We start from the raw sequence: 57,671 nt of genomic DNA, 5'->3' as shown, positions 1-57,671 counted from the left end.
GGATGAGCGGCAAGAAGCGCCTCTACTTCGGCCAGCGGCAGGCCGATGCCGGTCGGCGCATTCGGATTGGGAATGATGATCGCGCCGCACGACCTGTCATAATCCGAGAGCTTGATCCGGAACTGCTCATCGACCGGTATCTCGATCGCCTCAATGCCATATAGCAGGCAATAGGTCGGATAGAAGCTGTAGGTCACATCGGGATAGAGAAGCGGCAGGTCGTGTTTCAATAGCGCCTGGAACGTATGGGCGAGAACCTCGTCAGAGCCGTTGCCGATGAACACTTCTTCCGCCGTCAGGCCGAAACGGGCGGCAATTGCCTCGCGCAACTCGGTTGCGGCGGGATCGGGATAGAGCCGCAAACGCTCATCCGCCGCTTGCCCGATCGCCTCCAGCGCCTTTGGAGACGGTCCATATGGATTCTCATTGGTATTGAGCTTGACCAGCCCGGGGATGCGCGGCTGCTCGCCTGCGACATAAGGCCGAAGCTTGCTGACGATATCGGACCAGTACCGGCTCATCGAAACTCGCGGGCGTTCATTCTGCGGCCGTGCGGCGGCCGAAACGCTTTTCGATATAGTCGACGACAAGCGCTTCGAAATCGGAGGCGATGTTGGGACCGCGCAGCGTCAGCGCCTTCTTGCCGTCGATGAAAACCGGCGCGGCCGGTGTCTCGCCGGTGCCGGGAAGCGAAATGCCGATATCTGCATGTTTGCTTTCGCCCGGTCCGTTGACGATGCAACCCATGACGGCGACGTTCAGAGCCTCGACGCCGGGATACTTCTCGCGCCAGACCGGCATGTTCTTGCGAATATCGGCCTGGATGTTCTGGGCAAGCTCCTGGAACACCGTCGAGGTCGTGCGCCCGCAGCCGGGACAGGCGGCAACGACAGGAACGAACTGGCGGAAGCCCATGACCTGCAGGATTTCCTGCGCCACCTGGACTTCGCGTGTGCGGTCGCCGTTCGGCTCCGGCGTCAGCGAGACGCGGATCGTATCGCCGATGCCGTGCTGCAGCACGAAGCCCATCGCGGCCGACGAGGCGACGACACCCTTGGTTCCCATGCCGGCTTCCGTCAGGCCGAGATGCAGCGCATGATTGGAGCGCTCGGCGAGCATGGAATTGACAGCGATCAGGTCCTGCACCTGGCTGACTTTCGCCGACAGGATGATGCGGTTGCGCGGCAGCCCGATTTCCTCGGCGAGGGCGGCCGAAAGCAGCGCTGACTGCACGATCGCCTCGCGAGTCACCTGGCGAGCCGAAAGCGGCGAGCCGGCTTCAGCATTCTGGTCCATCAGCGCCGTCAAGAGATCCTGATCGAGCGAGCCCCAGTTGACGCCGATGCGCACCGGTTTGTCGTAGCGGATCGCCATCTCGATGATCTCGGCGAACTGCTTGTCCTTCTTGTCCTTGAAGCCGACATTGCCGGGATTGATGCGGTATTTCGCCAGCGCCTCGGCGCAGGCGGGATGATCGGCCAGCAGCTTGTGACCGATATAGTGGAAGTCGCCGATCAGCGGCACGTCCATGCCAAGCCGCAGCAGCCGCTCACGGATCTTCGGCACGGCCGCCGCGCTCTCGTCGCGGTCGACGGTGATGCGCACCAGCTCTGAACCCGCCCTGTGGAGGGCCGCAACCTGCGCGACGGTCGAATCGATATCGGCCGTATCCGTATTCGTCATGGATTGCACGACGATCGGCGCGCCGCCGCCGACGATGACGCCGCCGACATCGACGGCGACAGAAGCGCGGCGCGGTTTCGGATCAAAATCGGCGGCTGACAACATGAAGAGTTCTTGCACCCCTAAAGCATGTCGCGCAAAAAATGCGAAGCGGTTTGCGATAACGACATGCGCAAAAATAAAGGATCGAAAGCGCGGGGAGCAAATCTGAAAAATTGCCTCGCGCTTTAGAAACAGAGCCTTTCAGGTGGATCATGACCGCTTTCTTGTCAACCGCCCCCTGTATCACTTTTGTTTGGAGGTGGCTCAGTGGCCGCCTCCGGAGACCCCGTCGGCATAATGGGCCAGCTTGGAAAACATCAGAACGAACAGCAGCAGCACCGGCAGGGCCATGAAGACGACGGCAAAGCCGCTATGCTCGGCGACGAAGCCGATCACGGACGGTGCGACCAGCATGCCGGAATAACCCATGGTCGTGACGACCGAAATGCCGATGCCGGGCTTGAGGCCGGGAATATTGCCCGCTGCCGAGAAGGCGATCGGCACCATGTTGGAAATGCCGATGCCGCAAAGGGCAAAGCCGAGGATGGCAATTTCGGCATCCGGCGCAAGGCTCGCCAGCAGCATGCCGGCGATGGCAAACAGCGTGCAGATGCGCAGCGTCTTGACGCCGCCGAGGCGGTCGCGCACCAGATCGCCGGCGAAGCGCATGATTGCCATGGTCGCCGAAAAGGCTGCGAAACCGAGACCGGAAAGCGCGATCGACGCATCCATTTCCTGCCGGAGATAGAGCGCGCCCCAATCCAGAACCGCGCCTTCCGGCACCATCGAGAACAGCGCCATCAGTCCGAGCAGCCACGGCAGCGGCACCATTGGCAGCTTCGTTTTTTCCTTCTTGGCGTCGGGATGCGGCGGATCGGCAAGCATCATCGGCCAGGCGATGGCGAGAAAGATTGCCGCGAGCACCGTCGCCAGCTGTGCATGGCCGAGAATGCCAAGCTTGGCGATCACGACGCCGCCGAGACCCGAGCCGATCAGACCGCCAAGGCTCCAGAAAGCATGGCAGGACGACATGATGGCGCGGCGCATCGATTTTTCGACAGACACCGCATTGGCGTTCATCGCCACATCCATCGCACCAATAAAACCGCCGAACAGGAAAAGCGCGATTGCTCCGGTGATCACATTCGGCGCGAGCGTCAATGCCAGAAGCAGCGGCAGCACGCAGACCGCCGTTGCCCGCACGACGACACGCGAGCCATGTCTGGCGATCTGTGCGCCGGCGATCGGCATCATGACCAGGGAGCCGACGCCGAAAACGAGGATCATCAGCCCAAGCTGGAATTTGGTCAGCCCGAGACGCTCGGCGAAATCCGGAATCTTGGGCGCCCAGCAGCCGACGACAAAGCCGTTCATGAGAAAGAGCAGGGAAACCGCCGTCCTGGTTCTGGTGATGAAACCGCTGCGCACCCCTGGAGGCGCATTCACATGACTGTCCATTTTCAGTCTTTCCTCGTTGTCGGGCTTGGGAGCGCCCGTTTTCTAAACTCTGTAACGGCGGCTCAGTTCGTTTTTTCGGCGATGACAGTTCGGCACCCACGCTCGCGGTAAGCCGCGAGCAGAGCCGGATCGGCATCGTGCTCGACAACAAGGCACTCGCAATGCGCAACCGGCAGAATGCTGTGGGGCGCGGCGGTGCTGAATTTCTCCGAGGTTACCGCCGCCAGTACCTTCTTGCTTCTCGATGCCGCAAACCGCTTGAACTCCGCATCCTCGAAGCCGAACACGGTAATGCCGGCCTCCAGATCGATGCCGCAGGCGCCGAGAATGCAGAGATCGGGCGAAATCTGCTCCATATCCCGCAAGGCTTTGGCGCCGAGCGCGCCGCCCGTCTGTCGGTCGACCATGCCGCCGATCAGGATGACGTTGACGGCAGGCTTGTCGATGAGCGCTGCGGCAATCACCGGCGCGTTCGTCGCGGCCGTCAGCTCGAGTTCGGCGGGCAAGGCATTGGCGATCGCCAGATTGGTGCTGCCGGCATCGAAAAACACGCACGAACCGGCAGTGATCTGCTTTGCCGCGGCCCGTGCTAAGGCCTGCTTGCGATCAGCGGCCAATCCCATGCGCTGCGTCAGGCTTCCATGCGCCGGCGAAACCGGCAACGCGCCACCATAGACCCGCTCGCAGAGCCCTGCCGCCGCCATTTCGCGTAGGTCGCGCCGCACCGTGTCCTCGGAGACGCCGAATTCCGTCGCAAGTTCCGACGCCAGGACGCGGCCATTCAGCCGCAGCCGCTCGGAAATGACGCTTTGACGCTCTCGCAATAGAAAATCCTGCATGTTCCTACCGGATCGGTGGCTGTAGTGGCACAAACGTGCATAAACACTTATGATCAGGCATGCAACATGCATCTCTACACGTTTCCTGACGTGATGATACAAAGTAGCAACGGAGAGAACTCCCAGCCCATAGGTCTGGAGATGGAGCAAGCGGCCGCGCACTGCCCACGCCATCCGCCATTCCATGGAATTCATGCCTAAGGACGACCGCCGGAGAAAAATATTTGCAGTTGCTGCTTTTATTCGCAGTTTTCTACGCTTCCGGCGCCCTAGTTTTCTGCAAAGTATCGCTCACCCGATCACAATCTCCCAAGGATGGATAGAACTATGAACTGGTTGAAAACTGTCGCCACCGCTGCCCTTATTCAGGCTGCAGTCCTTCTGCCCGCCCATGCCGGCGAAAATCTCGCCGCCATCAAGTCGGCCGGCGTCTTCAAGATCGGAACGGAGGGAACCTATGCGCCCTTCACCTATCACGACGAAAGCGGCAAGCTCGTCGGCTTCGACGTCGAGATCGGCGAGGCGATCGCTGCCAAGCTCGGCGTCAAGGCCGAATTCGTCGAAGGCAAATGGGATGGCCTGATCGCCGGCCTTGATGCCAAGCGCTACGACACCGTCATCAACCAGGTCGGCATCACCGAGGCGCGCAAGCAGAAATACGATTTCTCCGAACCCTATATCGCTTCCAAGGCAGTGCTGATCGTCCGCGAGGGCGACGACAGCATCAAGACCTTCGCCGACCTCAAGGGCAAGAAATCCGCCCAGTCACTGACCAGCAACTTCGGCAAGATCGCAACCGAAGCCGGCGCTGAGCTCGTCGGCACCGACGGTTTCGACCAGTCGATTCAGCTGGTGCTCACCAAGCGCGCCGATGCGACGATCAATGACAGCCTCTCCTTCCTCGATTTCAAGAAGCATAAGCCGGACGCGCCGGTGAAGATCGCCGCCGAGCAGGAGAATGCCGATTATTCCGGCATCATCATCCGCAAGAACGAGCCTGAGCTACTCGCCGAAATCAACAAGGCGCTTGCCGACATCAAGGCCGACGGCACTTACAAGAAGATCGCCGACAAATATTTCGGCCAGGACGTTTCCAAGTAAACATCGTTCAGGAAAAAGTCCCTTCCCCAACCCATCCCCACAAGGGCCCACAGGGGAGAGGGGCTTCGATGCCGCACTGTCTCATCTCAAAACAGCCTCTCAGCCGACAGTACGGTCGCTATTGGGTGCGCCGGGACCTCCGCTAGGCCCCTCCCCTTGTGGGGAGGGGTTGGGGAGGGGTATGCCACTTCAACGTACCAACCGACGAGAGGGAATATCGCTTGCAGCACTGGCTCCAACTGATGGCGGAATCGCTGCCTTCGCTCCTGTGGGCAGGGCTGATCTTCACCATTCCACTGACCCTTCTGTCCTTCATCTTCGGCCTGATCCTTGGGCTGATCACCGCGATCGCCCGCCTTTTTGGCCCGTCGCCGGTCGCGATGATCGCCCGATTCTATGTCTGGGTCATTCGCGGCACGCCGCTGCTCGTCCAGCTCTTCGTGATCTTTTACGGCCTGCCGAGCGTCGGCATTCTGCTCGATGCCTTTCCGGCCGCGCTGATCGGCTTTACCTTGAATATCGGCGCCTACAGCTCCGAAATCATCCGCGCCGTCATTTCCTCCGTGCCGAAGGGCCAATGGGAAGCGGCCTATTCGATCGGCATGAGCTGGCGTCAGGCGATGAGCCGCACCATCCTGCCGCAGGCCGCCCGCGTCGCCGTGCCGCCGCTGTCGAATACCTTCATCTCGCTGGTCAAGGATACCTCGCTCGCGGCCGCCATCACCGTGCCGGAGCTCTTCCAGGTAGCCCAGCGTATCGTCGCCACCACGTATGAACCGTTGATCCTCTATATCGAGGCGGCGCTGATCTATCTCGTGCTGAGTTCCGTCCTCTCGCAACTTCAAGTGCGGTTGGAGCGCCGCTTCGCGCGTTACGGCGGCATGCTGGAGGCAAATGCATGATCGAGCTTTCCAACATCGAAAAGCGTTTCGGCGACGCCGTCGTTCTGAAGGATATCAGCGTCCGCATCCCCGAAGGCAGCGTCACTGCGCTGGTCGGGCCGTCGGGCGGCGGCAAAAGCACGCTGCTGCGCTGCATCAACCTGCTCGAAATCCCGACATCGGGCGCGATCCGCCTGGGAGAGGAGACGCTCTCTTTCGTGCCGGGCAAAAGAACGAGCTGGCAAGCGATTCAGAAGATCCGGCGCCAGACCGGCATGGTCTTCCAAAATTTCCAGCTTTTCCCGCATCAGACCGCGATCGAAAATGTGATGGAAGGTCTGGTAACGGTCTTGAAGTGGCCGAGGGAAAGGGCGCGCGAGCGCGCCACGGAACTTTTGACCAAGGTCGGCATGGCGCACAAGACCGATGCCTGGCCCGCGACGCTCTCGGGAGGCCAGCAGCAACGTGTGGCGATCGCCCGTGCGCTGGCGCCTTCACCACGCGTGCTTCTCTGCGACGAGCCCACGTCTGCGCTCGATCCGGAACTCTCGGCAGAAGTGGTCGATGTGCTCGGCCAGCTAGCCCGCGAAGGCACGACGATGGTCATGGCGACCCATGACCTGCGTCTCGCCTCGAAGATCGCCAATGACGTCGTCTTCCTGGAAGCCGGCAGTGTGGTGGAAACAGGCAGTGCCAGAACAATCTTTACCGCGCCCGAGCGCGAACGCACCAAGCGTTTCATCTCGACGATCAATGCCGCCCATACTTACGATATCTGACCTGTCTCACGTGAATCGTGATTCACGTGAGACGCTTTGCTAAGGCATGTCGCCCAATGCATAAAAACAAGAAGTTGAAGCGCGATAAGCGAATCTGAAAGATCGCGACGCGCGACCTGTCCTCAGGCCGAGGTGACGACCGAGCGCGCTGCCTTCAACGCATCGCCCCACCAGGTGAGCTGATCGAGCTGGTTCTTCGCCGCCTCGTTGAGGTGCGGGTAATCGCCAAGGCTCTTGCCTTCTTTGAGCACGCTCAGATATTCGCTGAAAGCGATGTGCACGCCCGTTTTCACCGAGGCAGCGCCCATTTCCACGAAGATCAGCCTCAGATGCTCGACGGCGCGCGCGCCTCCGACGCCGCCGTAGCCGACGAAGGCGACCGGCTTGTGGATGAACTCGCCGAGATCGATCGCGTTCTTCAGAACCGCCGTCGGCGCATGATTGTACTCGGCGACGGTGAAGATGTAGCCGTCAAATTCGCGCAGCTTCTTCTTCCAGCGCTCGGCAGTGTCGCTTTCCGCCGCGGTGGCGCGCTCTTCGCCAAAGAAATGCATGGGATAGTCGAGAAGATCGAGAACCTCGACTTCGAGATCGGAGCGTTGGCCGGCGAGCGCGGCAATCCATTTTGCCGGATGTTCCGCGAAACGGCCAATACGAGTGCTGCCGACAATGACGGCGATCTTCAATTTGCTCATGAAATCGTTTCCTGATTGATCTTGGGAGGGGCAGGCACGCAAGTCTACGAAAAAGCCTCCCCGCCGGGCAAGGCGAGGAGGCCGCTAGCTTTTCGAAAAACGCGGCCTTTTCACAGCCTAGCTCTACACAATCAGGTGATTAGCCCGACCGAGTAAGGGCGGGCGGACGAAACCTTTCGTGCGGTCGCTCATCCGCCGTAAACCACCAGCAGGTCCTTCGCATCGATCTGGTCGCCGGCTTTGACCAGCACTTCGGCAATGGTGCCGTCTTTTTCCGCATGGATCGCGGTTTCCATCTTCATCGCCTCGATCGAGACGAGCACATCACCGGCACTGACGGTCTGGCCGGACGAGGCGAACACACGGCTGATGACGCCGGGCATCGGTGCACCGACATGGGCGGCATTGCCCGGCTCGGCCTTGCGGCGCACGGCGGCCCCGGTCGCTCCATGGGCGCGGTCCGGCACCTTGATGCGGCGGGGCTGGCCGTTGAGCTCGAAGAAGACGGTGACCATGCCCTGGCTGTCGGTGGCGCTCATCGCCTGGTTGACGATGACGAGCGTCTTGCCCTTCTCGATATCGGCGAACAGTTCCTCGCCGTCCGCCAGCCCGTAGAAATAGGCCGGCGTCGGCAGCACCGAGACGGGGCCGTAGGTATCGGAGGCGAGCGCAAAGTCGGTGAAGACTTTCGGGTACATCAGATAGGAGGCAAATTCGAAGTCGCTGACCTCGCGCTCCAGCTTCGTCTCGATGACTTTGCGCTCGGCATCGAGGTCGGCCTCCTTCAGCAGCGAGCCGGGACGCACCGTATAGGCCTTGTCGCCCTTCAGCGCCTTCTTCTGCAGGGCTTCCGGCCAACCGGCCAGCGGCTGGCCGAGATCGCCCTTCAGCATCGAGACCACCGATTCCGGGAAGGAGACTTCGCGGTCCGGACTGACGACGTCGGCGACCGTGAGATCCTGGCTCACCATCATCAGCGCCATGTCGCCGACGACCTTGGAGGACGGCGTCACCTTGACGATATCGCCGAACATCTGGTTGGCGTCGGCATAGGCCTGCGCCACCTGGTGCCAGCGGGTCTCCAGCCCAAGCGAACGGGCCTGCTCCTTGAGATTGGTGAACTGGCCGCCCGGCATTTCATGAAGATAGACCTCCGATGCCGGTCCCTTCAGATCGCTTTCGAAGGCGGCATACTGATTGCGCACCGCTTCCCAATAGAAGGAGATGCGGCGGATCCATTCCGGATCGAGGCCCGGATCGCGCTCGGAACCGGAGAGCGCCTCGACGATCGAGCCGAGACACGGCTGCGAGGTATTGCCAGACAAAGCATCCATCGCCGCATCGACGGCATCGACGCCGGCCTCGACCGCGGCAAGAACGGTGGCAGCCGAAATGCCCGACGTGTCATGCGTGTGGAAGTGAATCGGCAGGCCGGTCGCCTCGCGCAGCGCCTTGAACAGAACCTTTGCCGCCGCAGGCTTCAAGAGGCCCGCCATGTCCTTGACCGCGATGATATGGGCGCCCGCCTTTTCGAGCTCGACTGCAAGGTCGGTATAATATTTCAGGTCGTACTTGGGGCGGGCCGAGTTCAGGATATCGCCGGTATAGCAGATCGCCGCCTCACAAAGCTTGTTTTCCTCGGCGATCGCATCCATCGAGACGCGCATGTTCTCGACCCAGTTCAGGCAGTCGAAAACGCGGAAGAGATCGATGCCACCCTTGGCCGCCTGGCGGACGAAGTATTTCACCACATTGTCGGGATAATTGGTGTAGCCCACACCATTGGCGCCGCGCAGCAGCATCTGCAGGAGAAGGTTCGGCGCGCCCTCGCGGACCAGCGCCAGCCGCTCCCACGGATCTTCGGTGAGGAAGCGCATGGAGACGTCGAAGGTGGCGCCGCCCCAGCATTCGAGCGAAAGCAGGTTCGGCAGCGCATGCGCGTAGGTGCCGGCGATGCGGGCGATGTCATAGGTGCGCATGCGGGTGGCAAGCAGCGACTGGTGGCCGTCGCGCATCGTCGTATCGGTCAGAAGCACGCGCTTCTCATTGCGCATCCATTCACCGAACTTCTTCGGGCCGAGCGTGTCGAGCAGCTGTTTCGTGCCGTCCTTCACCCCGTTGCCATTGGCATAGGGCACCACCGGTTTGGCGGCGTTTTCCAAGGGCTTGGGCCGGTCCTTGGCTTCGGGATGGCCGTTGACCGTGACATCGGCGAGGTAGGTCAAGAGCTTCGTCGCGCGGTCCTGACGCTTGACCTGCTGGAAGAGCTCCGGCGTCGTGTCGATGAAGCGGGTCGTGTAGCTGTTGTCCCGGAATTTGGGATGACCGATGATCGCCTCGAGGAAGGTCAGGTTGGTAGCCACACCACGAATACGGAACTCACGCAGCGCCCGGTCCATGCGGGAAATCGCTTCCGACGGGTTCGGCGCCCAGGCCGTCACCTTGACGAGCAGCGGATCGTAATAGCGGGTGATGATGGCGCCGGAATAGGAGGTGCCGCCGTCAAGCCGGATGCCGAAGCCGGACGCGGAGCGATAGGCGGTGATGCGACCGTAATCCGGAATGAAGTTGTGTTCAGGATCTTCCGTGGTGATGCGGCACTGCAGCGCATGGCCGTTGAGGCGGATATCCTTCTGCACGGGCACGCCCGATTCTGGGCTGCCGATCGCGAAACCGTCGAGGATATGGATCTGCGCCTTGACGATATCGATGCCGGTGACAACTTCGGTCACCGTATGCTCGACCTGAATGCGCGGATTGACCTCGATGAAGTAGAATTTGCCGGTGTCGGCATCCATCAGATATTCGACAGTGCCGGCACCGATATAATTGGTCGCCGCCGCGATCTTCAGCGAATAGGCGGCAAGCTCCTGGCGCTGCGCTTCCGAAAGATAGGGTGCGGGCGCGCGCTCGACGACCTTCTGGTTGCGGCGCTGGATCGAGCAGTCGCGCTCGAAGAGATGTACGACATTGCCGTGGGTATCGCCGAGGATCTGGCTTTCGACATGGCGGGCGCGCTCGACGAGCTTTTCCAGATAGACTTCGTCCTTGCCGAAGGCGGCCATCGCCTCGCGCTTGGCCTCGGTCACCTCGCGGGCAAGGTCTGCCTCGGCGCGGATGACGCGCATGCCGCGTCCGCCGCCGCCCCAGGAGGCTTTCAGCATGACGGGATAGCCGATCTCGGCCGCCATCCTGGCGACTTCCGTCATGTCATCAGGCAGCGGCTCCGTGGCCGGCACGACCGGCACGCCGACCGAAATCGCCAAATTGCGCGCCGCCACCTTGTTGCCGAGCTGGCGCATCGTATCGGCCTTCGGGCCGATGAAGATGATGCCGGCCTTGTTGCAGGCATCGACGAATTCAGGGCTTTCCGACAGCAGGCCGTAACCCGGATGGATGGCATCGGCGCCGGAGAGCTTGGCGACGCGGATCACCTCATCGATCGACAGATAGCTTTCGATCGGCCCGAGATCGCGCGCAAGATGCGGGCCCCGTCCGACCTGATAGCTCTCGTCCGCCTTGAAGCGGTGCAGCGCCAGCTTGTCCTCCTCAGCCCAGATCGCCACCGTTTTTATTCCAAGCTCGTTGGCAGCGCGGAACACGCGAATGGCGATTTCGGAGCGATTGGCAACGAGTATCTTGGAAATGGGCAAAACGGTCTCCTCCGACGTTCAGGCGCGGGCATGCTGCACCCGCGAAGAAAATTCTTAACTTCTTGTCAGATGAAGTTCAATTTCTCTTGCGACTGCGAAACGCAATTTCTCGCCATTCCAAGGAACGCCGCATCGGAGCACGTTTTCCGGTGACGTTTCTCAGCTTATCAGGCCGTGACGGAAGGCAAGCGCCACCGCCTGCTGCCTGTTCTTCGCCTTCAGCTTGGCCTGCAGACTATTCATGTACCAGTCGACGGTGTGGTTTGAGATCTTCAGCATCCTGCTGATCTCCATCGACGTCATGCCTTCGGCGAGATAATGCAGGATTTCCATCTCGCGCCGCGTCAGCGGCGTCTCGGTCGGCAGCATCGTTTCCAGCGTCTCGGCCTTGCCCGTCAAGTCGAGCAATCGCCAGAAGGCCTTGCGTGCCACGGCCTCGAACAGCGCAATTTCCACCGGCGACAATTCGATCGGCTTGCCGCCGAGGCTGAGGCTACCCAGAATGCCGTTGCGCCCATGGATCGGAAAGAGATAGCCGTCCTCCAATCCATGGCCGAAGGCATCGACCATCATCTGTTCCATGCGACGCCGATGCGCGTCGCCGTGGAACGCCGCCATGCTCTCCCGCCAACGGAAAGGCCGTTGCGCATGGGCGAGATAACGCACCCTCGGATCGATCCGGACATATTTCTTGGCGGCATATATCTGAAGCCATTGTTCCGGCCAGCGGCCGGCAAGCGGCGCAGCACGCAGTTCCATGGTCTGCTGAGCCGGGCTTTGCTGCAAATGACGCAGCAAACCGTAATATTCGAAACCGGAACTGTGGAGGCCCCGTTCGAGCTCAGTGACGACGGCATCCGGATTTGAGCATTCTTCCAAAATTACAAGCAATTGAATTAACGAACTAATATTCACAAAAACGCCCCTTGTCCGGACCTGGTGCCCGCGTCGAGGCCGTTGGCGGCTTTTCAGATTGGTCGCGAAACGGTCTTCTTCAATAAATGCAGTCTCTAATGTAATGCTGCGCTAAACATTTATTAAAATGCAAGCGGAAATTGTCGTGAGATATAATCGGACAGCCATTTCGGCACCAGACCCAGATGCCAAAAAAATCTGACTGGCCCGCGAATGATCCCCCTGTCCTATCCTATTGATGCGGTTTCGAATTCGTTGCATTTCTGCGATGGTGAAATCAGGTTATTTGTCCCTCGGCCGAAGCCCGGATTCTTCGTTAATCGCCGGTTCAGGTAGTCTTTTGTAGCATCGCGCCTCATCCCGTTTTCGCAGATGCACAAGAGGTTAGACGTGTCGCTATTCAAGGTCTATGCAAGAGCTCTGCGCTATCTTGGCGCTTACAAGCTCCGCGTATCCCTGGTCGTTATCGCCAACATTGTTCTGGCGACCATCACCATTGCGGAACCGATCCTGTTCGGTCGCATTATCGATGCGATCTCGGGCAAGGGTGAAGTCAAGCCCATTCTTTTCATGTGGGCGGCCTTCGCAGTGTTCAACACCATCGCCTTCGTTCTGGTCTCCAGGGAGGCCGACCGGCTTGCCCATGGCCGGCGGGCAACGCTGCTGACGGAAGCCTTCGGCCGCATCATTTCCATGCCGCTTGCCTGGCATCATCAGCGCGGCACCTCCAACGCGCTGCATACGCTGCTGCGCGCCTGCGAGACGCTGTTCGGCCTCTGGCTGGAATTCATGCGCAACCATCTGTCAACGGTCATCGCGCTTGCCCTGCTGGTGCCGACCGCAATATCGATGGACTTGCGTCTTTCCGCCGTGCTCATCGTGCTGGGCATTGCCTATTGGCTGATTGGCCGCGTGGTCATGAGCCGCACCAAGGATGGCCAGGCCTCGGTCGAAAATCATTACCATACCGTCTTCTCACATGTCAGCGACTCGATCAGCAACGTTTTCGTTCTGCATAGCTACAACCGCATCGAAGCTGAAACCAAGGCGTTGAAATCCTTCGCCGACCGGCTGCTCGAAGCGCAGTATCCGGTGCTCGACTGGTGGGCGATCGCCAGCGCGCTGAACCGTATGGCCTCGACCATCGCGATGATGGTGGTCCTGATTATCGGTACGATGCTCGTTCAGTCCGGCCAGCTGCGCGTCGGTGACGTCATCGCCTTCATCGGCTTTGCAAACCTGCTGATTGCCCGTCTCGACCTGATGCGTCAATTCGCCACGCAAATCTTCGAAGCCCGTTCCAAGCTCCAGGACTTCTATACGCTTGAAGATTCCGTGCGTGAACGTGAAGAGCCGGCCGGCAACGGCGAGATCAAGAACGTCAAGGGTGCGGTCGAATTCCGCGATGTCTCCTTCGGCTTCGGCAACAGCTCGCAGGGCCTGCACAATGTCTCCTTCTCGGTGAAGGCAGGCCAGACGGTCGCCATCGTCGGCCCGACCGGGGCCGGTAAGACGACGCTGGTCAACCTGCTGCAGCGGGTCTACGATCCGCAGGGCGGCCAGATCCTCGTCGACGGCACCGATATCACCAAGGTGACCCGGAAGTCGCTGCGTCGCCATATCGCTACCGTCTTCCAGGATGCTGGCCTGCTGAACCGTTCGATCAGCGACAACATCCGCCTCGGCCGCGAAGGCGCGAGCGAGGAGGACATGCGCCGTGCGGCCGAAGCCGCCGCCGCCGCCGACTTCATCGAGACGCGTGAGGATCGTTACGATACCCATGTCGGCGAGCGCGGCAACAAGCTCTCCGGTGGTGAACGTCAGCGCATCGCGATTGCCCGCGCCATCCTAAAGGATGCGCCGATCCTGGTGCTCGATGAGGCAACTTCGGCACTTGACGTCGAGACCGAAGCCCGCGTCAAGGCCGCGATCGACAATCTGCGTCAGAACCGCACCACCTTCATCATCGCCCACCGCCTCTCGACGGTTCGCGAGGCCGATATGGTGCTCTTCCTGGATGACGGTCGCGTCGTGGAACAGGGCGGCTTCGACGAACTCAGCCATAGCAATGGCCGCTTTGCCGCTCTGCTGCGCGCCAGCGGCATCCTGACTGACGAAGAAGTCCGCAAGGCCCACACCACCGAAGCCGCCTGATCGGTTCGGAATTCAAGATAAAGGCCGGAAGCGTGGACGCGCTTCCGGCCTTTTGTTTTGTCTGGGCTAGAGCCTTTCCTGGTCAGATTGAAGCATTCTGCCGGAGCAGGTTTCCGTCAGGGCAAAGGCGATTGGCGACGGGCATACCCCTCGGTACGTCCGTGCCGATCGCCTTTGATCCTAGCTAGAGATGCCCGGCCCACCGGCCGCACCGCTTCGCCACGGCGAAGCGATAAGTGCGTCCGGCGATTCTAAAGTCTTGCAGATTTGCAAGGCAAATCTGCGGGAGGGTTGGCTGAAACGGGCCGTCTGATCGACCGGCGGGCTTGGCCGTAGAGCTGGGCTACGACTCGCGCCGGCCGGTCGACCATCTGACTCCGTTTGAGCCAACAGAATGATTCAATCTGATCAGGAAAGGCTCTAACGGACGAATGAGTTGCGGTAAAGCTTCCGCGGCGCCCGCCTTGACCCAGGCAGTCTCCTGCACGTCCTATGCTTCTCGTGGTCGGCAGCGCGCAGGCAGGGTCTTCAGATGGCGCGACATTCCGGCGGGGCCGGTCGATTGATCGACCCGCCGATCTCCGTTACCCTCTCGTTGCTATCCGATACCCAGGAGAGCGAAATGAAAGTCCTGCGCATCGTCGCCAATATCCAGGCGACCGACATCATGGCCGCCAAACGCTTTTATCAGGATATTCTCGGGCTCGATCTGATGATGGATCTCGGCTGGATTACTACGTTTGGCGCGAATACGTCTATGAAGGTTCAGCTCAGCGTCGCCAGCCAAGGCGGCTCGGGGACTCCGGTGCCCGATCTCTCCATCGAGGTGGACGATCTCGACGGCGCGCTCGAGGCGATGTCGGCTGCCGGCATTCCGATCGAATATGGACCAGCCGATGAGCCTTGGGGCGTCAGGCGCTTCTACGTGCGCGATCCTTTCAACCGGCTGGTAAACATTCTCGTTCACAAGAATTGAGTGGGCGGCGTTCCAGCGCACGTGTCTTCAGACGCGCGAGGGACGCCGCAGCATGTTTAGTCCAACCGATACCGATTTCGGGACGGTCCGCTCAACCAGCTCTTCAACCAGGCAAGTCGAACCCTATTTCCGATTGGTCCGGCGATAGGTATTTGCCGCGCCGTCAACCCGTACGGGCACCGGGACGGCGGCAATCTTCGTGACGAGCTTGTTCTTGATCTTGCCTTGCTGGCGCTTGTGCTCAAGGTAATAGGCATAGGCGAATTGCGAGGCAAGGCCGGCGATAACGAAGAGCGGGCCAACCAGCGGATCCTTGTTGGTGATGTAGAGCACGACCTGGCCGATCATGGCGAGGATCGTGCCGGCGACGAAAATGTTCAGCGAGTGGCGGCCGAGGATCGTCAGCGGGTGGTCCGCGGGACGCCGCAGGATGCGCGATAGGGCCGGGATGCTGATGACGAGATAGGTCAGCGCCAGCACATGCAGCAGGCGCGGCAGCGACAGGAAGGTCTTGTCGAAACCGGTGATCACGGTCGGCAGGCCCAACGCTGCCAGCGAATTGCCGAAAATCCAGAGATGCCCGGTCACCCAGATGAAGGACAGCACGACATAACCGCCCGCGACCGCCAGAAGCAGCGGATGGCGCGGGATCGTGCCGCCGCGCTTGATATGCAGGATCGAGACGACGCCGATCGAAAACAGGAACTGCCAGGAGAGCGGATTGAGGAACCAGTAGCCTTCGATCAGCATGTTGTGCGGCGCCACCTGATAGATGCCGGCAAGCAGCCAGACCGTTGCGGAAACGCCGAGCGCCAGCAGCGGGCTTCGCTCGTTCAGGAGAAGCAGGATAGGCACCATGAGCAGCAAGGCGCCGTACATCGGCAGGATGTTGTTGTAGCCGATCTGGTGACCGAGCAGCAGCAGCGCCGGGATGCCCTCCTTCAGGTTCATCAAAACCGCCAGGATATTGATCTCGACCAGCAGTCCCGGCCGGTGGAACAGCCAGGCACCACAGATGAAGAGCGCCAGCGTCATGAATGTCGTGATCATATGGGCGAGGTAGAGCGTGAATGCCCGCTTCGCCGCCTTGATCGCCATTCGGAGCCGGTTGCCGGGCTCGAAGCGGGTCCCGTAAGCAAGGCCGACGGCAATGCCCGATATCAGCACGAAGGCCTCCGCGGCATCGGAGAAGCCGAAATTCTTCGTCGTCGCATATTCGAAGATCTGCCCGGGAACATGATTGATGAAGATCATGATCAGGGCCAGGCCACGCAGCACATCAAGCCGTGTATCGCGCCCCGGCGCAGCTGCGGATAGGGAACTGCGCTCGGCGCCGATGGCTTCGGTCAGCGTGCTTGCCATGAGGTGTCTCCTGTTTGTCCGATTTGCAAACGCGACGACGGCCAAAAGGGTTCCCTTTTGGCCGTTCGCGAATCGCCGTGATGTCAGCGTGGAGAAACGCTTTATCCGAGCGGATATCCCTCGTCGGGATCGGCGACTTCGCTGCCGTTGATCGACAGAGTGTAGCCGCTGGCATTGGACGCTTTTGAGACCGAAATGCGGTATTTGGCGCCGCCCTGTTCCACCTCTGCCGCAAAACCGTCCCATTCCGACGGGAGCGACGGACGCACGCAAAGCCGGCCGTCCTTCAACCGGATACCGAGAATGCCTTCGACGGCAGCCCGGTAGAGCCAGCCAGCCGATCCGGTATACCAGGTCCAGCCGCCGCGCGACGTATAGGGCTCATGCCCATAGACGTCGGCTGCCACGACGTAAGGCTCGACCCGGTACTGTTCGGCCGAGGCCTTATCGCGCGCATGGGTGATCGGATTGAGGATCTGGAAGCAGCGCATCGCGTCGTCGCCCCGCTTCAGTTCCGCCAGCGCCATCACCACCCAGGTCGCGGCATGGGTATATTGCCCGCCGTTTTCGCGCACGCCCGGCGGATAAGCCTTGATATAACCGGGATCCCTGGCGGAATTGACGAAAGGCGGCGTGAAAAGCCGGATAATTCTCGCCTGCTCGTCGACCAGCTGGTCGAGCACGGCATCCATCGCCTTTGCGGCACGGGCTGGGTCGCCCTCGCCGGACAGAACGCTCCAGGATTGTGCGATTGAATCGATCCGGCATTCCGGGCTCTCCTTGGAGCCGAGCAGCGCGCCGTCGTCGAATGTGCCGCGACGATAATAGCCGCCGTCCCAGGCGGCGGTTTCGAGCGCTTTCTTCAGCTCGGCAAGATGCGCCGACCAACGCTTCGCACGAGCCGTGTCGCCGCGCTCTTCGGCATAGGGGATGAAGGAGCGCAATGCACCGGCCAGGAACCAGCCGAGCCAGACGCTTGTGCCGCGTCCGCCGATACCGACGCGGTTCATGCCGTCGTTCCAGTCGCCGCCGAGAAACAGCGGCAGGCCGTTCGCGCCCTTGCGGGCGATGGCCAGATCGAGCGCCAGCGCCGCATGTTCGTAGACGCTGGCTTTGTCCTCCGAAATCTCCGGCTTGTAGAAAGAATCGTGCTGACCTTCGAGAAGAGCGGGGCCTTCCAGGAAGGCAAGCTCCTCGTCGAGCACGCTCTTGTCGCCGGTGACGCTGCAATAGTGATGGATTGCATAACTCAGCCAGACGACGTCGTCCGAGATCATCGTGCGAACACCGGCCCCCGTCCCCGGCAGCCACCAATGTTGGACGTCGCCTTCGCGGAATTGACGCGAGGCGGCGTTCAAGATCTGCCGGCGGGCGATCGAGGGTTCATGCAGCAGGAAGGCCAGGGTGTCCTGCAGCTGGTCGCGGAAGCCGAAGGCACCGCTTGCCTGATAAAATGCAGTGCGGGCCATGATGCGGCAGCCGAGGCTCTGATAGGGCAGCCAGGTGTTGACGAGATTGTTCATCCCGCGATCCGGCGTCGAGATTTGCAGCCGGCCGGTGAAATCGCGCCAGAAGGCGCGGTTCGCCTCGACGGCATCGTCGAACGAAACCCTGCGGATATCGGCGATGACGGCACGCGCTTCTTCCTCCGTTGGCGTATCGCCGAGGTAGAAGGTGAAATCGCGCTCCTCGCCGGCCCCGAGTTCGATATCGATTGCGAGAGCCGCAGCCGGATCACCGTCGAGTTCGGTGGCCCCCGAAAGGGCCGCGGCGGCGGTGACGGCCTGCGGCCTCTGGATCGTCCCTGCCTTGCCGATGAATTCGCGCCGGCTTGCCGAGAAGCTCGAAAGCGTCTCGCTTGCCGCGAAGAAGGCGGTTCGGTTGGAAAAATCGATGCTGTAGGGATTGGTGGCAAACAGCGCTCCCGTCTTTTCGTCATGCCTCGACAGGATGAAGGGGGCCGTTCGTGCGGGATTGCTGCCGAGGACCCATTCGACATAACCATAGAGACGCAGCTTGCGGCCGGTCGAACCGGTGTTGCGCAGACGCAGGCGCTGCAGCTTCACCGGCCTCTCGCGGTCGATGGTCTGCGCCAGCTCGAGCGCGATCTCGTGCTGAACGGTGGAGAAGACGGAGTAGCCGAGGCCGTGGCGGGCTTCGAAACGAATATCAGGCCGGCGCGAAAGCGCCGCGAACGGCGTCATGACGGCACCGCTTTCGAGATCGGCGAGATAGAAAGCCTCCCCGGACCGGTTGACCACCGCATCGTTCGACCAGGAGGTCAGCTGGTAATCGCGCGAATTGACGCTCCAGGTGAAACCTGCGCCTTCGGCCGACACGTGGAAGCCGAACTTGTCATTGGAGATGACGTTGATCCAGGGCTGCGGCGTCGCGTGACCCCCGGGCAGGCGAACGACATATTCGCGGCCGTCGCCGGCAAAGCCGCCAATGCCGTTCCAGAAGTCGAGGTCGCCTTCCTCCTCGATGACAACTGCCGGCACGACAGGCGGCGGCACCGGCGCGATGCGCTTGACCGGCGCCTTGTTGCGCTCGGCGCGCTCCATCTCCTGCAGTTCTTCCTTCGAAGGCGCAAACAGGGCGACGGCGCGGTTGATCTGGTCGACCACCTTTCCGTTCTTTGCATGCAGGGTTACGCGGGAAGCCGCGATCAGCGCGCGATAGGTCTCCTCCTCCATCAGGTCCTTTCGGACCGCGAAGATATGCTGGCGCAACCCGTCGGCCTGGCCGATGCGGCGCACGTTCTCGCACATGGCGTCGAGCGCGTGCTGCATGTCCTGCGCATAGGACGAAGCGCGTTCGTTCATGATGACGAGATCGGCGGTGACGCCACGCGAGCGCAGATATTCCTGCGCCAGCAGCGCCTCGCGGGCGATGTCGAGATCCATATCGTCGGTGACGCGCAGCGTGAAGATCGGGAAGTCGCCGGAGATCGCCAGCGGCCAAAGCGCCGATTGCGACTGCAGGCCGGCCTCGACGGTGGCCTCATCCTTGCGCAACTGCATATCGGGATAGACGAGGTAGCGTCCGAGATGCTGGAAGGCCGCCGCCTGCTGCGAGGTGACGCCGACGTGGCGCATCTGCACCTGCGTGCGTGTCCATGCCAGGACGAGCTCATGGTTGAAGGCGTCGGGATGACGATAGCGATTGACTGCCTTGTCACCTTCGTCGCGGCTTGGCGCGGCGATCGTCCAGAAGAACACGCTGACTTTCTTGCCTGCCGGCACGCGCACGGTGCGCCGCAGCGACATCACCGGATCGAGCATAAAGCCATCGCTGCCGGAAAGTGTCGCGCCCGGATCGAAAGCCGCCGCGTCGGTAAGGGTGCGCCCGCGGCCGATGAACTTGCGTCTGTCGGTTTCGAATTCGGTATGGCGGGTGTCCCCGGCATTGTCGACGATCAGATGTGCGATGCTGATGTTCGGCTCGTTCGGATCGCGCTTGTTGCGTTCGGCGCGGATCACATCACCGCGTTTGCCGATCTCGGTCTTGACGAACATGCGGGCGAAGGCGGGATGTGCAGCATCAGCATCATCGGAGGTGAGGACTGGCTCAAGATAGGAGGTGACCTCGATGAAACGGTCTTCCGTGCCCATGTTGAGGAGGGTCACGCGACGGGCCTCGGCATCATGCTCGGTGGCGATGATGCATTCCACTTCGCTCGTGAGATCACCGACCGTCTTGGTGAACTGCGCCTTCTCGTCGGCGAACTCGACCTTGACCTTCTCGCCCTCGACGCGCTTCGGTTCTGCTGTCGCCGACCACCATTCGTTGGTGGCGGTATCGCGCAGGAAGATGAAAGTGCCCCAGCGGTCTTCGGTCGGATCGGCCTTCCAGCGGGAAACCGAAAGCCCGTTCCAGCGGGAATAGCCGGCGCCTGTCGCCGTCAGCATCAGCGAGTAATGGCCGTTCGACAGGAACACGAGTTCGCGGTCGCGCGACGCCGGATCGCTGATCTTCCGGATTTCCGGCCGCATCAGATCGTCCTGGATGCTGGCCGGCGTATCGGATTCATGTTTGCCGCTCATGACGGGAATGTCGCGCGGCGCCTTTTCCTGCAGCAGAAGTTCCGCCGCCTCGATGACCGGGTCGGAGTGGAAGAGTTCGCGAAGGTGGCCGTTGAAGGCGACGTTGGCGACGGCCGCGATCGACATGCCGTGATGGTGGGCATAATAATTGTAGACCACTGCGCATTTCTTGCCTTCCGGCACGCGCGTCGGCGTGAAATCGACGGCGTCGTGGAAGCCGAACTTGCCGAGCGCGCCGACCTTGCGCAGCCTCTGCAGGTTTTCGAGCGCGCCCGGCGGGTCGTACTGGCTGGCAAGCAGCGAAGCATAGGGCGCGATGACGGCGTTGTGGCCGAGGCCACGCTTGAGACCGAGCGTCGGCACGCCGAAATTCGTGTACTGATAGTTGAGGTTATGATCGCGGGCATTGAACGCCGCTTCCGAAATGCCCCACGGAATACCGAGCTTGCGGGCATAGTTCATCTGTTCGACGACGACCAGATTGTTCGTCTGGTTGAGAATGCCTCCGCCGCGCTCCTGCATGACGAGCGGCGGCATCAGATATTCGAACATTGAGCCAGACCAGGAAACCAGCGCGCCACGTGACCCCACAGGCACGACCTGGCGGCCGAGGCGATACCAGTGCTCAGTCGGCAGATCGCCCTTGGCGATGCCGAAGAGGCTGGTCAGGCGGCATTCGGAGGCCAGGAGATCGTAGCAGGCCTGGTCGAGCTCGCCGCTTTCGACGCGGTAGCCGATCGACAGCAGGCGCCGTTCCGGCCGGAACAGGAAGCCGAAATCCATCGAGAAGGCAAGATCCCGGGCCTTGTCGCGCAACGCCACCAGGCGCGGCCTGAGCGCATCGACCTTGGAAAGATCGAACGTGCTGTCTGATATATGTGCCTCGCAGACCTTCACCAGCGACGCCGCCCACTGGGTGACCTCTTCGCTCTGCTTCGACTTGACCTCATGGTCGAGATTGGCGGCGAGCTTCTCGATGTCGCGCGCGAGGACGGCGAGGTTGATGATGCGGATCGAGGCGAATTCGTGCTCGCGTTTGACCGCGGCAAGCGCATTCTGGAAGCCGACGATGCGTTCTTCCAGGCGCCGGCGCAACGGGCGCACGGTCTTGCGGTCGTCGGGCAGGTCCGCCAGCACTTCGCCGAGAATGCCGGCCGTGTCGCCGACGCCGTCGAGATTGCCCTGCATGTGGGCAGAGGGTGCCTCGGCCCAGTTGCGGCAGGCCGACGAAATGGCGATCAGATGACCGGCGAGATTGCCGCTGTCGACGGACGAGACGTATCGAGGGCCGAGCGTCTGGAGCGTATCGGTGTGATACCAGTTGAACAGATGGCCGCGGAATTTCTCCATCTTGTCGATCGTCGCAATGGTCTGCTCCAGCCGTTCGATCGTTTCCTCGAAGGAGAACCAGCCGAAATGCCGGCCGGAAACGACCGAGAGCAGGTAGACGCCGATATTGGTCGGCGAGGTGCGAGCCGCGACGATGACATGCGGGGTTTCCTGGATATTGTCCGGCGGCAGATAATTCTGCTCGGCCGTTGTGAAGGTCTCGAAATAGCGCCAGGTGCGCCGGGCGATCTTGCGCAGCTCGCTCGACACGGAATCGGCGACCTCAAGCCGGTCCTCGGTCTCGGCCGACTGGCTGACATACCAGGCGACGACAGGCGAGAGGATCCACAGGAGTGCGAAGGGGATGCCGACGAGGAAGGCGCTGTCGCCGGGAAGGGCTGCAAAACCAAGCGCCAGCAGCGCCAGCACCGGCGCATGCCACATCTGCTTGTAATAAGAGGCGAGGGTGCCTTGTCCGCCGGCCTGAACGCTGGCGGCGGTTCGCCACTGCAGCATCAGCTTGCGGCTGACGAACAGGCGGTAAAGCGAACGGCCGATCGCGTCCGCCATCATCGCCGCCGAATCTGCAATGAAGACGATCCGCAACGCGACCTGCGCATTGGCAGCCGTAATATCCGACCAGACCGTATAGAGATGGGCGCGGGCCACGATATCGCTTGTGCGTGGGATGATGCCGTTGATGAGCGACAGGGTCGGTGCCACGAAGAGGCAGAAGATCAGCAGAATCTGCCAGACGAGCGCGCCGAGCGGACCCATGAAATACCAGCCGAGCACTGAGGCGAAGAACCAGGCGATCGGCGTCAGCGAACGGCGCAGATTGTCGAACATCTTCCAGCGGCCGAGTGCCGTGACGCCGTATTTCGGATTGAACATGTAGGGCAGGAGCTGCCAGTCGCCGCGCGCCCAACGATGCTGGCGCGATGTTTCCACCTCATAGCGGATCGGGAAATCCTCGACCAGTTCGAGATCGGTGACGAGCGCGCAGCGCGCCATCGAGCCTTCGAGAAGGTCGTGGCTCAGGACCGAATTTTCCTCGATCCGGCCCTTCAGCGACGCTTCGAAGGCATCGACGTGATACAGACCCTTGCCGGTGAAAGTGCCTTCGCCGGCCAGATCCTGATAGACGTCGGAAACGGTGAAGACATAAGGGTCGAGGCCGCGGTTGATCGAGAACACGCGCTGGAAGACCGAGGCGTCCTTACCCGTCGTCAACGACGGGGTGACGCGCGGCTGCAGCACGCCATAGCCGCTTTCGACACGGCCGGTTTTCGGATTGATGACCGGGCGGTTGATCGGATGATAAAGCTTGCCGACGAGTTTGGTGACGGCGTCGCGCATCAGCCGCGTATCGGCATCGAGCGTCATGACATATTGCACGTTGGCCGGCACTGCATTGGCGCCCGGCAGGTAGGTCGTATCCCGGTCGCCGCGCAGAAGCATGTTCAGCTCGTGCAGCTTGCCGCGCTTGCGCTCCCAGCCCATCCACACGCCTTCCGAGGGATTGTAGAGGCGGCGGCGATGCAGGAGGTAGAAGCGTGTCTTGCCATCATAGGCATAGCGGGCCGAAAGATTGGCGATCTCCCGGCGCGCATAATCGAGAACCTCGAGATCGGCAGGCGTTTCCTCGACGTCGCTGTCCGGCCAGTCGCTGAGCAGGGCAAAATAGATCTCGCCCCGCGGGTTGGCGAGGTAATGGACTTCGAGGTTGCGGACGTGGTCGTCGACGCTGTCGCGGTTCGAAATCAGGCAGGGCACGACGAGCAGCGTGCGTGCGTCCTCCGGAATGCCTTCCTTGAATTCGTAACCGACGAGGCGGGCCGGCGTGACGAAGAAGGAAAGCAAGGTGTTGAAGAGACCGGTCGCGCCTTCCGAGGCCGGCAGCGAGAACATGATCAGCAGGACGGCGATTTCGACCGGACCCATGCCGGCATTCGCCATGAACCTGCCGACGGTGGCCATGGCGATGATCGTCAGCAGCACAACAGGCACGGCGATCGCCAGCCAGTTGAACCGGCGCACGGCGCGCACGAAATTCTGGGTGATCGTCGGGCGGTAATTCGCCCGTGCCTCGAGCTTCGGGCGCTGTGCGCCGGAGAGGAAGCCGCCGACATTCGGCTCATGCGGCTGCGGCTCGTCAGAGGCCTTGGCGGCCTCGGTCATGTCGAGCGCCAGCTGGGCAATCTCCATTTCGGTCAGCGGCGAGCGCTTGGCCAGCTTCTCGATCTGCTTGCGATATTTGTTGCGCGAGCCGGAATCGAGGATGCCGTAATCCGAATGCTCCCAGAGCAGCTTGTCGACATGGCTGACCTGCTCGACCCAGACCGACCATTCGGTGTCGTCGATCTCGCGAAGGCTGCGGATGATGTTGCCCATCGTCACGTTGCCGGAAGAGAGACGGCTGTGTTCGGCCGTCGTCGCCTCTTCGGTGTTGCGACCCAGTTCTTCCAGCCGCTCGTCGAGCCAGGTGATCGCCAGGCTTGACGTCTGCGAGCCGTCACGCAGGCGATAGAGGAACTGCGTCGAGAAGGTGTTGTCTTCGGCAAGCGGTTCCAGCGTCTTCAGATAGGCGGCGGCCTTGGCCGGATCGGTCAGGCGGATCAGTTCGTCGGCCGCTTCGTTGGCGCGGCGGCGCAGGCGGCGACTGGCTTCGACACGGCTGGAAATGCGGCGGAGGTTTTCCACGAGCACGTAGCGCACGAGCGACGGCAAGGCCCAGAGTTCGCCGATCCTCAGCGTCTCGCTGGCCTGGAAGCCGTCGACCAGCGCCGTCAGACTTTCCTGCGAGATCGTGCTGTGCGTATGGGCGACATAGAGCCAGGCAAGCACCAGCGTGCGCGGGATCTTGACGCCATCGACAACCATAGTCGGCAATTCCCGATAGAAGCGCCGAGGGAAGTCGCGCCGCACCTCCTGGATCGCCTCTTCGACGATATAGTGATTGTCCAGCAGCCATTCGGCCGCCGGCGTAATTGTCTCGCCGGCCTCTACGTCGGTCGCCGTCGTCCGGTAGACGCGCAGGATTTCCTTCTCGTTTTCCTTATGGCGCGCGAAGAAGTCGAAGGTGGCGAAAGCCGGCAGCTTGTCGACGCCGTTGCGGGCGACCGCATCGCCCATCGCCTTGATGTCCTCGATGGAAAGGTAGGTCGAGCGGATCGAATCGTTGTGATCGATCTGCTTCATCTCGGGCTCGCGGGAAAGGCTCGGGGAAAGATTGGCAATAGACATGGGTTCGGTTCTGGATCCAAACAAAGTTATGGCTGTTTTGGTCAGCCTTTTGCACTGCTTATCATGACTGCTACATGAACGGAGCCCGATTCTTCGAAGATCGAAGAAGCCGGGATGAACGCAGCCCGGGCGTCGTAACGCAAACGGATTAAGCCCTGGTTCAGGGTGGCTAGGCGGGTGGTGGAGATCATCCGATATCCTCTCCGCGAAAGCCATGTCGAAACTTGGACACTATCGGAATAATTCAAGTCAAGAGGCGGAAACCGCGGTCTCCTCGATCTAGGGCCGGGTTAGCTTTAAGCATTCTGCCGGGGCAGGTTTTCGTCAGGGCAAAGGCGATTGGCGAAGGGCATACCTCTTGGTACGTCCGAGCCGATCGCCTTTGATCCTGGCTAGAGATGCCCAAAAGTCTGGGATCAAACATCTAGCCTCAGCCGCGGAATGGAAATATCGGCATCTGGGCCTGGTCTCCGGCGACAGCTCCGGGAAGCGGCAAAGCCGAAGCACGCCGCATGAACAAACTTCGATGCGGACGCGCTTTGAAGGCGTGAAAAGAAAGAGAAGAATGGTGGCGTGGATCGCCGATCAGTTCCATCACCCATCATCCTCGACAGGATGATGTCAGGAGGGCGCGGAGACAGATGAGGCGTTCCTGCTTTGGGAAGGCGAGCATCTGCCGATCATGATCGCCGAATTAACCGACGACGCCGCAAACCATGGCTACGACAAACAGGAATGCTGCCGTGAAGAGCGCTCCATGGAGCAGCGTTTGAAGTCTGTGGCGCGCGGTGAGCGGCTTCTTGCTTGCTACGGAACCGTAGTGGTTCACGTGAGTATGCGAAATACCCAGATCTGCCATATGTCGCCTCCGTTGTTCTCATGCGGCCGGTTGTGCGGCTCGGGCTTCTTTTCTTATTTTCTCTATCAGTTAGGTAGAGATAAATTTCCGTCCAGAGGGGACGGAAGAGAAAATCCAACCAATCTCTTTTTAGCAGAGCGTGCGCCATGCCCAGATCAACGAGCGCTCAATGGCATTCTCGTTCGATGGCGGGTTGGAGGTCTCGATCAGCCGACGGTCCCTTTCAGCGGGAATGGATACGGACACCTGTTCGCTGCGCTCGGCTTTAACCGGAGGATCGAGGTAACCCATGGTCATCCCGCCGAGAAAGAACATGCCGCATCCTCCATCGATCACGAAAGCTAACAATCGTTAACGGGATCATGACAGAACCGGGGCAACTGTCAATAGTCTAGTCGATTGGTCGTGTTTTAAGGAGACATTATCCTTAACACACCGGCCGGGCCTTTCTTTTCAATGGCTTGAAATGATTGCCTTTCAGGCTTTGACGAAACCCTTGCTCGCGATCATCAAATTTTTCGTGTAGTTCTCCTGGACCGCGCCCTCTGCCAGCTCTTGCGAGCTCAATCGCTCGACGACGGCGCCATTGCGCATCACGGCGAGCTTTTCGCACATGTGGGTGATGACGCCGAGGTCATGGCTCACCATCACGAAGGTCAGTTTGCGGTCGCGTCGGATCTGTTCGAGCAGGTTGAGCACCTCCGCCTGCACGGAGGCGTCGAGCGCCGATGTCGGCTCGTCGAGCAGCAGGATCGCGGGTTCTACGATCAGCGCCCGGGCGATCGCCACACGCTGCCGCTGGCCGCCGGAAAGCTGATGCGGATAGCGGAAACGGAAACCATTGCCGAGGCCGACCTCGTCGAGCGCCCGGGCAATGCGCCTATCGCTGTCAGCAAGGGCGTGGATCGCAAGTGGTTCGAGCAGCAGCCGGTCGATCGTCTGGCGCGGATGCAGCGAGCCATAAGGATCCTGAAAGACCATTTGCACGCGCCGATAGAAGGCCTTGCTGCGCTTCGAACCTTTCAGCTCTTCGCCGTCGATATGGATCGTCCCGCCGCTGATCGGCGCAAGTCCGGCCACGGCGCGCAGCAAGGTCGATTTTCCCGACCCGGATTCGCCGACGAGACCGAAGGATTCGCCGCCTTCGACGCGGATGCCGACATCCTTCAGCGCATGAAAATCGTCATAGACGACACTGAGATTGTCGATGTGAAGGGCTGCGCTCATGCCGCCCACTCCGGCCTGCGGTCCAGCACCGGCAGGGGATGGCGGTTTACACCGATCTCGGGCATGCAGTTCAGCAGTCCCCTGGTATAGGGGTGCTGCGCATGTTTGAGGTCGGCGGCGGCGAGCTCTTCGACGATCTTGCCGGCATACATGACGATCACTCGGTCGCAGAAGGAAGAGACCAGCCTCAGATCATGGGAAACGAAGATCAGCCCCATACCCCGCTCGGAGACCAGCTGGTCCATAATCCTCAGCACGTCGAGCTGGACGGTCACGTCGAGCGCCGAGGTGGGTTCGTCGGCAATCAGCAGTTCAGGTCCGGCAATCAGCATCATGGCAATCATCGCGCGCTGTCCCATGCCGCCCGAGACCTCGTGCGGATGCAGGTCGAAGACCCTTTTCGGGTCGCGGATCTGCACCGCTTCCAGCATGGCGAGCGCCCGTTCGCGCGCCTCCGCCTTGCCGAGCTTCTCATGCGTGCGCAGCGTTTCGCAGATCTGCCGGCCGATCGTCATAACCGGATCGAGTGAATATTTCGGGTCCTGCAGGATCATGGCGATGCGCTTGCCACGCAGCCTGCGCCTTTCACCGGCGGAAGCCCTGATGAGGTCGATGCCATTGAAATCAAGCCTGTCGGCCGTGACGATGCCGTGTTTCGGCGTCAGCCCCATGATCGCCCGGCCGGTCTGCGACTTGCCGGAACCGGATTCGCCGACAATGCCGAGCCTTTCCTTTCCGAGCGTGAAGGAGACGCCGCGCACGGCCTCGATCACCTCGGTGCGCGTGGGGTAGCTGACCTTGAGATTGTCCACCGTCAGAAGTGTCGTCATTGGCCGCTCTCCTTCGGATCGAGCGCGTCACGCAGGCCGTCGCCGAGGAGATTGAAGCCGAGGCTGACGATGAGAATGGCGATGCCAGGCATCGCCGCCACCCACCATTGGTCGAGAATGAAGCGCCGCCCCGAGGCGATCATCGCCCCCCATTCCGGCAGCGGCGGCTGCGCGCCGAGGCCGAGGAAGCCGAGACCGGCCGCCGTCAGGATGATGCCGGCCATATCGAGCGTCACGCGGACGATCAGCGAGGAAATGCAGAGCGGCATGACATGGCGCACGATGATGCGCAAAGGCGATGCGCCCATCAACCGCACGGCCGAGATATAGTCGGAACGCCGGACCGTCAGCGTCTCGGCGCGCGCGATGCGGGCATAGGGCGGCCAAGAGGTGATGGCGATGGCGATGATCGCGTTCTGAATGCCGGGGCCAAGTGCGGCGACGAAGGCAAGTGCCAGCACCAGCTTCGGAAAGGCGAGGAAGATATCGGTGATGCGCATCAGCGTCGCATCCACCCAGCCGCCGGCATAACCGGAGACGGTGCCGACGATCAGGCCGATCGGCGCGGAGATGACGGCGACAAGCACGACGACGAACAGCGTCAATCGGGATCCGTAGATCAATCGCGAGTAAATATCGCGGCCTTGGTCGTCCGTACCGAGAAGATAGCCGGCCGTTCCCGGCGGAAGCAAACGGGCATTGCGGAGATCGCCGACGACCGGGTTGTGCGTGGCGATGAGATCGGCGAAAGCCGCGACCAGGAGCAGCGCGACGATGATCATGAGTCCGACGACGGCGAGCCTGTTTGCCGTGAACTGCCGCCAGGTGACGTAGGCGCGGCCGAGGCGGGCCTGCATGCGCGATTGCGGCCGGTCGGAAAGCAGCCATTCGCGGCGGCTCATCGCAGGAGATGGGCTGGCAGGGGCCGTCATCGATTTCGTGTCCTCGGATCGAGCGTCCGATAGAGAAGATCAGACAGAAGGTTGATGCCGATGAAGATCGTCCCGATGACGATGGTGCCGCCGAGTACAGCGTTCATGTCGGCGTTCTGCAGCGAATTGGTGATGTAGAGCCCGATGCCCGGCCAGGAAAAGACAGTCTCGGTCAGCACCGATCCTTCGAGCAGGCCGGCATAGGAAAGCGCGATGACGGTGACCAGCGGCACGGCGGCATTGCGCAGCGCATGGCCCCAGATCACCCGCGTTTCCGAAAGTCCTTTGGCGCGCGCGGCGACGATATATTCCTGCGAAAGCTCGTTCAGCATGAAGCTTCGGGTCATGCGGCTGATATAGGCGAGTGAGAAATAGCCGAGCAGCGATGCTGGCAGGATGATGTGGCGGAAGACATCAGAGAAGACATCCCATTGCCCCTGCCAGGCGCTGTCGAGGAGATAGAAGCCGGTGATCGGCGTGAACGTGTATTCGAAAACGATGTCGATGCGGCCGGGAAAGGCCACCCAGCGCAGCTGCGCATAGAAGATGACGAGCGCGATCAGCGCCAACCAGAAGATCGGCACCGAATAGCCGATGAGGCCGATGACCCGCACGACCTGGTCGGCGATACTGCCGCGGCGCACGGCGGCGAGGACGCCGAGCGGCACGCCGACACAGGCGCCGATGAGCGTCCCGAGCGTCGCGAGCTCGATCGTCGCCGGCATGACGCGGCGGATATCGACCATGACGGGATTGGTCGTCAGCACCGAATTGCCGAAATCTCCGGCCAGGATGCCTTTGATATAGATGTAGAACTGCTGATAGAGCGGCAGGTTGAAGCCCATTTCCTGTCGTACCCGCTCGACGACATGGGTGGGGGCGCGATCGCCGAGGATGGCGAGCACAGGATCGATCGGCACGACGCGGCCGATGAAGAAGGTGACGGCCAGAAGGCCGAGATAGGTGGTGACGGCGGCGAACAGGAAGCGCCCTGTCGCCTTTGCGAAGGTGGCGGCACGGCCCTTTCGGGGCCGCGCCTCCCGTGTTGTTCCGACGGTGCTCAAGCCACTCAATCCAGCCGGATTATTCCTTGCCGATCGGGCCGACGAAATTGGTGTCGAAACTCGGACCCAGCTTGAAGTCTGTCAGATTCTTGCGATAGCCGGCCACCTCGGTCTGCTGGAAGATGATGATGAAGGGGCTGTTGGCCAGGAATTTTTTCTGGACCTCCTCGTACATGGCGGCACGCTTCTCACCGTCGCGCTCGAGCAGGGCGGCCTTGACGACCTTGTCGAGCTCCGGCGCCTCCCAGGTGTTGCGCCATGCAAGCGTCTTCACCGTGCCCGCGTCCGAATTGTCGGGATTGCTTGTGAAGGTGTCGGCATTGGAATTCGGATCGAAATAGTCCGAGCCCCACTGGCCGATATACATGTCGTGGGTGCGGGCGCGATATTTGGTCAACGTCTGTTTGCCGTCGCCGGGGATGATCTCCAGCTTCACGCCGGCCTGCGCCAGCGTCTGCTGCATGGATTCAGCGATACCGGTCACCGGTTGTGTGTTGCGCACGTCCATTGTCACCGAGAAGCCATCCGGGACGCCGGCCTTGGCAAGCAATTCCTTGGCCTTGGCAACGTCGAGCTTGTAGGGATTTTCGTCGAGCGCACCGAGCTGACCCTTCGGCAGGAAGGTCTGGTGGATTTCGCCGATGCCCTTGATCAGGGTCGCGCCAATCGCATCGTAGTCGACCAGATACTTGAAGGCCTCCTGGACCTCGGGCTTCTTCAGGTTCTCATTCTTGTTGTTGAGGCTGACGTAATAGATCGTGCCCTTCGGCGCGCTCGTCGTCGCCAGATCGGCATCTTTGGAAACCGCGTCGATATCGCCCGGCTCCAGATTGCGGGCGATGTCGATATCGCCGGCTTCAAGCGCCAGGCGCTGGGCCGAACTTTCCTTCATGTAGCGGTAGATCACGCGATTGAGCTTGGCCTTGTCGCCGTAATAATTGTCGTTGCGCTCGAGCACGACGACTTCGTTGGCCCGCCATTCGCGCAGCTTGAAGGCGCCGGAACCGGCATAGCCGGTCTTCAGCCATTCGTTGCCGAAATCATTGTCGTATTTGTGCTCGGCATCCGGCGTTACCGCCTTCACATGTTCCAGGACGAGCTTCTTATCGACCACCGAAGCGACGGTTGCCGTCAGGCAGTTGAGCACGAAGCTCGGCGCATAGGCCTTGTCGACGGTGAAGACAAAGGTGTTGGCGTCGGTCGCCTTGGCCTTTTCGGCGACATTATCGCCGGTCAGGCCGAACTGGGTGAGGATGAAGGCCGGGCTCTTGTCGAGCTTGACGGCGCGCTCGAACGACCAGGCGACATCTTCGGCGGTAATCGGATTGCCGGAGGCGAATTTCAGGCCCGGTTTCAGCTTGAACGTATAGGTGAGGCCGTCATCCGAGACGGTCCAGCTCTCGGCAAGATCTCCCTTGACCTTGGACGTATCGGCGAGATCGAGGCGGACAAGCAAGCTGTAGCTGTTGCTGGTAATCTCCGCCGTCGAAAGCTCGAAAGCCTCGCCGGGGTCCATCGTGATAATATCGTCGATGGCAAATCCTTCGACCAGCGTGTCCTTCGGCGTCTCGGCAAAGGCAGATGGTGCGGCCATCATCAGGAGCGAAAGAGCGGCTCCTGCGGAAAGCATTCGAACATTGCGGCTGAGCTTGGTCATCATCATGGTCTGTTCCCCTGTTCTTGATTGATTACGAAGCGTTTTATTGGTCATGCCCCAGTAAACTATTGTTCGTTTTTAACGCGTCCAGAGGCGCGCAACGCTTTAGGCGCGGTCCTCCCGCCAAGCCTGTGCCAGTATGCGAAGCCAATTTTCACGAGCAAGTTTCGTCAGGTCGGCTTCACCATATCCAACCTCCCGGAGAGCGGCAATCAGCTTCTGATTGCCCGCCGCATCGCCGATTTCCTCGGGAATGGTGGCGCCGTCGAAGTCCGATCCGAGCGCCACACAGTCGATCCCGATACGGTCGACGAGATAATCGATGTGACGGATGACATCGGAAAGCGGCGTATCGCTGTCCGAGCGGCCGTCGGCGCGCAGCATGGCGGTTGCATAATTGATGCCGACGAGCCCCCGGCTTTCGCGGATGGCGTCGAGCTGCCTGTCGGTCAGGTTGCGTGCGACCGGCGTCAGCGCATGCGCATTGGAATGGCTGGCGACCAAAGGCTGGTCCGTCGTCTTCGCCACATCCCAGAATCCTTTTTCGGTTATATGGGCCAGGTCGATCAGAATGCCGAGGCGGTTGCATTGCCTCACCAGCTCGAAACCGGCCTCGGTAAGGCCGGGTGCTGTATCAGGCTTCATCGGAAAGGCGAAGGGCACGCCGTAGCCGAAGACGTTGTGCCGGCTCCAGACCGGACCGAGCGATCGCAGCCCCGCTGCATAGAACACCTCGAGCGCCGAGAGGTCGGCACCGATCGCCTCGCAGCCTTCCATATGCAGGACGGCGGCAAAGATATTGTCCGCCATGGCGCCGCGGATGTCCCTTACCGTCCGACAGAGCCGCCAGGCGCCGGCCTGGTCGAGCCGCAGCGCGATCGCCGCCATTTCAGTCGCGATGGCAAGAGACGGCAGCGGATCAAGCGGGGCCGCCATCGGGGTGATATAGCGGCCGTCGGCATCCGGATCGGCGAAGACGAGATCACCCGAGGGAATGTAGATGGCGCAGAGGCCGCCCGAAAGACCGCCCTCTTTTGCCCGGCGCGCATCGATGTGGCCGACCGTCGTGCCGTCGGCGAATTCCGCGATCGGATCGTTGCCGTCTTTTGCATGTGTCCAAAGTCGAAGGAGAACGTCGTTATGACCATCAAATACGAATTGCATCTGTCTTCCTGCGCTGCCCTACTGGATAAGTCCTTAAATCGGAATCGATCTAAGGATAAATTATCCAGCATGCGAAGTGCTATGGCTCCTTGCGCATCTTATCAGATGTGCGGCGCCGTAGAGGGCGAATGAAGCGGCAGAATAGAAAAGCTGACGGAATTCGCCACCTCTTTTTTCAGAAATTCGTCATCGGCACCAGGAGCGTCGCTGGAATCGAAACGGGGGCCGAAGCCCCCGCCAAGATTTCGCATCGTGCGCCGGAACTCAGTGTTTTCGGCGCTTCTTCTGTCTGTAGACGTCGATGACGACAGCCGCGACGATGATGAAGCCTTTGACGATCTCCTGGTAATAGGCGTCGATCCTGAGGAAGGTGAAGCCGGAGGTCATGACGCCGAGGATGATGGTGCCGATGACGGTGCCGGTGATGCGGCCGACGCCGCCGGTGAGGGAGGTGCCGCCGATGACGGTCGCGGCGATCGCGTCCAGCTCATATCCGACGCCCATGCTTGCCTGTGCGGTTTCGGCGCGTGCCGCCGTGACGATGCCGGCGAGGCCCGCAAGCAATCCGGCGATGACATAGACCTTGACGAGATGCGCCTCGATATTGATGCCGGAAACACGCGCCGCCTGCGGGTTGGCGCCGATGGCGTAGGTGAACTTTCCATAGCGGGTGTAGCGCAACGCGATATGGAAGATCAGCGCGACGACGAGGAAGACGACAACCGGCCAAGCCTTCGTTCCAATGAAATGAAACTGTTCGGTGATCCCGGAAACCGGCTGGCCTTTCGTATACCACTTGGCAACACCTCTGGCGGAGACGAACATGCCGAGTGTTGCAATAAACGGCGGGATTTTCGTGTAGGCGATGAGCGCGCCGTTTGCCAGGCCGGCGGCCGCCCCGATCAACAGGCCGATCATGATGGGCACGACAGCCGGCAGGTCGGTCAGCGACGGAAAGACGGCCCGCCCCCAGGTGGAGGACTGGGCGAAACTTGTGGCGATCATCGCCGTCATGCCGACGACCGAGCCCGACGAAAGATCGATGCCGCCGGTTATAATGACCTGCGTGACGCCGACCGCAATAATGCCGATGACGGAGACCTGCAGGATCATGATTGTCAGGCGCTGCGAATTCAGAAGAAAGCTCTGACCGATGAGAAGCCAGCCAAGCACTTCGTAGATCAGCGCAATGCCGACGAGCACGAGGAAAATGCTGAGCTCAGTCGGTAAGCGCCGCCGCTTTTGCCGAGTTGCGAGCGGAGCCGCGCCCTCTGCTGCCTTGGTACTCATATCAAACCTCCCTTCGGCGATCGCAAGCTGCGCCTCACTGCGCAGCCAACTCCATCACCTTGATCTGCGTTGCTTCATCGCGATTGAGGAAACCGGTCACCAGGCCCTCATGCATGACCATGATGCGGTCGCTCATGCCGAGAACCTCGGGCATTTCGGATGAGATCATGATAACTGCCACGCCGTTTCGCGCCATTTCCGTGACCAGCCGATGAATTTCCGCCTTGGCGCCGACATCGATGCCGCGCGTAGGTTCGTCGAGGATCAGGATCTTCGGATGGGTGAGCAGCCAGCGTCCGATCAGCACCTTTTGCTGATTGCCACCCGAAAGGTTTTCCACCCGCTCGTAAAGATTGGGGGTTTTTACGCGCAGCCTTTTTGCCATGTCTTCGCAAGTCGCCTCGAGCGCTCCCTGCTGCACGAAACCGCCCTTGACATATTTGTCCTGCAGGACGGCGATCTGCATGTTCTCGAGAATATCCAGAATCAACAGGCAGCCGGTGTCTTTGCGGTCCTCGGTGAGGAATGCCATCTGGTGACGGATGGCCTCGGTCGGCGAGGAAATCGTCACCGGCTTGCCGAACAGTTCGATCGTGCCGGAGCTGGCCGGCGTCACGCCGAACAGCGTTTCGGCGACATTCGACCGTCCGGAGCCGACGAGGCCGGCCACACCCAGGATCTCGCCGGCCCTGACCTCGAAGGAAACGTTGCGGAAGACACCATTGAGGCAGAGATCCTTGACGGAGAGCACGACGTCGCCGATCGGCACATCTTCTTTCGGAAACATCTGGGTGATCTCGCGCCCAACCATCATGCGAATGATGTCGTCGCGGGTGACCTCGGTTGAGGCGTGCGTGCCAATATATCGGCCATCACGAAAGACCGAGAACTCATCGGCGATCTCGAACAGCTCGTTCATCTTATGGGTGATGTAGACGATGCCGATGCCCTGAGCCCGGAGGTCGCGGATGATTAGGAAAAGATGCTCGACCTCGCGCTCTGTCAGCGCCGAAGTCGGCTCGTCCATGATGAGAACATCGGAATTATAGGAAACCGCCTTGGCGATCTCGACCATCTGCCGGTTGGCGACCGACAAGTGCCGCACCTCGACATCGGGATCGATGTCAATATTAAGCCGGGCAAACAGCTCCTCGGTCATGCGACGCATTACGCCGTGATCAATGAAACCGAAACGGTTTTTCGGTTCGCGGCGGATCCAGATATTTTCAGCAACGGTCATGAACGGCATCAGGTTGAGTTCCTGATGGATCATGGCGATGCCGTTCTCCAGTGCGTCGAGCGGCGATTTCAACCGGATCTCGACCCCCTTCAGGCGAATATCGCCTTTATCGGGCGTGTAGATGCCGGCGAGGATCTTCATCAGTGTCGATTTGCCGGCGCCGTTTTCGCCCATCAGCGCATGCACGGAGGCGCGCTTCAGCCGGAACTGCACGTCGTCGAGTGCGACGACACCGGGAAATTCCTTGCGCACGCCCTCGGCGCTCAACAGAAACTCCGCATTCGGAACTGCGCCGCTTGCACGCACGGCGGCCATGGTTGTCGGGCTGACGGCCATATCATCTCCTCCGGATACGGACAGGCTGAAAGGATGCGGGCAAAGCCCGCATCTGCTTGGCACTCGCCTCAGTTCTTGGCGACGAAGTCCTTGACGTTTTCCGGCGTGACGAGCTGGAAGGGGATATAGACCTTCTTTTCGACCTTTTCGCCCTTGGCAAGCTTGAGCGCCGTATCAAGAGCGCCCTTGCCCTGGCCGGCGGCGTCCTGGAACACGGTGACGTCGAGGTCACCCGCCTGCATGGCGGCTAGCGCGTCCTGAGTGGCGTCGACACCGCCGATGACGATCTTGCTCAGATCCTTGCCGGCGGCCTTCAGCGCCTGGATGGCGCCGATTGCCATTTCGTCGTTGTTGGAGATCACCGCATCGAACTCGATGCCGCTGGAGAGCCAGTTGGTCATAAGGTCGGCGCCCTGGGTACGATCCCAGTTGGCCGTCTGCTCTTCGACGATCTCGATGCCCTTGCACTCGTCGGTCTTGACGACGTCATGGATGTCCTGGGTGCGCATGCGCGCAGCCTGGTTGGAAAGCTCGCCCATGATGACGACGGCTTTGCCCTTGCCACCGAGAATGCGGCAGATTTCCTTGGTTTCCAACGTGCCCGATTCCTGCTCATTGGAAGCGACGAAGGCCTGCTTGTCCGGAAGCGTGTCGACATTGACCGGCTCGCGGTTGACGTAAACCAGGGGAATGCCGGCATCGGCCGCAAGCTTCGACATCGCCGTCGTAGCGTCGGTATCGACAGGGTTGACGATGATTGCATCGACCTTGGAGGCGATGAAATTCTGAATCTGGCTCTGCTGCTTGGAGACGTCGTTCTGCGCGTCTTCGACCTGCAGGGTGACGCCATCCAGCGTCTTGGCATAATCGGTCATGCCGTTGCGAAGTACGGTCAGGAAGTTGTCGTCGAACTTGGCCATCGACACGCCGACCGTCTCCGCGTGAGCGGCCGTCGACATGACGAGCGCCATCGCAGTGCCCAGGATAAACTTTTTCATTTTACTTCCTCCACAAACGGTGCCCGGCTGCACCCTCCTCACGCCGGAGCTCCAGGCATCCGCCCTGAAGCCGCAGTCTGCTGCGCCGCCTCTCCCGCGACGTTCCGAAAACGGAACAAACAAACCGTAAAATTTGTTATGCGGAATATTCATTCCATTTTCTGCGAACGGCGTCAAGTCTCTCTTTGCGCTGCGACGGGATAATGAGGAGCGCGAGGCGTGGAATTGCGGACGGCATGCGCATTCCCCGGCATTGTGCAAGACGGGCGCAGCATCCATCTATGGGAAGGTCGAAGACAGGCTCACCGCCGCAGGCCCTTCGACAGCCGCCGCGACCGCTCATTTGAAGATTTCTGGAGACAGGACTGATGTCCATTTCGATCTATCGCCTCACCGTTCCCATGTTCCAGCGGGGCATTGCCAGCCTGAAGACCTATCTCGACAAGGCTGAAGCCTATGCGAAGGAAAAGAATTTCGATCCCGCCATACTCGTCTCCGCCCGCCTTGCGCCGGACATGCTGCCGCTCGCAGGCCAGTATCAGCGGGCCAGCGACAGCGCCAAGTTCGCGCTCGCCCGCCTGACGGCGACCGACGCTCCGAAGTTCGAGGATAACGAAACGACGATCGACGAGCTGCGCGAGCGCCTGGCAAAGACCGACGCCTATCTCGCCGGCTTCACGGCCGATGCACTCGAAGGTACCGAAAGCCGCCAGATCACTCTGCCGGGCAAGAGTGGCATTGTGCTGGCCGGTGACGAATATATCGCCACTTTCGCCCTGCCGAACTTCTACTTCCACGTCGCGACGGCTCACGCGATTCTGCGCAACCAGGGCGTACCGATCGGCAAGCGCGATTATCTCGGCTGAACCTCGTTCGGCTCGGCTGAACTTTGATTCGGCCCGGCTGAACCTAGTTCGGATTGACCGCCATTCAAAGACGAAAATGCCTATTAGGGCCGGCGCGTTACCGGCCCTTTTTCCGTCAGCTCGGTATAGGCGAGCGTCTGGTCCAGATGTCGTGCCCTCAGCGAAAGCAACTTCTCGGCATATTCGAGTCGGATCGCCGCATAGGCCGGATCAGCCGCGACGTTGTTGAGTTCCATGGGATCGTCGCGGAGATTAAAGAGCAGTGACGGCAGCGCGGTAAAATGCACATACTTGAACCGCGCGTCGCGGATCACGGCGAGATTGCATTCGTTGGACCGCAGACCGAAATGCCGCTCCGCCTCACCCTGCACAATATCGCGGAAGTCGAATTCCCAAAACGCCGCGTCCCGCCACTCTGCGCTCTCACGCTTGACGAACGGCATGAGAGAGCGGCCATCAAGCCCATTCTTCGCTTCGATGCCGAGCCTTTGGCACAGCGTCGGGAAGATATCGGCAGCACTGGTAAAATCGTCGACCACCCCGCCCGCAGGACCGTTTGCGGGGTCGCGGATTATCAGCGGAATGTGGTAGCTGCCGTCGAAGAAGCCGCCCTTGCCGAGCGTCCAGTGATCGCCCGCCATCTCGGCGTGGTCGGAGGTGAAGACGATGAATGTATCGTCCCAGGCGCCCGTATCCTTCAGTGCCTGCCAGATCCGGCCGAGCTGCGTGTCGACCTCTGAAATCATCCCGTAATAAATCGCCCGGATCGCCGCAAAATCCGCGCTGCTCCAGGCGCTGAGCGACCCTTCCGCCCCGTGAATGAAGCTGCCCCTGTCGGAGTGCGGCATGGCAAAGGCGAGATAGGGATGCGTAGCCTGTTCCGCTTCATGATTTGCCGCCCGCGCAAAGGCCGGCCCGTCGTCCGGCTTGTACATCCGGTTGAACGGCTCCGGAACGGAAAACGGGGGGTGCGGACGCAGGAAAGAGACATGCGCAAACCACGGTCCGTGCTGTTCGCCCAGCCAGCGAATGAACTCGCCGGCCAGGAAGGCGGTCTGCGTCTCGTCACGCGAATAGGCCGGCGCCGCAGCAGAAATTTCGCCTGCTTGCGCACCGACGGGAATATGGATGTCGCGGTTGACGGCATGCGCATGGCCGCGTGACCTCAGCCATGAGAGCCATTGTCGCTCATGCTCGGGAAGCAGCTGGCGAGCGGTAAAACCCGGCAGCACGCCTTCATAGGTCGTCAGGTGGGGATCATTGGCATCCATGCCGCGCGGATCGGGCGCCGTGTCGGTGTAGCCGAACAGCGTCGGGTCGAATCCGGCCCGCCGCGCCGCCAGCGCCAGATTGTCGAAGCGGGCATCAAGGGGCGACCCGTTGCGGCAGACGCGGTGATTCATCTGGTAGAGGCCGGTATAGAGCGTCGCCCGCGCCGGCGAGCAGGGGGCGGCCCCGGCATAATGTCGGCGGAAGAGCGTGCCTTCACGGGCCAGCGCATCGATTTGAGGCGTTTTCACGCAGGGATGACCGGCGGCCGAGAGGCAATCGCCGCGCCACTGGTCGGCGGTGATCAGCAGGATATTGGGCCGGTGCGCCGTCTCAATGCTGGTTTGATTTTGCATGCCAGTCCCAGGCCGAGCGAATGATCTGAGACAGATCATATTGCGGCACCCAGCCGAGCACGTCGCGGGCCTTGTCGTTGTTGGCGACCAGCGTATGCGAGTCACCTTCGCGCCGGCCGATATATTCGACGGGGAAGGGCCGGTTCGACACATCCTCGATTGCCCCGAGCAATTCCTTGACGGTGGTGCCCGTGCCGGTGCCGAGGTTGAGCGCGACGGAATCGCCGCCCTTCAGCAGATATTCGACGGCGCGCACATGCGCATCGGCAAGATCGAGCACATGGATGTAATCACGCACGCAGGTGCCGTCGCGCGTCTCGTAGTCGCTGCCGAATACCTTGAAGCCCTGGCGGCGACCGAGCGCGGCGTCGATCGCCAGCGGGATCGCATGCGTTTCCGGCTGGTGCCACTCGCCGATCCGGCCTTCGAAATCGGCGCCCGCCGCATTGAAATAGCGCAGCACCACCGAGCGCAGGCTCTTGTACTGATCGTAATCGGCAAGCGCCTGCTCGACGATATATTTGGTCCGCCCATAAGGATTGATTGGCATCTGCCGATGCGTCTCGTCGAGCGGCACGCTCTGCGGCAGGCCATAGGTGGCGCAGGTGGAGGAGAAGACGAAGGCGTTGATGCCGGCGGCCTGCGCCGCCGAAAGCAGCGTCAAGGTGCCGATGACATTGTTCTCGTAGAAGGAAACCGGATCCTTGACCGATTCGCCCACCTCGATCAGCGCCGCGAAATGCAGGATCGCCGCCGGCTTGTGCTTGGCCAGCACCTCGTCGAGACGGGCGCGGTCGCGAATATCGCCTTCCTCGGCCGGCCCCCATTTGACGAACTCACGGTGGCCGTTTGAAAAATTATCGAAGACAACAGGCTTGTAACCCTTGTTCGCCAGGTCGAGACACGTATGCGAGCCGATATAACCGGCGCCGCCGACCACGAGAACCGTTTCACCTGCCATGTGTCACCCTTGTCATCAATGAGAGATAGGCCGAACCTAGACGAGATAGACGTCAATAAAAAGAAGGAACTGCAATCGGCGTGAACGGACAATACGTCGATTGCCGCAGCCGCTTCCCGCCGATCGCATTATTCGCGTGATTTGCATAATGCTGCAATCTAACCCAGAAAGGCTCCAGTGGGCGAAGGATGAAGTCGGCGGAGGACACGAGATGAAAAAGGCGATCATCGTCTGGGGCGGCTGGCAGGGCCATGAGCCGGAACAATGCGCCGGCATCGTTGCCAATCTCCTGCGCGAGGATGGCTTTGCCGTCGAGGTGACCGGTGATCTCGGCATTTTCGCCTCGCCTCTGCTGGCCAAGGCCGATCTCCTCGTGCCCATCATAACCGGCGAAACGCTTGAAAGACCGCATGCTAGCGCCCTTGTCGAGGCGGTGCGCGGCGGGCTCGGGCTCGGCGGCCATCATGGTGCGCTCGCCACCTCCTTCAAGGAGAGCGCCTCCTTCCGTTATGTCTCCGGTGTCACCTGGGTCGCCCACCCCGGCAATATCATCGATTTCCGCGTCGGCGTCACCCGCCAGGACGATCCTGTCATGGAGGGCATTCCCGACTTCGACTATCACTCGGAGCAATATTACCTTCATTACGATCCGAGCGTCGAAATCCTCGCGACGACCACTTTTACCGGCGTCTATGATCCGGCGGCGCGCAATGTCGTGATGCCTGTGGTCTTCAAGCGGCATTTCGGCGCCGGTCGCATCTTCTATTCCGCCCTTGGCCATGTAGCTGCCGAATTCGACCACCCCTTTATGCCGCTCGTCCTGCGGCGCGGTCTCAGCTGGGCCGCCCGCCGATAGCGTCGGAACGACATATTACCGCCGGGAGCGGTTGCCACGTGCCGGCTGCGTCCCAACTTGCTCCTATGCCGGATCGCTTTCGATCTTTCTCGATGCCGGTTTCATCGACGTGGCAAGGCGCCTGCCGACACGGCTGATCGTCCGCCTGGAATGCCGCAGAATATCTCGGCACCCAGGGGAATCGGGATACGGTCTTTCTGTGCCATCCCGGACACAAGACCGCGATGCATCCTTGTTGAAATTCCCTTAACGGGCGATTTTCCGTTGCAGCCCGTTTTCGATTTCGGCAGCCGGTTCGCCATAGACACGAATCAGCCGCCCGGCCGCCTTAAGCTTCTCGATGAGCTCGTTTCCGTCAGGCGAGGCCTTGGTCAGCTGCAGCTGCTCGAATTCCTTGAGCGCCTGCATCCAATGGTTTTCCCCACGCCCCTCCGGCCTGCCTTCCGATTCCCACAGCGAATAAGCGCGCTGGCTGACCCAGGCGTCCCTATTGTGACTCATAACAAACCCCAGCCGAAAAATTGGAAGCAAATATCGATCGCCAACAAGGTGCCAAACCCGGCTTTAGGAGTCGTTACGAGGCAGCGTTATTTTTTCGATAATGCGAAGAGATGCGGATACTTAGCACTGATAAAGTAATATTAATCAGCCGCGACGTAGCCGCGCTCATGGTGCTGCGGCTGTCTGACGCCGACTGACGGCAACCATGGGGCTGCGGTCGATGCTCGGCTCGCCCGCGGTAAAGGCCGATTGAGCCGTTACAAGCATGGCGCGCGCCATCTTGTGAAACATCCCTGGCGCCTCACGACGCTTATGTCGCTGAGTTGCAAGCCAACCCGTTTCGCACAGGGTTGTCTTCAATGTCTTCGGTACGGACAAGGGAGAAACTGGAGCGGGCGAAGGGATTCGAACCCTCGACCCCAACCTTGGCAAGGTTGTGCTCTACCCCTGAGCTACACCCGCTCAATCCACATCAGTCCGGGGTAGTCGTTGGACCGTGGGCGCCGCCTCGTGGCGACGGGCGCTATATGGCCTAACGGATTTTCAAATGCAACAGGGAAATGACGGAGAAGCGAAGAAAAATTCCGATGTTCGCACATGCGGCGCGGAAAGGCCGCAAAAGCGGGGGTAGAGCGTCGGTTGCGACGATTGCCAAATATTGTGGACGGACTTAATCAGGACGCCTCGATTTTTCCTGACACGCCGATGGATCGCCTCATGCCTGAAAATGCTCCTAAGACAAGAGAAGAATTGTTCGCCTTTCTCAGCGGACTCGGGATCGCCCACAAGACGGTCGATCATGCGCCGGTCTTTACCGTGGCCGAATCGGTTGCGCTGCGCGATGAAATCCCCGGCGGCCACACCAAGAATCTCTTCATCAAGGACAAGAAGGACCGGTATTTTCTGCTGACGGTGGAGGAGAATGCCGAGGTCGACCTCAAGCAGGTTCACACCATCATCGGCGGGTCGGGCCGGGTTTCCTTCGGCAGAGCGGAGAAGCTGATGGAGTATCTCGGCGTCATCCCGGGGGCAGTCACCGCGTTCGGTGCCATCAACGATACCGGCGGAAACGTTACCTTCGTGCTCGATGCCGATCTGATGGTCGAGGAGATCATCAATTGCCATCCGCTTACCAACGATGCGACGACATCGATTGCGAGCGGTGACCTCATCCGTTTCATGGAAGCGACCGGACATAAGCCGCTTGTCTTGAAAGTGACGTCCTGACATACGATTTTAGCGCTACAATGATGCCGGCAGGATCGGCGCGGCGGGAGATACCTATGAGCGGCAGCAACAACCCCTATAACGGTTCCTTCGGAAATCAGATGTCGGCAACGGCAAGCTTCGGCGCTCAGCCGGAACCGGCGGCCGCGGCCGGCAGCTACATCACCGACACGACGACTGCGAATTTCGGCAAGGACGTCATCGAAGCGTCGCGCAGGCAGCCGGTGCTGGTCGATTTCTGGGCGCCGTGGTGCGGCCCGTGCAAGCAGCTGACGCCGGTTCTGGAGAAGGTGGTCAACGAAGCCAAGGGCCGCGTGCGGCTGGTCAAGATGAACATCGACGATCATCCTTCGATCGCCGGCCAGCTTGGCATCCAGTCGATTCCCGCCGTCATCGCCTTCGTCAACGGCCGCCCGGCCGACGGCTTCATGGGGGCCGTGCCGGAGAGCCAGATCCGCCAGTTCATCGACCGCATCGCCGGTCCGGCCGGCGCCGAGGAGGCGGCCGAAATCGAAGCCGTGCTGACGGAAGCGGCAGAACTGCTTGCCGCCGGAAATGTCAATGAGGCTGCGCAGCTTTACGGCGCCGTCATGCAGGCCGATCCCGAAAATGCCAAGGCGCTTGCCGGAATGGCCGAATGCATGATCGCTGCAAACCAGCATCAGCGTGCGCGCGAAACGCTGGCCGATCTGCCGGAAGAGCTCGCGAAGGACGCCGGCATCCAGGCGGTGCTGAAGAAGCTCGACCAGATCGAGGAGGCGCGCAAGCTCGGCGATCCCGTCGCGCTCGAGCAGGAGCTGGCGACCAATCCTGACAATCACGAGGCGCGGCTGAAGCTTGCCAAGATCCTCAATGTCGAAGGCCGGCGCGATGAGGCCGCCGAACATCTGCTTCTGATCATGCGCAAGGATCGCGCCTTCGACGACGACGGCGCCCGTCGGCAGCTGCTGCAGTTCTTCGAGGTCTGGGGCTTCAAGGATCCGGCGACGGTTGCTGCCCGGCGCAAGCTTTCGGCGATGCTGTTCTCCTAAACCCTTCCTGGTCAGATTGACGCATTCTGTTGGTTCAAACGGAGCCGGCCGGTCGATCAGCCGGCCCGTTTCAGCCAACCCCGGTGGTTTTGCTTGCAAACCAGCTAGGGCCGGGCATCTCTAGCCAGGATCAAAGGCGATCGGCTCGGACGTACCAAGAGGTATGCCCTTCGCCAATCGCCTTTGCCCTGACGAAAACCTGCTCGGCAGAATGCTTCAAGCTGACCAGGAAAGGTCCAAGTTTAGAAAATCTGCCCTTGCGTTTTCGGTCGGGGGCACCACATTCTCGTCAGGACGGGCATGCCCGTTTACAAGAATGCGGGACGGTTTCATGCAAGTGGGTAATGCCAGATACCTGAAGCCGGGCGATCTGCCGGATACGATCGCCGTCTTCCCCCTGACCGGAGCCCTCCTTCTGCCGGCCGGGCAGCTCCCCCTCAACATCTTCGAGCCGCGTTATCTGGCGATGCTGGATACAGCGCTTGCCGGAAACCGGCTGATCGGCATGGTGCAGCCGGCACTCGGCGAACATGAGGACAAGGGCGGTGAGCCGAGCCTCGCCACGGTCGGCTGCCTCGGTCGCATCACCTCGTTCGCCGAGACCGGCGACGGGCGCTATATCGTGTCGCTGACCGGCGTCTGCCGGTTCCGGCTCCTGGAGGAGAAGACGACCAGCGATCCCTTCCGCACCTTTCGCATCGCGCCGTTTATCGCCGATCTCTCAGCTGCGAACGAGGAGGAGGCGGTCGACCGCACGGCCCTGCTGACCGCCTTCAAGGCCTATCTCGATGCCAACAAGCTGGAGGCCGACTGGGAGAGCGTCGAACGGGCGAGCAATCTGACGCTGGTCAATTCGCTGGCGATGATGTCGCCGTTCGGACCGGCCGAAAAACAGGCGCTGCTGGAAGCGCCCGATCTGAAGACGCGGGCCGAGACACTGATCGCCATCACGGAGATCGTGCTGGCGCGGGTCTTCGGTGACTCCGACACGGTTCTGCAGTAAACTCCAGCCATGGACGAAAAACTGAGCCGCGTCGATCCGAAACTGCTGGAGCTCCTGGTCTGCCCGCTCTCCAAGGGCCGGCTTTCCTATGATCGCGAACACAACGAACTCGTTTCGGAAAAGGCGCAGCTTGCCTATCCGATCCGCGACGGCATTCCCATCATGCTGGTATCCGAAGCAAGGCGCCTCGACGAATAGCGTGTTACTTCAAACCGCCTTCAAATCGTCTGGCCAGCAAGCAGGCGCGGACTGTCCTTGGCGGTCGTGCCAGCCGCTTGGCCGATGAAGAAGGATTTGAGGCGCGGCAGCCGGTCGACAATGCCGAGGCCGACGTCGCGGGCGATGCGGATCGGCGTCGCGTCGTTGGAGAAGAGCCGGTTCAGCACGTCGGTCGTCACGCCCATGCGGAAGGTGTCGAAGCGCCGCCAGGTCTGGTAGCGTTCGAGAATGTTGATCGAGCCGATATCGAGGCCGAGGCGGTCGGCCTCGACTATGGTTTCGGCGAGGGCCGCCACGTCTTTGAAGCCGAGATTGAGCCCTTGTCCCGAGATTGGATGGATGCCGTGGGCGGCGTCGCCGGCCAGCGCGAAACGCGGCGCGACGAAGGCGCGGGCAAGCGTCAGGCCGAGCGGAAAGGCGCGTTTGTCGCCGATTACCCTTAGCGCCCCGAGCTTGTGGCCGAAGCGGCGTTCCAGCTCCTCCTCGAATATCAGCTCGTCGGCGGCGACCAGCCTGTCGGCGTCATGCGTGCGCTCCGTCCAGACGAGCGAGGAGCGATTGTTCCTTAGCGGTAGGATGGCGAAGGGGCCGGCCGGCAGGAAATGCTCCTCGGCGCAGCCATCATGCGACCGCTCATGTTCGACGGTCGCGATAATGCCGGACTGGCCGTAGTCCCAGGTGACGGTCCTGATGCCGGCGAGATCGCGCAGCTTCGAGCGGACGCCGTCGCAGGCAACCACCAGCCGGGATTCCAGCATGCTGCCGTCCGACAGCGTGACGGTGGCATGGCTGTCCTGCGTTTTGAGTTCCGTCGCGCTCAGTCCGTGGCGTATGTCGATGCCGAGACGTTCGCAGGCGCCGCGAAGTGCCGCGACCATGGCTACATTCGGAATCATGTGCGCGAAGGGCCGGCCGTCGGCCACTTCGCCGTCAAAAGTGAGGAAAACCGGGCGGACCGGATCGGAGGTCCTGGAATCGGTCACGATCATCTTGGTAATCGGCTGCGCTTCCGGCTCGATCTCGGTCCAGATGCCGAAGATCTCGAGCATCTTCACCGCGGCCGCGATGACGGCGGAAGCGCGCGTATCATTTTTCCAGGCATGCTCGGGGGCCGCCTCGACGACGGCGACATTCAGATGGGGTGCTGCCTGCTTGACCGCGACAGCAGCGGAAAGGCCGACATACCCCCCGCCCACAACCAGCATATCAAGCATCGCGCCGCTCCCGTACCTTGTGCCTCAGATGTGATCTATATAGATCATCGCAACTTCACTTCCTACCGCCGGGAGGCATACAAAATGACGCGCGAGACGACCGGGCCTTCGGCGATGGAGAGGCTGCTTGCGACGCTCGATCTCGAGCCCATCGAGGTCGATATCTTCCGCGGACGCAGCCCTCAGGCCGGCTGGCAGCGGGTGTTCGGCGGCCAGGTCATCGGCCAAGCGCTGATGGCGGCCCAGCGCACCATCGAAGGCGAGCGTTTCGTCCATTCGCTGCATGCTTATTTCATGCGCCCCGGCGATCCATCCGTGCCGATCATCTACCAGGTGGAGCGCATCCGCGACGGATCGAGCTTCAACACCAGGCGTGTCGTTGCGATCCAGCATGGCAGGGCGATCTTCGCGCTGTCGGCTTCGTTCCAGCTGGAGGAGCCGGGCTTCGACCACCAGATCGCCATGCCTGGTGTGGCGATGCCGGAAGCGCTGCTCGGCGAACAGCAGATCAAGGAGCAATATCTCGCCCATGCACCGGAGGCGATCCGGAAATACTGGCAGCGCGAGCGGCCGATCGAGATCCGTCCTGTCTCGCTGACCCATTACTTTTCCGACAGGAAGCTCGATCCCAGGCAGGACGTCTGGGTGCGTGCCACCGGCCCGGTTCCCGACGACCGGCTCTATCAGGCGGCCGTCCTTGCCTATCTCTCAGACATGACGCTGCTCGATACCGCGCTTTATGCGCACGGCACATCCATTTTCGACCAGAACCTGCAGGTGGCGAGCCTCGATCACTCCATGTGGTTCCACCGGCCCTGCAAGCTCGAGGACTGGCTGCTTTATACGCAGGATAGTCCGTCGGCTTCAGGCGCAAGGGGATTGACCCGCGGCAGTTTGTTTACCCGAACAGGCGTGCTGATCGCGTCCGTTGCGCAAGAAGGGTTGATTCGGAAAAAGGCAAATGAATAAATATTATGCATATTTGTAAATTTGCGCATTATTTGTGCGCTTATTGCTCGGTCAACTGCCTGTTTATTGGCACTATTGATTATAGTATTTATTTTTCAATGGCTTAATCACCGCTTCGAATCTGGCACGTCCTTTGAATGTATATCGCCGGTCGCTGTTCATGAACGTCAGCGGCAAGGAGAGTCGGCTCCGCGCCGAGGATAACGAAGGATGGGAAACCAGATGAAAATTGTGATGGCTATTATCAAGCCGTTCAAGCTCGATGAGGTCCGCGAAGCCCTGACGGCGATCGGCATTCAGGGCCTGACCGTAACCGAGGTGAAGGGTTACGGGCGCCAGAAGGGGCACACTGAAATCTATCGCGGCACCGAATATGCGGTCAGCTTCCTGCCGAAGCTCAAGATCGAAATCGCGGTTGCATCGGAACTCGTCGACAGGGCGGTCGAAGCCATCGCGGCATCGGCCAAGACCGGCCAGATCGGTGACGGCAAGATTTTCGTCTATTCGATCGACCATGCCGTGCGCATCCGTACGGGCGAAACCGATTCAGAAGCGCTGTAACGAACGGCAGATCAAGGAGCTTTTTCCAATGTCAATTTCGAAGTTTTCCTCCACCTTTGCGCGGGTCGGCGCAGCATCGGCCGCGCTTCTTGCGCCGGCCGTAGCCTTTGCGCAGGAAGCCGCTGCACCAGCCGCTGCCGCCGCTGCTCCCGCCCTCACGATGGACAAGGGTGACAATACCTGGATGCTCGTCTCCTCGGCGCTCGTCCTTTTGATGACCATCCCCGGCCTTGCACTATTCTACGGCGGTCTCGTCCGCGCCAAGAACATGCTCTCCGTGCTGATGCAGGTCTTCATGATCACGGCCGTCGTGGCGCTGCTCTGGGTGACCTACGGCTATTCGCTCGCCTTCACCGACGGCGGCTCGCTGAACAGCTTCGTCGGCGGCTTCTCCAAGGCGTTCCTTGCCGGCGTCAACACCTCGTCGCTGGTCGAGACCTTCTCGAAGGGCGTCGCCATTCCCGAATACACCTTCGTCGTCTTCCAGATGACCTTCGCCTGCATCACGCCCGGCCTCATCGTCGGCGCCTTCGCCGAGCGCGTCAAGTTCTCGGCCGTCATGCTCTTCGTCGTGCTGTGGGTCACCTTCATCTACTTCCCGATGGCGCACATGGTCTGGTTCTGGGGTGGCCCGAGCTCCTACACCTCGCCGGCCGGCCTGATCTTCTCCTACGGCGCCATCGACTTCGCCGGCGGCACCGTCGTTCACATCAATGCCGGTATCGCTGGCCTCGTCGGCGCTATCATGCTCGGCAAGCGCACCGGCTATAAGAAGGAAATCATGGCTCCGCATTCGATGACGCTGACCATGGTCGGCGCCTCGCTTCTCTGGGTCGGCTGGTTCGGCTTCAACGCCGGCTCCAACCTCGAGGCCAATGGCTATGCATCACTTGCCATGATCAACACCTTCGTCGCGGCAGCCGCCGCCGCGGTATCCTGGTGCATCGTGGAAAGCCTCGCCCGCGGCAAGGCTTCGATGCTCGGTGGCGCTTCCGGCGCCGTCGCCGGCCTCGTCGCCGTCACCCCGGCCGCTGGCTTTGCCGGCCCGATGGGTTCGATCGTTCTCGGCCTCGTCGTCTCTCCGCTCTGCTACTTCTTCGTCGACGTCGTGAAGAACAAGTTCAATTACGACGACAGCCTCGACGTCTTCGGCGTCCATTGCATCGGCGGCATCGTTGGTGCTCTCGGTACCGGCATCCTCGTCAATCCGGCGCTGGGCGGTGCAGGCATCGTCGACTACTCGACGGCAGATTTCGCCGCCACCTATGCCGGCACGGCAACCCAGGTCCTGAACCAGGGGAAGGGTGTTCTCACGACTCTCCTCTGGTCGGGTATCGGTTCGGCGATCCTCTACAAGATCGTCGACGTCGTCGTCGGCCTGCGCGTGAGCGTCGAAGCCGAGCGCGAAGGTCTCGACCTCGCGACCCACGGCGAAGCCGCCTACCACTCGTAACATCGGCTTTGGGCGCCCGGCATGAGGGCGCCCTTCACGGCCCGTCGCGGCTCTCACCACGAGCCGCTCTTGGCCCGAACCTTCCAGGGTTCGGGCCTTTTTTCATTTCCCCACCCGGAATATGCATGCCGGCACGCATGGTTAACATCGCTTTAACCCCGCTCTGATTAGGTAGAGCGGACGCATTTGGCATGGCGAGGCTTCGGCGATTCGCCTGCCCTCAGGCATTGGACGGGTTAGACACATGGCAAGAAGCACGTCGCCGGCAATGGATGGCCGTCCGGATCGGTTCTCCTTCTCGGCATTCATGCTGCGGCAGATCCAGGCACTCATCGGCTTTGCGATCTTTCTGCTGCTGGCGTTTTGCGTTGCGGCGCTGGCGACATGGAACGTCGCGGATCCGAGCTATTCCTACGCCACCGCCAACCTGCCGACGAATATCCTTGGCTACAGCGGCGCCGCCTTTGCCGATATCGTCATGCAGTTCCTGGGGCTTGCCAGCGTCGTGTCAATGCTGCCGATCGTCGCCTGGGCACTGACGATGATCTCCGGCCGTCGCTTCGACCGCATCCCGGCCCGCATCGGGGCCTGGCTTGCCGGCTCGGTGCTTTCCTCCGCCGTCATAGGCTGTTTCCCGCCACCGCTTACCTGGCCGATCCCGAACGGAATCGGCGGCGTCATCGGCGATATGATCCTGCGCTTTCCCGCGCTCTTCGTCGGCGCTTATCCCACCGGCACCTTCGCCATGGTGGTCGGCTGCATCTTTGCCGTGCCGACCGCCTGGATGATGCTCTTCGCATCGGGCCTCGTCGGGCGCAGCGAGATCGACGACGAAATCGAGGACGACTATGTCGAGACGACGAGCAAGGTTCGAGTCGTCGGAGACGAGGACGACGAAGAGGACGAGTCGCGCTGGGTCGCTTTCAGCGGCGCCATGACGCATGCCTGGTACATGAGCCAGAGCCGACTGCGGCGGCTCTTCGGCATGGGACCACGCAAACGGCGCCAGGGCGATTTCGAATCGCCCTATGATTTCAACGATGATGAGTTCGGTACGCTGAACGAACCAGTCCGGGCCAAGACGCCGGCCGTCCGCGGCGAGCGCCTGGAACCATCGATGGAGCCGCGGGCGGTTTCATCTAGCCGCGTCGCAGCCGCGCCGTCGCTTTCCATCGACGACGAGGATGAGGACGACGATCCGCCCTTCGATGCCGACATGCCGCCGCGTCCGGCCGACATCCTGCCGGACGACGATGACGATGACTGGATGATCCGCGCGCCGGCGAAAGCCGCCGGCAAGCCGGAGCCTCGCGTCGTCCCGGCAATCGCGCGTCCGAAGCCCGGCGCGCGTATCGAACGGGAAGCGCAGGGTTCGTTCATCCGCCCCGAAGGTTTCCAGCTTCCCTCGATGCATTTGCTTGCCGAGCCCAGGAACGTGGTGCGCGATTCGACATTGTCTGCCGATGCGCTGGAGCAGAATGCCCGCATGCTCGAGGGCGTGCTCGAGGATTTCGGCGTCAAGGGCGAGATCATTCATGTCCGTCCCGGTCCCGTCGTCACGCTCTACGAACTGGAGCCGGCGCCCGGCATCAAGTCGTCACGCGTCATCGGCCTGGCCGACGATATCGCCCGCTCGATGAGCGCCATTGCCGCCCGCGTCGCCGTCGTGCCCGGCCGCAATGCAATCGGTATCGAACTGCCGAACCAGACGCGCGAGACCGTCTACTTGCGCGAATTGATCGGCTCCCGGGATTTCGACGGCAGCAAGGCCAAGCTTGCCATGGCGCTCGGCAAGACGATCGGCGGCGAAGCCGTCATCGCCGACCTCGCCAAGATGCCGCACCTGCTCGTCGCCGGCACCACCGGCTCGGGTAAATCGGTCGCCATCAATACGATGATCCTGTCGCTGCTCTATCGCATGACGCCGGAACAGTGCCGGCTGATCATGATCGATCCGAAGATGCTCGAACTCTCCGTCTATGACGGCATTCCGCATCTGCTTTCTCCTGTTGTCACCGATCCGAAGAAGGCCGTCGTCGCGCTCAAATGGACCGTGCGCGAGATGGAAGAGCGCTACAAGAAGATGTCGAAGATCGGCGTGCGCAACATCGACGGCTTCAACACGCGCGTCGAACAGGCCCTGTCGAAGGGCGAAGTGATTTCCCGCACGGTGCAGACCGGCTTCGACCGCCACACCGGCGAAGCCATGTACGAGACCGAGGAATTCGATCTGAAGCCAATGCCCTATATCGTCGTCATCATCGACGAAATGGCCGATCTGATGATGGTCGCCGGCAAGGATATCGAAGGTGCGGTCCAGCGTCTGGCCCAGATGGCGCGCGCCGCCGGCATCCACGTGATCATGGCGACGCAGCGCCCCTCTGTCGACGTCATCACCGGCACGATCAAGGCAAACTTTCCGACCCGCATCTCCTTCCAGGTCACCTCGAAGATCGACAGCCGCACCATTCTCGGCGAACAGGGCGCCGAACAGCTGCTCGGCATGGGCGACATGCTCTACATGGCGGGCGGCGGGCGTATCCAGCGTGTGCACGGTCCCTTCGTCTCGGATGTCGAGGTGGAAGAGATCGTCTCCTACCTGAAGACGCAGGGCTCGCCGCAATATCTCGATGCGATCACCGCCGATGACGACGAGGACGGCGATTACGGCGGCGGCCCGGCCGGCACGTCAAACCTTGCGGAATCGGAAGACCCCTACGACCAGGCCGTTGCCGTCGTGCTGCGCGACGGCAAGGCCTCCACCTCCTATGTTCAGCGCCGGCTCGGCATAGGCTACAACCGCGCCGCCTCGCTGATCGAGCGCATGGAGAAGGAAGGGATCATCGGGCCGGCCAACCATGCCGGCAAACGCGAAATCCTCGTTCCGACCGAAGACGACATCCTCGACCGCTGAGATAAGCGCCATATATTTCTGATGTGGCCGCCTCGTCGGAAACGTGATGGCATCAAGGGCGTTCGCGCGCCGATCGCAACGCCTTGAAGACGCCGCCTTTCGGCGGCATGCAGATCGCATAAAGGAGATTTAGATGCGTAACTCCGATTCCTTCCTCTCCGGCCTGGCGATGACGCGCCGCGATCTTCTCGGCGCTTTCGCCGTCGCTGCCACGGCGAGCGCCATTCCCCTCGGTGCTTACGCTCAGGCGGCAGCGCCGGCCTCCGGAACCGCACAAGCAATCGCCGATCATTTCTCCGGCGTCACGACGATGCAGGGCGAATTCGTCCAGTTCGGTCCGCGCGGCGAGCAGACCGGCGGCAAGTTCTTCATCCAGCGCCCGGGCAAGCTGCGTTTCAATTATGACGAACCGTCGCCGATGCGGGTGATCGCCGACGGCAAGAACGTCGCCATCGGCAATACCAAGCTCAAGACCTGGGATCTCTATCCGCTCTCCAAGACCCCGCTCAGCTTGCTCCTGGCGCGGCATATCGACCTGTCGGCCGGCATGGTAAAGGGCGTGAAGGAAGAGTCGGACCTGACGACGATCGCACTTGGCAACAACACGGTGTTCGGCAACTCGACGATTACCATGATGTTCGACCCGAAGACCTACGACCTGCGTCAGTGGACGATCACCGACAACCAGGGCAAGGATACCTCGGTGATGATCTTCAACGTCAAGACGGGTGTGCAGTTCGACGACCGCGTCTTCCGCGTGCCCTATGAAAGCATCCCCGGCACGCCTCAGTCGCGGGACTGATCGTCGGGCCTGCTCGCCTTAAGCTCGCTCTGTTCCAGGGTCTTTTCGGTTGATCGGCCGATGCTTTTGCACGCGGCCGGTTTCCTCTCGTCCGCCTTTGTTCTAAAGCCCTTTCATGAAAGCGCGTCGCGTCGAGCCGCAGTTCTGCGGTTCGGCTGGCATGCGGGATTTGACGCGAGAGGGCATGGGCATGAGCTTTTCGATCACCACCTGGAACATCAACTCGGTGCGGCTGCGCATGCCGATCGTCGAGCAGTTCGTTCTCAAGCATAGGCCGGATATTCTCTGCTTGCAGGAAACCAAGGTGCCGAACGAGCTCTTTCCGGCCGCGCCCTTGCGGGCCATGGGCTATGATCACATCATCATCCATGGCCAGAAGGGCTATCATGGCGTGGCGATCGCCTCGCGCGTTCCGCTGACGGAAGACCACCGGCAGGATTATTGCGGCGTCGGCGATGCCCGCCACATATCGGCGGTCTTCGAGCGCGGCAATCGCCGTGTTCGGCTGCACAATTTCTACGTTCCGGCCGGCGGCGACGAGCCGGATCGCACGATCAATCCGAAATTCGGCCACAAGCTCGATTTCATCGAGGAGATGAAGCTGCTGAAGGCCAATGGCGAGGCCAATACGTCGGCCATCCTGGTCGGCGACCTCAACATCGCGCCACTGGAGCACGATGTCTGGTCGCACAAGCAATTGCTGAAGATCGTCAGCCATACACCTGTTGAGACCGATGGGCTCATCGAGGTGATGAAGCGCGGCGGCTGGCTCGACCTCATGCGCCAGCATGTGCCGGCCAGCGAGAAGCTTTACACCTGGTGGAGCTACCGCGCCAAGGATTGGGAGGCGGCCGACCGCGGCCGCCGCCTCGACCATATCTGGTCGTCATCGGATCTCGGACCGCATCTCAGGCGGATCGAGATTCTGAAGGAAGCGCGCGGCTGGGACCGGCCGTCGGACCACGTGCCGGTGACGGCGCATTTCGATTTGTGATGCAGTGGATTCTCCAGCAGTTCGAAGATACCCATAAGTTGGCCGAGGCGCTCGACCGGCTCGGTATCCCCTATACATGGCACAAGGTCGTCCCCTTTGTCGGCGAACTTATCCCCGAGCCCCTCGTCGCCGATCCGGGTTCCGTCATCATGTTCGGCTCCTATTCGCTGTGGAAGAACGCCGAGGCGAACGGCTACTGGCCGGGCGTGTTCAAGCTGCGTCCTTTCGTCCAGGAACAAGTTTGGCATCCCTATCTCCTCAACGGCCCCGATGCACTATTCCTCACTCTCCGAGACGTTCCCGCGCGTCTGATCGACGACGGGAGGCAATGGTTCCTGCGTCCCGTCGACGACAGTAAGGAGGAGCCCGGTAACGTCAAATCGACGGACGAGATCCTCCGCATGGCGGAGCGGGTCCTCGCGCTCGACGAAGATGAAATCCCGACAGGGTCGCTTCGCCACGACACGCTGCTGATGTTCACCAAGCCTGTCCGTATCTTGCGCGAATGGCGTCTCTGGGCCGTCAATGATCGGATCGTCACCTATTCGCTCTACAAAGACGGATCGCGTATCATCCATCGCCACGAGATTGATGACGATGTGTTGGAGTTTGGGCAGCGCATGGTGGACGTCAATGCCGGTTACTCGCCGGCTTATGTCATCGACGTCTGTCGCACCGAAGAGGGATTGAAGCTGCTTGAGACGAACTGCATCAACGCCGCCGGGTTTTACGCCGCCGACCTCGCGACGCTTGCCGCGGCGATCGACGGCCTGGTTCGCGATTAACAGCTCGCGCTATTTGTTGTGGGCCGGGTGGTTCAGCTGAATCGGTAAAACTGGCTTGCGGCCTTGGCCGCGAGTTCGGCGAGATTGTCGCGGATGCGGTTCTCGATCAACCGCGCCGCATCGGGATATTCCTCCAGCAGCCGATGGAAGAGGGCGCGTGTGATGCGGATGATGCTGGTGTCCTCGCGCGCGATCGCGGTGAACTTGCGTTCCACCAGCGTGACCAGCGCCAGCTCCGAAATCAGCGTTCCGGGACCGGCTACCCCCCCTGTCCGCTGCATGCCGTCGCTGCTCGTCGTGCTCAGTTCGAGGCTGCCGCTCAAGACGACATAGGCGCTTTCGGCCGGTGAGCCCTGGCGAAACAGCATCTGGCCGGCAGCGATCATACGCCGGTCGGCGCCGAAGGCGATCAGCCGCAACTGATCCTCGCTCATGTCTTTGAACAGTGGAAGCTGCGAAAGCAGATGAATGTCGTCGGTCAGCGCCATGCGGGCTTTTCGCCTTAGGGCAATTCCAGCAAAAATGCGTAAGGGCCTTGGGTCCGGAATTGCGTGAAAACACAGAGATAGAGCATTCCGTGATTCGAGGGAAAACGGAAATGCTCTAGGGTACGATCTTATAGCCGCCGTTTTCCGTGACGAGAATTTCGGCATTGGAGGGATCGCGCTCGATCTTCTGGCGCAGGCGGTAGACGTGGGTTTCCAGCGTGTGTGTCGTGACGCCAGAATTGTAACCCCAGACCTCTTCGAGAAGAACGTCGCGGGTAACCACCTTCTGTTCGGCACGATAGAGATAGCGGATGATGGCCGCTTCCTTTTCCGTCAGACGGATCTTCTGGCCGTTGTCGGTGGTGAGCAGTTTCTGGCTCGGCTTGAAGAGATAGGGGCCGACGGTGAAAGTCGCGTCCTCGCTCTGCTCATGCTGGCGCAGCTGCACGCGGATGCGCGCGAGCAGCACGGCAAAGCGGAAAGGCTTAGTGACATAGTCGTTGGCGCCGGCTTCGAGGCCGAGAATTGTGTCGGAATCGGTATCGTGGCCGGTCAGCATGATGATCGGCGCTTTGAAGCCGCCCTTGCGCAGGAGCTTCACCGCTTCACGGCCGTCCATGTCAGGCAGGCCGACATCCATGATCAGCAGGTCGACCGGCGTCGAGCGGGCGGTCGCTACACCCTTGCCGGCGTTGGCTTCCTGCAGAACCGTGAATTCCTCATAAAGCGACAATTGCTCCGTCAGGGTCTGGCGAAGGTCCTCGTCATCATCCACCAGAAGAATGGTGCGTGCGGTCATGCCGTTGCGTCCTCAAAGTTAAGTCCCTTAGTCCTACGCCAAATTGCAGCTTTGGCAAGGATCGGCCGGCGGGGTTGTTGCCGGGCAGGTTTTCATATGATTTCAATTAGGACCTCTAGCAATGCAAGACATGCGAGAAAAATGGAAAAAGCAAGGCAGAGCCGGGGGATGAGACCGTCCACGATTGTGGTGCGCCCGGCGCCGGGGAAGAAGAGCCGCGCGATCGTCCGGCTCGGTGCGATCACCGTGCCGGCCGCGATCGGCCGCTCCGGCCGCACCATCATGAAACGTGAGGGCGACGGCGCAACGCCGATCGCGTCGATGAAGCTGATATCGGGTTTTCGGCGCGGCGAGCGGAACGGCCGTCTCGCGACTGGGCTTGCCCTGCGGCGCATCCGCGCCGACATGCTTTGGTGCGACCAGCCCGACAACGCCAGCTACAACAGCCTCGTCAGGGCGCCGTTCGGTCCAAGCCATGAGGAGATGAGGCGCAGCGACGGGCTATACGATATCTGCCTGGTGATGGACTGGAATATCTCCTCGCGGGCGCGCAATCGCGGCTCGGCGATCTTCTTCCATCTCATTCGGCCGGGCTACGAGCCGACGGCCGGCTGCGTGGCGGTAAGCCTCAGGGACATGCGCCGCCTTCTGCCTCACCTTCGAAAGGGAACGATTGTCCGCGTGCTCTGATTGTCTTCAGGATGCGGCCGCCTATATGCTCTCGGTGACCGAACGCTCAGGCTGAAATGCGTTCCGGGACGTCTGCGGATTTGCGGGCGCAATCCATGCCTCGTCCAATTCTTCAAACTCCCGGAGAGATATTGTGACCGCTCAACCCATCATCACTTTCCATGACGGACATTCCATTCCGCAGGTCGGCCTTGGCGTCTGGCAGACGCCGCAGGAGATCGCTGCGCCAACCGTGCGCACGGCCATTGCCGCCGGTTATCGCCACATCGATACCGCTTCCGGCTACGACAACGAGGAGGGCGTCGGCGAAGGCATCCGCTCGTCCGGTCTCGACCGCAAGGATATCTTTGTCACGACCAAACTCAGGAACACCGACCAAGGCTACGACAATACGCTGCGGGCCTTCGACGGCAGCCTGAAGAAACTCGGCTCCGACTATGTCGACCTTTATCTGGTTCACTGGCCGTCGCCGCATCGCGGCCTTTACACCGAGACCTGGAAGGCCTTCGTGCGCATCCGGGAAGAGGGCCGGGCCCGCTCGATCGGCGTGTCGAACTTCTATCCCGAGCATCTCGAACGCATTATCGGCGAGACGGGCGTCGTTCCCGTCATCAACCAGATCGAACTGCATCCCGACTTTCAGCAGAAGGCGGCGCAGGAGGCACACAAGAAGTTGAACATCGTCACCGAATCCTGGAGCCCGCTCGGCCAGGGCCAGTTCATCTCGAACCCTGTCATCGGCCAGATCGCCAGGAAGCATGGCAAGACGCCGGCCCAGACCATCATCCGCTGGCACATCGATACCGGCCTCGTCGTCATCCCGAAATCAGTCACGCCATCGCGCATCGAAGAGAACTTCCAGGTATTCGACTTCAAGCTCGATGCCGATGACATGTCCGCGATCGCCAAGCTCGACAGTGCCGGTGCTCGCATGGGGCCGGATCCGATGACGGCGGC

The 57,671-nt window shown here is 61.1% G+C and carries 48 protein-coding genes, 1 tRNA gene and 1 pseudogene (2 of these 50 running past the window's edge); 21 read left to right on the top strand and 29 right to left on the bottom strand.

Annotated elements, in window-relative coordinates:
- The 4 genes from hisC to J0663_RS08040 all read right to left on the bottom strand — a co-directional run.
- On the bottom strand, positions 1–521 hold the beginning of the coding sequence (gene hisC / locus J0663_RS08055) for a histidinol-phosphate transaminase (protein WP_207243901.1). Its footprint begins 541 nt before the window's first position; only the first 521 of its 1,062 coding nucleotides appear in the window; its start codon is at positions 519–521; its stop codon lies beyond the left edge, outside the window.
- A gap of 16 nt (positions 522–537) precedes the next feature.
- Positions 538–1,788 (bottom strand): flavodoxin-dependent (E)-4-hydroxy-3-methylbut-2-enyl-diphosphate synthase, encoded by a 1,251-nt coding sequence (gene ispG, locus J0663_RS08050; RefSeq protein ID WP_207243900.1) that lies wholly within the window; start codon positions 1,786–1,788, stop codon positions 538–540.
- Positions 1,789–1,989: 201 nt separating this feature from the next.
- Positions 1,990–3,183: an MFS transporter gene (locus J0663_RS08045; protein ID WP_207243899.1), complete on the bottom strand. Its 1,194-nt coding sequence runs from the start codon at positions 3,181–3,183 to the stop codon at positions 1,990–1,992.
- Positions 3,184–3,245: 62 nt separating this feature from the next.
- Entirely contained in the window at positions 3,246–4,022 is a 777-nt protein-coding gene (locus J0663_RS08040) for a DeoR/GlpR family DNA-binding transcription regulator (protein WP_207243898.1), read from the bottom strand.
- 327 nt (positions 4,023–4,349) lie between these two features.
- On the opposite strand from J0663_RS08040, the gene J0663_RS08035 reads away from it, so the two are divergent.
- The 3 genes from J0663_RS08035 (at position 4,350) to J0663_RS08025 (ending at position 6,783) form a co-directional block, all read left to right on the top strand.
- On the top strand, positions 4,350–5,123 hold the full coding sequence (locus J0663_RS08035; RefSeq protein ID WP_207243897.1) for an amino acid ABC transporter substrate-binding protein: 774 nt from the start codon (positions 4,350–4,352) through the stop codon (positions 5,121–5,123).
- 221 nt (positions 5,124–5,344) lie between these two features.
- On the top strand, positions 5,345–6,025 hold the full coding sequence (locus J0663_RS08030; protein ID WP_207243896.1) for an amino acid ABC transporter permease: 681 nt from the start codon (positions 5,345–5,347) through the stop codon (positions 6,023–6,025).
- Positions 6,022–6,783 carry an amino acid ABC transporter ATP-binding protein gene (locus J0663_RS08025; RefSeq protein WP_207243895.1) on the top strand — a complete coding sequence of 254 codons (762 nt, stop codon included), beginning with the start codon at positions 6,022–6,024 and terminating at the stop codon, positions 6,781–6,783. The genes J0663_RS08030 and J0663_RS08025 overlap by 4 nt, the downstream gene beginning before the upstream one ends.
- 122 nt (positions 6,784–6,905) lie before the next feature.
- Here the strand turns inward: J0663_RS08025 and J0663_RS08020 are convergent, their stop codons facing one another.
- The 3 genes from J0663_RS08020 to J0663_RS08010 all read right to left on the bottom strand — a co-directional run bounded on the left by J0663_RS08020 (position 6,906) and on the right by J0663_RS08010 (position 12,046).
- On the bottom strand, positions 6,906–7,478 hold the full coding sequence (locus J0663_RS08020; protein WP_207243894.1) for an NADPH-dependent FMN reductase: 573 nt from the start codon (positions 7,476–7,478) through the stop codon (positions 6,906–6,908).
- A 188-nt stretch (positions 7,479–7,666) separates the two neighbouring features.
- The gene (gene pyc / locus J0663_RS08015; RefSeq protein ID WP_207243893.1) at positions 7,667–11,131 is read right to left on the bottom strand and encodes a pyruvate carboxylase; all 3,465 of its coding nucleotides are present in this window, start codon (positions 11,129–11,131) and stop codon (positions 7,667–7,669) included.
- Positions 11,132–11,290: 159 nt separating this feature from the next.
- On the bottom strand, positions 11,291–12,046 hold the full coding sequence (locus J0663_RS08010) for a helix-turn-helix transcriptional regulator (RefSeq protein WP_207243892.1): 756 nt from the start codon (positions 12,044–12,046) through the stop codon (positions 11,291–11,293).
- A 390-nt stretch (positions 12,047–12,436) separates the two neighbouring features.
- Between J0663_RS08010 and J0663_RS08005 the strand changes: the two genes are divergently transcribed.
- Together J0663_RS08005 and J0663_RS08000 are read left to right on the top strand one after the other, a co-directional pair.
- On the top strand, positions 12,437–14,200 hold the full coding sequence (locus J0663_RS08005; RefSeq protein ID WP_207243891.1) for a glucan ABC transporter ATP-binding protein/ permease: 1,764 nt from the start codon (positions 12,437–12,439) through the stop codon (positions 14,198–14,200).
- A gap of 622 nt (positions 14,201–14,822) precedes the next feature.
- A complete protein-coding gene (locus tag J0663_RS08000) occupies positions 14,823–15,176 on the top strand; it encodes a VOC family protein (protein ID WP_207243890.1) in 354 nt (117 codons plus the stop codon).
- A 123-nt stretch (positions 15,177–15,299) separates the two neighbouring features.
- On the opposite strand, the gene J0663_RS07995 is transcribed toward J0663_RS08000, so the two are convergent.
- The 15 genes from J0663_RS07995 to J0663_RS07925 form a co-directional block, all read right to left on the bottom strand.
- On the bottom strand, positions 15,300–16,538 hold the full coding sequence (locus J0663_RS07995) for an OpgC family protein (RefSeq protein WP_207243889.1): 1,239 nt from the start codon (positions 16,536–16,538) through the stop codon (positions 15,300–15,302).
- 101 nt (positions 16,539–16,639) lie between these two features.
- Entirely contained in the window at positions 16,640–25,159 is an 8,520-nt protein-coding gene (locus J0663_RS07990; protein WP_207243888.1) for a glycoside hydrolase family 94 protein, read from the bottom strand.
- A 41-nt stretch (positions 25,160–25,200) separates the two neighbouring features.
- A complete protein-coding gene (locus J0663_RS07985; RefSeq protein WP_207243887.1) occupies positions 25,201–25,350 on the bottom strand; it encodes a hypothetical protein in 150 nt (49 codons plus the stop codon).
- A 239-nt stretch (positions 25,351–25,589) separates the two neighbouring features.
- Positions 25,590–25,754, bottom strand: coding sequence for a hypothetical protein (locus J0663_RS07980; RefSeq protein WP_207243886.1), 165 nt, complete (start codon positions 25,752–25,754; stop codon positions 25,590–25,592).
- A 99-nt stretch (positions 25,755–25,853) separates the two neighbouring features.
- Positions 25,854–26,018 carry a hypothetical protein gene (locus J0663_RS07975; protein WP_207243885.1) on the bottom strand — a complete coding sequence of 55 codons (165 nt, stop codon included), beginning with the start codon at positions 26,016–26,018 and terminating at the stop codon, positions 25,854–25,856.
- Positions 26,019–26,147: 129 nt separating this feature from the next.
- The gene (locus tag J0663_RS07970) at positions 26,148–26,333 is read right to left on the bottom strand and encodes a hypothetical protein (protein ID WP_207243884.1); all 186 of its coding nucleotides are present in this window, start codon (positions 26,331–26,333) and stop codon (positions 26,148–26,150) included.
- 162 nt (positions 26,334–26,495) lie between these two features.
- Entirely contained in the window at positions 26,496–27,245 is a 750-nt protein-coding gene (locus J0663_RS07965; protein WP_207243883.1) for an ABC transporter ATP-binding protein, read from the bottom strand.
- Positions 27,242–28,075 carry an ABC transporter ATP-binding protein gene (locus tag J0663_RS07960; RefSeq protein ID WP_207243882.1) on the bottom strand — a complete coding sequence of 278 codons (834 nt, stop codon included), beginning with the start codon at positions 28,073–28,075 and terminating at the stop codon, positions 27,242–27,244. The genes J0663_RS07965 and J0663_RS07960 overlap by 4 nt, the downstream gene beginning before the upstream one ends.
- Positions 28,072–29,007, bottom strand: a complete 936-nt coding sequence (locus J0663_RS07955; protein WP_207243881.1) for an ABC transporter permease — start codon at positions 29,005–29,007, stop codon at positions 28,072–28,074. Before J0663_RS07955 ends, J0663_RS07960 begins: the two co-directional genes overlap by 4 nt.
- Positions 29,004–30,071: an ABC transporter permease gene (locus tag J0663_RS07950; RefSeq protein ID WP_207243880.1), complete on the bottom strand. Its 1,068-nt coding sequence runs from the start codon at positions 30,069–30,071 to the stop codon at positions 29,004–29,006. The genes J0663_RS07955 and J0663_RS07950 overlap by 4 nt, the downstream gene beginning before the upstream one ends.
- 19 nt (positions 30,072–30,090) lie before the next feature.
- On the bottom strand, positions 30,091–31,734 hold the full coding sequence (locus tag J0663_RS07945) for an ABC transporter substrate-binding protein (protein ID WP_207243879.1): 1,644 nt from the start codon (positions 31,732–31,734) through the stop codon (positions 30,091–30,093).
- 99 nt (positions 31,735–31,833) lie between these two features.
- The gene (locus J0663_RS07940) at positions 31,834–32,892 is read right to left on the bottom strand and encodes a dipeptidase (RefSeq protein WP_207243878.1); all 1,059 of its coding nucleotides are present in this window, start codon (positions 32,890–32,892) and stop codon (positions 31,834–31,836) included.
- A gap of 264 nt (positions 32,893–33,156) precedes the next feature.
- Positions 33,157–34,182, bottom strand: coding sequence for an ABC transporter permease (locus J0663_RS07935; protein ID WP_207243877.1), 1,026 nt, complete (start codon positions 34,180–34,182; stop codon positions 33,157–33,159).
- A 34-nt stretch (positions 34,183–34,216) separates the two neighbouring features.
- Positions 34,217–35,758, bottom strand: coding sequence for a sugar ABC transporter ATP-binding protein (locus tag J0663_RS07930; RefSeq protein ID WP_207243876.1), 1,542 nt, complete (start codon positions 35,756–35,758; stop codon positions 34,217–34,219).
- A 68-nt stretch (positions 35,759–35,826) separates the two neighbouring features.
- Positions 35,827–36,756 carry a sugar ABC transporter substrate-binding protein gene (locus J0663_RS07925; protein ID WP_207243875.1) on the bottom strand — a complete coding sequence of 310 codons (930 nt, stop codon included), beginning with the start codon at positions 36,754–36,756 and terminating at the stop codon, positions 35,827–35,829.
- 368 nt (positions 36,757–37,124) lie between these two features.
- On the opposite strand from J0663_RS07925, the gene J0663_RS07920 reads away from it, so the two are divergent.
- Positions 37,125–37,622, top strand: coding sequence for a DUF1993 domain-containing protein (locus J0663_RS07920; RefSeq protein ID WP_207243874.1), 498 nt, complete (start codon positions 37,125–37,127; stop codon positions 37,620–37,622).
- 83 nt (positions 37,623–37,705) lie between these two features.
- On the opposite strand, the gene J0663_RS07915 is transcribed toward J0663_RS07920, so the two are convergent.
- The gene (locus J0663_RS07915) at positions 37,706–39,247 is read right to left on the bottom strand and encodes an alkaline phosphatase family protein (RefSeq protein ID WP_207243873.1); all 1,542 of its coding nucleotides are present in this window, start codon (positions 39,245–39,247) and stop codon (positions 37,706–37,708) included.
- Positions 39,225–40,208 (bottom strand): UDP-glucose 4-epimerase GalE, encoded by a 984-nt coding sequence (galE, locus tag J0663_RS07910; protein WP_207243872.1) that lies wholly within the window; start codon positions 40,206–40,208, stop codon positions 39,225–39,227. The genes J0663_RS07915 and galE overlap by 23 nt, the downstream gene beginning before the upstream one ends.
- A 211-nt stretch (positions 40,209–40,419) precedes the next feature.
- On the opposite strand from galE, the gene J0663_RS07905 reads away from it, so the two are divergent.
- Complete coding sequence (locus J0663_RS07905) at positions 40,420–41,064, top strand: ThuA domain-containing protein (protein WP_207243871.1); 645 nt, start codon at positions 40,420–40,422, stop codon at positions 41,062–41,064.
- A 64-nt stretch (positions 41,065–41,128) separates the two neighbouring features.
- Positions 41,129–41,221: pseudogene (locus J0663_RS31705) on the top strand (GNAT family N-acetyltransferase); the annotation flags it as partial.
- Between the two features lie 89 nt (positions 41,222–41,310).
- Here J0663_RS31705 and J0663_RS07900 read toward each other — a convergent pair.
- Positions 41,311–41,565 (bottom strand): DUF2934 domain-containing protein, encoded by a 255-nt coding sequence (locus J0663_RS07900; protein ID WP_207243870.1) that lies wholly within the window; start codon positions 41,563–41,565, stop codon positions 41,311–41,313.
- A gap of 387 nt (positions 41,566–41,952) precedes the next feature.
- Positions 41,953–42,027 (bottom strand) — tRNA-Gly (locus J0663_RS07895).
- 255 nt (positions 42,028–42,282) lie between these two features.
- Between J0663_RS07895 and J0663_RS07890 the strand changes: the two genes are divergently transcribed.
- The 4 genes from J0663_RS07890 to J0663_RS07875 all read left to right on the top strand — a co-directional run bounded on the left by J0663_RS07890 (position 42,283) and on the right by J0663_RS07875 (position 45,024).
- On the top strand, positions 42,283–42,792 hold the full coding sequence (locus J0663_RS07890; protein WP_207243869.1) for a prolyl-tRNA synthetase associated domain-containing protein: 510 nt from the start codon (positions 42,283–42,285) through the stop codon (positions 42,790–42,792).
- Positions 42,793–42,848: 56 nt separating this feature from the next.
- Positions 42,849–43,823: a thioredoxin gene (trxA, locus tag J0663_RS07885; RefSeq protein ID WP_207243868.1), complete on the top strand. Its 975-nt coding sequence runs from the start codon at positions 42,849–42,851 to the stop codon at positions 43,821–43,823.
- Positions 43,824–44,139: 316 nt separating this feature from the next.
- The gene (locus tag J0663_RS07880; protein ID WP_207243867.1) at positions 44,140–44,826 is read left to right on the top strand and encodes an LON peptidase substrate-binding domain-containing protein; all 687 of its coding nucleotides are present in this window, start codon (positions 44,140–44,142) and stop codon (positions 44,824–44,826) included.
- A gap of 9 nt (positions 44,827–44,835) precedes the next feature.
- Positions 44,836–45,024 carry a Trm112 family protein gene (locus tag J0663_RS07875; RefSeq protein ID WP_003567459.1) on the top strand — a complete coding sequence of 63 codons (189 nt, stop codon included), beginning with the start codon at positions 44,836–44,838 and terminating at the stop codon, positions 45,022–45,024.
- Positions 45,025–45,044: 20 nt separating this feature from the next.
- Here J0663_RS07875 and J0663_RS07870 read toward each other — a convergent pair whose 3' ends face one another.
- The gene (locus tag J0663_RS07870; RefSeq protein WP_207243866.1) at positions 45,045–46,259 is read right to left on the bottom strand and encodes a ubiquinone biosynthesis hydroxylase; all 1,215 of its coding nucleotides are present in this window, start codon (positions 46,257–46,259) and stop codon (positions 45,045–45,047) included.
- A gap of 84 nt (positions 46,260–46,343) precedes the next feature.
- Here J0663_RS07870 and tesB point away from each other — a divergent pair, with 84 nt between their 5' ends.
- The 7 genes from tesB to J0663_RS07835 all read left to right on the top strand — a co-directional run bounded on the left by tesB (position 46,344) and on the right by J0663_RS07835 (position 54,737).
- Complete coding sequence (gene tesB / locus J0663_RS07865) at positions 46,344–47,228, top strand: acyl-CoA thioesterase II (RefSeq protein WP_207243865.1); 885 nt, start codon at positions 46,344–46,346, stop codon at positions 47,226–47,228.
- A 210-nt stretch (positions 47,229–47,438) separates the two neighbouring features.
- Entirely contained in the window at positions 47,439–47,789 is a 351-nt protein-coding gene (locus tag J0663_RS07860; RefSeq protein ID WP_003543684.1) for a P-II family nitrogen regulator, read from the top strand.
- A 28-nt stretch (positions 47,790–47,817) separates the two neighbouring features.
- The gene (locus J0663_RS07855) at positions 47,818–49,242 is read left to right on the top strand and encodes an ammonium transporter (protein WP_207243864.1); all 1,425 of its coding nucleotides are present in this window, start codon (positions 47,818–47,820) and stop codon (positions 49,240–49,242) included.
- 244 nt (positions 49,243–49,486) lie between these two features.
- Complete coding sequence (locus J0663_RS07850) at positions 49,487–52,156, top strand: FtsK/SpoIIIE family DNA translocase (protein WP_207243863.1); 2,670 nt, start codon at positions 49,487–49,489, stop codon at positions 52,154–52,156.
- Positions 52,157–52,289: 133 nt separating this feature from the next.
- On the top strand, positions 52,290–52,958 hold the full coding sequence (locus J0663_RS07845) for an outer membrane lipoprotein carrier protein LolA (protein WP_207243862.1): 669 nt from the start codon (positions 52,290–52,292) through the stop codon (positions 52,956–52,958).
- A 190-nt stretch (positions 52,959–53,148) separates the two neighbouring features.
- Positions 53,149–53,952 (top strand): exodeoxyribonuclease III, encoded by an 804-nt coding sequence (locus J0663_RS07840; RefSeq protein ID WP_207244458.1) that lies wholly within the window; start codon positions 53,149–53,151, stop codon positions 53,950–53,952.
- Complete coding sequence (locus tag J0663_RS07835) at positions 53,952–54,737, top strand: ATP-grasp domain-containing protein (RefSeq protein ID WP_207243861.1); 786 nt, start codon at positions 53,952–53,954, stop codon at positions 54,735–54,737. Before J0663_RS07840 ends, J0663_RS07835 begins: the two co-directional genes overlap by 1 nt.
- A gap of 32 nt (positions 54,738–54,769) precedes the next feature.
- Here the strand turns inward: J0663_RS07835 and J0663_RS07830 are convergent, their stop codons facing one another.
- Together J0663_RS07830 and J0663_RS07825 are read right to left on the bottom strand one after the other, a co-directional pair.
- Positions 54,770–55,225 (bottom strand): cyclic nucleotide-binding domain-containing protein, encoded by a 456-nt coding sequence (locus tag J0663_RS07830; protein ID WP_207243860.1) that lies wholly within the window; start codon positions 55,223–55,225, stop codon positions 54,770–54,772.
- Between the two features lie 115 nt (positions 55,226–55,340).
- Positions 55,341–56,024, bottom strand: coding sequence for a response regulator transcription factor (locus J0663_RS07825; RefSeq protein WP_207243859.1), 684 nt, complete (start codon positions 56,022–56,024; stop codon positions 55,341–55,343).
- A gap of 168 nt (positions 56,025–56,192) precedes the next feature.
- Between J0663_RS07825 and J0663_RS07820 the strand changes: the two genes are divergently transcribed.
- Both J0663_RS07820 and J0663_RS07815 read left to right on the top strand, forming a co-directional pair.
- Entirely contained in the window at positions 56,193–56,714 is a 522-nt protein-coding gene (locus J0663_RS07820) for a L,D-transpeptidase family protein (protein ID WP_207243858.1), read from the top strand.
- A gap of 133 nt (positions 56,715–56,847) precedes the next feature.
- Positions 56,848–57,671 carry the 5' portion of an aldo/keto reductase gene (locus J0663_RS07815; RefSeq protein WP_207243857.1) on the top strand. 7 nt of this gene lie beyond the right edge of the window, so only the first 824 of its 831 coding nucleotides appear in the window; the start codon lies at positions 56,848–56,850; its stop codon lies beyond the right edge, outside the window.

The organism is Rhizobium lentis (genome assembly GCF_017352135.1).
Classification (GTDB): domain Bacteria; phylum Pseudomonadota; class Alphaproteobacteria; order Rhizobiales; family Rhizobiaceae; genus Rhizobium; species Rhizobium lentis.
Note: the sequence above shows the minus strand (reverse complement) of the source record. Positions and strands in the feature narration are given on the sequence as shown.

Excerpts from the sequence above, each read along its gene's own strand:
- J0663_RS08000 (WP_207243890.1), top strand. The coding sequence starts at position 14,823 with ATGAAAGTCCTGCGCATCGTCGCCAATATCCAGGCGACCGACATCATG.
- ispG (WP_207243900.1), bottom strand. The coding sequence starts at position 1,788 with ATGTTGTCAGCCGCCGATTTTGATCCGAAACCGCGCCGCGCTTCTGTC.
- J0663_RS07875 (WP_003567459.1), top strand. The coding sequence starts at position 44,836 with ATGGACGAAAAACTGAGCCGCGTCGATCCGAAACTGCTGGAGCTCCTG.
- J0663_RS07840 (WP_207244458.1), top strand. The coding sequence starts at position 53,149 with ATGAGCTTTTCGATCACCACCTGGAACATCAACTCGGTGCGGCTGCGC.
- J0663_RS07925 (WP_207243875.1), bottom strand. The coding sequence starts at position 36,756 with ATGAAAAAGTTTATCCTGGGCACTGCGATGGCGCTCGTCATGTCGACG.
- J0663_RS07915 (WP_207243873.1), bottom strand. The coding sequence starts at position 39,247 with ATGCAAAATCAAACCAGCATTGAGACGGCGCACCGGCCCAATATCCTG.
- galE (WP_207243872.1), bottom strand. The coding sequence starts at position 40,208 with ATGGCAGGTGAAACGGTTCTCGTGGTCGGCGGCGCCGGTTATATCGGC.
- J0663_RS07820 (WP_207243858.1), top strand. The coding sequence starts at position 56,193 with ATGAGACCGTCCACGATTGTGGTGCGCCCGGCGCCGGGGAAGAAGAGC.
- J0663_RS07920 (WP_207243874.1), top strand. The coding sequence starts at position 37,125 with ATGTCCATTTCGATCTATCGCCTCACCGTTCCCATGTTCCAGCGGGGC.
- J0663_RS07995 (WP_207243889.1), bottom strand. The coding sequence starts at position 16,538 with ATGGCAAGCACGCTGACCGAAGCCATCGGCGCCGAGCGCAGTTCCCTA.
- J0663_RS07945 (WP_207243879.1), bottom strand. The coding sequence starts at position 31,734 with ATGATGATGACCAAGCTCAGCCGCAATGTTCGAATGCTTTCCGCAGGA.
- J0663_RS07830 (WP_207243860.1), bottom strand. The coding sequence starts at position 55,225 with ATGGCGCTGACCGACGACATTCATCTGCTTTCGCAGCTTCCACTGTTC.
- J0663_RS07870 (WP_207243866.1), bottom strand. The coding sequence starts at position 46,259 with ATGCTTGATATGCTGGTTGTGGGCGGGGGGTATGTCGGCCTTTCCGCT.
- J0663_RS08020 (WP_207243894.1), bottom strand. The coding sequence starts at position 7,478 with ATGAGCAAATTGAAGATCGCCGTCATTGTCGGCAGCACTCGTATTGGC.
- J0663_RS07880 (WP_207243867.1), top strand. The coding sequence starts at position 44,140 with ATGCGGGACGGTTTCATGCAAGTGGGTAATGCCAGATACCTGAAGCCG.
- J0663_RS07935 (WP_207243877.1), bottom strand. The coding sequence starts at position 34,182 with ATGAGTACCAAGGCAGCAGAGGGCGCGGCTCCGCTCGCAACTCGGCAA.
- J0663_RS07845 (WP_207243862.1), top strand. The coding sequence starts at position 52,290 with ATGCGTAACTCCGATTCCTTCCTCTCCGGCCTGGCGATGACGCGCCGC.
- trxA (WP_207243868.1), top strand. The coding sequence starts at position 42,849 with ATGAGCGGCAGCAACAACCCCTATAACGGTTCCTTCGGAAATCAGATG.
- J0663_RS07835 (WP_207243861.1), top strand. The coding sequence starts at position 53,952 with ATGCAGTGGATTCTCCAGCAGTTCGAAGATACCCATAAGTTGGCCGAG.
- J0663_RS07900 (WP_207243870.1), bottom strand. The coding sequence starts at position 41,565 with ATGAGTCACAATAGGGACGCCTGGGTCAGCCAGCGCGCTTATTCGCTG.
- J0663_RS07855 (WP_207243864.1), top strand. The coding sequence starts at position 47,818 with ATGTCAATTTCGAAGTTTTCCTCCACCTTTGCGCGGGTCGGCGCAGCA.
- J0663_RS07955 (WP_207243881.1), bottom strand. The coding sequence starts at position 29,007 with ATGACGGCCCCTGCCAGCCCATCTCCTGCGATGAGCCGCCGCGAATGG.
- J0663_RS08045 (WP_207243899.1), bottom strand. The coding sequence starts at position 3,183 with ATGGACAGTCATGTGAATGCGCCTCCAGGGGTGCGCAGCGGTTTCATC.
- J0663_RS07965 (WP_207243883.1), bottom strand. The coding sequence starts at position 27,245 with ATGAGCGCAGCCCTTCACATCGACAATCTCAGTGTCGTCTATGACGAT.
- J0663_RS07985 (WP_207243887.1), bottom strand. The coding sequence starts at position 25,350 with ATGATCTCCACCACCCGCCTAGCCACCCTGAACCAGGGCTTAATCCGT.
- J0663_RS07970 (WP_207243884.1), bottom strand. The coding sequence starts at position 26,333 with ATGTTCTTTCTCGGCGGGATGACCATGGGTTACCTCGATCCTCCGGTT.
- tesB (WP_207243865.1), top strand. The coding sequence starts at position 46,344 with ATGACGCGCGAGACGACCGGGCCTTCGGCGATGGAGAGGCTGCTTGCG.
- J0663_RS07825 (WP_207243859.1), bottom strand. The coding sequence starts at position 56,024 with ATGACCGCACGCACCATTCTTCTGGTGGATGATGACGAGGACCTTCGC.
- J0663_RS07890 (WP_207243869.1), top strand. The coding sequence starts at position 42,283 with ATGCCTGAAAATGCTCCTAAGACAAGAGAAGAATTGTTCGCCTTTCTC.
- J0663_RS07860 (WP_003543684.1), top strand. The coding sequence starts at position 47,439 with ATGGGAAACCAGATGAAAATTGTGATGGCTATTATCAAGCCGTTCAAG.
- J0663_RS07990 (WP_207243888.1), bottom strand. The coding sequence starts at position 25,159 with ATGTCTATTGCCAATCTTTCCCCGAGCCTTTCCCGCGAGCCCGAGATG.
- J0663_RS07975 (WP_207243885.1), bottom strand. The coding sequence starts at position 26,018 with ATGGCAGATCTGGGTATTTCGCATACTCACGTGAACCACTACGGTTCC.
- J0663_RS07930 (WP_207243876.1), bottom strand. The coding sequence starts at position 35,758 with ATGGCCGTCAGCCCGACAACCATGGCCGCCGTGCGTGCAAGCGGCGCA.
- J0663_RS07980 (WP_207243886.1), bottom strand. The coding sequence starts at position 25,754 with ATGGAACTGATCGGCGATCCACGCCACCATTCTTCTCTTTCTTTTCAC.
- J0663_RS07940 (WP_207243878.1), bottom strand. The coding sequence starts at position 32,892 with ATGCAATTCGTATTTGATGGTCATAACGACGTTCTCCTTCGACTTTGG.
- J0663_RS07960 (WP_207243882.1), bottom strand. The coding sequence starts at position 28,075 with ATGACGACACTTCTGACGGTGGACAATCTCAAGGTCAGCTACCCCACG.
- J0663_RS08035 (WP_207243897.1), top strand. The coding sequence starts at position 4,350 with ATGAACTGGTTGAAAACTGTCGCCACCGCTGCCCTTATTCAGGCTGCA.
- J0663_RS07905 (WP_207243871.1), top strand. The coding sequence starts at position 40,420 with ATGAAAAAGGCGATCATCGTCTGGGGCGGCTGGCAGGGCCATGAGCCG.
- J0663_RS08040 (WP_207243898.1), bottom strand. The coding sequence starts at position 4,022 with ATGCAGGATTTTCTATTGCGAGAGCGTCAAAGCGTCATTTCCGAGCGG.
- J0663_RS08025 (WP_207243895.1), top strand. The coding sequence starts at position 6,022 with ATGATCGAGCTTTCCAACATCGAAAAGCGTTTCGGCGACGCCGTCGTT.
- J0663_RS07850 (WP_207243863.1), top strand. The coding sequence starts at position 49,487 with ATGGCAAGAAGCACGTCGCCGGCAATGGATGGCCGTCCGGATCGGTTC.